The organism is Tabrizicola sp. YIM 78059 (genome assembly GCF_004959785.1).
GTDB classification, from domain to species: Bacteria; Pseudomonadota; Alphaproteobacteria; order Rhodobacterales; family Rhodobacteraceae; genus Tabrizicola; species Tabrizicola caldifontis.
Window position 1 is genome coordinate 1 of sequence record NZ_SJZH01000003.1, and the last position, 55,070, is coordinate 55,070.

Genomic DNA, 55,070 nt, shown 5'->3' on the forward strand with positions numbered 1-55,070 from the left:
GCTGAGAGATCGGGTGATCCTTCATTGCCCGCAACACCGCATCCCGCCGCGCCATCGGCGTCGTCAGGCCTCAGCCATGGTCCTCGGACCAGTGGCGTCCAATGGCTTCGATCCCAACAGATCCTTCAGAACCACGTTGTCCAGCATGGCATCCGCCAGAAGGCGCTTCAGCTTCGCGTTCTCGTCCTTGAGCTGCTTCACCCGCTTGGCATCGGACAGGTCCATCCCGCTATACTTGCCCTTGAGCTTGTAGAACGTCGCGGGGCTCAACCCGTGTTTCCGGCACAGCTCGGAGGTCGGCANATCATCCCGATAATCTGCGCCTCGGTGAAACGGCTTTTCCTCATATCGTCTGCTCCTGCTCAGGTTGGGCAGACTCTACATCACAGCGAGGGAACTTCCGGGGGGCAGGTCACAGGCTTCATCGGCAGCCCGAAGATGAACTTCCTGACCGGGAAATTCGCAGAGGCCGAAGGCTGCACCACCCTCGGGGTCTGGTCCGAACATATCGAGGTAGTGGACAACGGCCCCTGGTCGGGCGAGGTCCTGCATGTCGAGGATCTTGGCCCGGACCTCTTCCTCTTCGTGGAGATCGGCAGCGACGATTCCGTGATCGTGCGCCGATCGGACAAGACGAACATCCCGGGCAGCACGCGGGTTTCGCTTGTGCGGAAGCCTGAGCACTTGCACCGCTTCGATAAAGCAGGCTTACCCATCCGCCGAGACCCGCAAGGATTGCGCCTGAAGGAGATAATGATGACCATCCGCGTCACCGTATGGGGCGAGAACGTCCATGAACACAAGAACAAGGTGGTGGCGCAGATCTATCCTGCGACCATGCACGGCACGATTGCCGGGTTCCTGAACCGGGAAGACGGCATCTCGGCCAGCACCGTCACGCTGCAAGACCCCGAGCACGGCATGACCGCCGAAAGGCTGGCCGAAACGGATGTGCTTATCTGGTGGGGCCATGCCGCGCATGGCGATGTTGCCGATGCGGTGGTGGAACGGGTGTGCGAGGCCGTCTGGTCCGGCATGGGCGCAATCTTCCTGCATTCCGCCCATTTCGCCAAACCCTTCAAGCGGCTGATGGGCGCGCCCTGCAACCTGTCGTGGCGCGAGGCCGGCGAACGGGAGCGGATCTGGGTCACCAGCCGCCAGCACCCGATTGCCCGCGGCATCCCCGATCACTTCGAGATCGAATACGAAGAAATGTATGGCGAACCCTTCGGCGTGCCGGAACCGCTGGAAACAGTGTTCATCAGCTGGTTCCAGGGCGGCGAGGTGTTCCGCTCGGGCCTGACTTACCGGCGCGGAGCGGGAAACATCTTCTATTTCCGGCCAGGGCACGAAACCTACCCGACATACCACCAGCCCCTTGTGCAGAAGATCATCGCCAATGCCGTCCGCTGGGCGCACAACCCGGAAGGCCGGATCGCAATGCCGACCGAAGCGCCGAACCGCGCCGTGGCCAATGCGCTGGAGCCCATCGTCGAACGCGGGCCGCGGCTCCACCACGACGGCGAAGAGGGCTATCGCTGATGCAGCCCGTCAGACTTCTGATCCTCGGTACCGGCGGAATGGCGAAGAACCATGCCGAGGGCTTCACCGCCATTCCCGGCGTCCAACTGGTGGCGGGCATCGACACCCGGCCGGAACAGCTTGCGGCCTTCCAGGCGGCGCACGGCATCCCGCTTGGCTTCACCTCGATCGACGAGGCGCTGGCCTGGGGCGGGTTCGACGCGGTGACCAACGTCACCCCCGACGCCGCGCACCACGCCACGACCATGCCCTTCCTTGCGGCGGGCAAGCATGTGCTGTGCGAAAAGCCGCTTGCGACGAACGCCCGGGATGCCGAGGAAATGGCCGCAGCCGCCGCCCGGGCCGGCGTTGTGAACATGGTCAACCTCAGCTACCGCAATGTCCCCGCCCTGCAGAAGGCCGCGCAGATGGTGCGCGAGGGCGCCATCGGCGAGATCCGGCATTTCGAGGCCAGCTACCTGCAAAGCTGGCTGACCCAGCCCGCCTGGGGCCACTGGGACAGCGAACCGCAATGGCTTTGGCGGCTGTCAACGGCGCACGGTTCGAAGGGGGTTCTTGGCGACGTGGGCATCCACATCCTCGACTTCGCCACCTTCATCGCCGGGATCGAGCCGGCCGAAGTGTCCTGCCTGCTGCAAACCTTCGACAAGGCGCCGGGGGGCCGGATCGGCGACTATGTGCTGGACGCCAACGACAGCGCCACGATGCAGCTGCGCCTTGCCAACGGGGCGCTTGGAACGGTGGCCGCGACCCGCTTTGCCACCGGCCACCTGAACGACCTGCGCCTGCGGCTTTACGGCCAGACCGGCGGGCTGGAGGTGCGGTTCGAGAAGGGCGAAAGCGCGCTGCGCGCCTGCCTAGGGGACAACGTGCAGACCGGCACCTGGCACGCGGTGGCTTGCCCCCCTGTCCCCACGATCTACCAGCGTTTCATCGCCGCGATCCGCGCAGAAGGCCCGGCTGAACCCGACTTTGCCCGCGGCGCCGCCCTGCAGCGGCTGCTGGACAGGGCCGAGGCTTCGGCAGCCGAAGGTGGGCGGCTGCTAATCGTCTGAAACCACGGTTTGCGCGACCGGAGTTTTCGAAAACTCGGGTCCAGATCCTTCGACGGCTCGGGTGCGATTTCTCAAAAGAAATCGCTTACTGACCGCCGATCAGCGCCCTGACCCGCGCGGTGAAATCCTCGCCGCGCTTTTCAAAGTTCGGATACTGGTCAAAGCTGGCCGCCGCCGGAGCAAGAAGCACCACCTCGCCCGACTGCGCCTCCTCGGCCGCCCGTGCCACGGCGCGTTCCATCGTTTCGCAGATCTCGTGAGGCGTGTCGCCGATCTGCAGGGCGAAATCGCGGGCGGAATGGCCGATCAGATAGGCCTTCACCACCGACCCCATCAGAGGCCTCAGTGCCGCGATGCCGCCCTCCTTCCCCAGCCCGCCGGCGATCCAGCGGATCTTCGGGAATGCCTGCAAGGCCTTGGCTGCGCTATCGACATTGGTCGCCTTCGAATCGTTGACGAACCGCACCCCGCCGCGTTCGCCCACAAGCTGGCTGCGGTGCGGCAGACCGGGGAAGGTGTGCAGGGCCGCTTCGATCTGCCTCGGCGCCAGCCCAAGCGCCCGGCAGGCCGCATAGGCCGCGCAGGCATTCTGATGGTTGTGCGCGCCGGGCAGGCCCTTCACCTCGCGCAGGTCGATCGCCGCCACCTGCCGCCCCTTGCGCCATTCCGCAAGGAACCCCTTGCGGGCAAAGACCGACCATCCGAAGGCTTCCAGCTTCTGGCCCGAGGACACCCGGATCACCCTGTCGTCCTGCATCCCCTGCCCCAGCGCGTCGGCCAGGAAGCGGCCCTCCGTCTCGTCCACGCCGATCACCGCCCGATCCGGACCGCCCAGTGTGAAAAGCCTTGCCTTGGCGGCGAAATAGCCGCCCATGCCGCCGTGGCGGTCCAGATGGTCGGGTGAGAGATTCGTGAAAACCGCAACGTCCGGGGTCAGCGCCCGGGCCAGTTCCGTCTGGTAGGAGGAGAGTTCCAGCACGATCACCTCGCCATCCTGCGGCGGGTCGATGGACAGCACGCCCGTCCCGATATTTCCGGCCATCTGGCTGGGCCGTCCTGCCGACAGAAGGATGTGATGGATCAGCGCAGTCGTGGTGGACTTGCCATTCGATCCTGTGATCGCCACCACCTTGGGCGGGGTCTCCATCGCGCCCCAGTCAGCCCCTGCCGCACTCTGGAAGAACAGGCCGATGTCGTTATCGACGGGCACGCCCATGTCCAGCGCGCGGGCAATGATCGGGTTTGGCGCGGGATAGAGATGCGGAATGCCGGGCGAGGCCACCAGACAGGCCACGCCGTCAAGCGCGGCATTACGGGTCAGGTCGGTCAGCACGAAGCCTTCGGCCTCGGCCTTTGCCCGTGCTTCTGGGCTGTCGTCCCACAAAAGCGGCTCGGCACCTCCGGCCCGCAGCGCCGCTGCCGTGGCCAGGCCCGACCGGCCAAGACCCAGAACCGCAACCTTCGCGCCCTTGTAACCCTTGACCGGGATCATCGTCACCCCCTGCTTGACGCACCAACGGATAGGGGACCGGGATCAAAAGGAAAAGGCCCAGCGCGCCCCTGGGGGGTGCCACAGGGCGCAATCCAGGCCATGCCCCGGCGACACTGGACGCAGCCTTGTGATGGTCGAAGGCGGTCACGACCGGGGGCAGCAATGCCGAAAGACGTGCGGCAAGGCGAAGCGGCGCAGGAAACATCATTCCCCGCACCTGGCAAGACAGCTCGGCCGGGCCGGCCATGGTGGCAGGCCCCTAGCGCACCTTCAGCGTGGCCAGTCCGATCATCGCCAGGATCAGGCTGATGATCCAGAACCGGATCACGATCTGCGGCTCCGCCCAGCCCTTCTTCTCGAAATGATGGTGGATCGGCGCCATCAGGAAGATTCGCTTCTTTGTGCGCTTGTAGTAGAGCACCTGGATGATCACGCTCAGCGCCTCGACGACGAACAGGCCGCCGACGATGGCCAGCACGATCTCGTGCTTGGTGCAGACGGCAATGGCGCCCAGTGCGCCCCCAAGTGCCAGGCTTCCGGTGTCGCCCATGAACACCGCCGCCGGCGGTGCGTTGTACCACAGGAAGCCCAGCCCCGCACCGCACAGCGCGGCACAGAATACCAAGAGTTCGCCCGTTCCCGGAACGAAATGCACGTCCAGATAGGTGGTGAAGTTGGCATTGCCGACGACGTAGGCGATGACCCCCAGGGTTCCGGCCGCGATCATCACCGGCATGATCGCAAGGCCGTCCAGCCCGTCAGTCAGGTTCACCGCATTGGCCGCACCCACGATCACGATCATGCCGAAGGGCACGAAGAAAATGCCAAGATCCAGCAGCAGGTTCTTGAAGAAGGGAAAGGCCAGCTGGTTGGTCAGGTCAGCCGGATGGAACATCGAGGCCGAATAGGCCGCCAGCGCCGCGATGACCAGGCCCAGCCCCATGCGCAAACGGCCGGATACGCCCTTGGTGTTTTGCTTGGTCACCTTGGCATAGTCGTCGGCAAAGCCGATCAGCCCGAACGCCAGCGTCACCAGCAGCACGATCCAGACATACTGGTTGTCAAGCCGTGCCCAGAGAAGAGTCGAGAACAGAAGTGCCGACAGGATCAGCAGCCCCCCCATCGTCGGCGTACCCGCCTTCGAAAGATGCGACTGCGGCCCGTCATCACGGATCGGCTGACCCTTGCCCTGCTTGCGCCGCAAGAGGTCGATCAGCGGCCGTCCGAACAGAAAGCCGAAGACCAGCGCCGTGACGAAGGCCCCACCGGCGCGGAAGGTGATGTAACGGAACAGGTTGAAGACATCCCCACCGTCGGAAAACTCGGTCAGCCAGAAGAACATTCACTCAGGTCCCTTCATTCGGGGCGGCGGCCTGCCCCAGTTTGCGCAGGGCGTCAACAACCAGGCTGACCTTCGATCCCTTCGAGCCCTTGACCAGCAGGATGTCGCCTGCGTCCACCAGGCTGCGGGCCCGCGCGGCAAGATCAGAGGCACTTTCAGCCCATTCGCCGCGCTGCGGGCGAGGCAGGGCATCGTAAAGGGCGCGCATGCGCGGTCCGACGCAGTGGATGACGTGCACCGCTGACAGACCCGGATGGCGGGCGATCGCGGCATGCAGTTCCGCCTCGGTTGGGCCGAGTTCCAGCATGTCGCCAAGAATCGCGATTCGGCGGCCATCGCCGACCCGTCCGATTCCGTCGGTGGGCTTGGCAGCGATCAGCACGTCCAGCGCTGCGGCCATGGATGCCGGATTTGCGTTGAAGGCATCGTCTATCAGGTCGAAGAAGGTCTCTTCCACGATGTCCAGAACGATCCGTTCGCGCTGGCCGCGGCCGGCAGGCGGGGACCAGCGGCCAAGATCATGCGCGGCAATCATCGGATCGGCGCCCAGCGCCTCGGCCACCGCAAGCGCGCCAAGTGCGTTCAGCGCAAAATGGCGACCGGGCGAGGCGACCTTGAACAGAAAGGTCATCCCCCCGCGGCTGGCGCGACAGACGGTGGCCTCGTCCACGATCCGCGCTTCGATCAGGCGCCAGTCGGCCGCCTCGGCCTTGCCGAAGCCGACCGGCCGCGCGCCGACCGACACGGCCTTTGCGCGCAAAAGCGGGGTCCAGTCGATGTCGGCGTTGAACACCGCGGTACCCCCCGGAACAAGCCCTTCGAAGATCGAGGCCTTCTCGTGCGCGATGCCCTCGACGCTGCCGAAGGCTTCCAGATGCGCGGGGGCGACGGTCGTCACCATGGCCACGTCCAGCCGGGCCAGTCTGGCGAGCGGCGCGATCTCGCCGGGGTGGTTCATGCCGATTTCGATCACCGCATACTCGGCGTCGGCCGGCATCCGCGCCAGCGTCAGCGGCACACCCCAATGATTGTTGTAGCTGGCCTCCGCCGCATGTGTGCGTCCCTGCCCCGCAAGGATGGCGCGCAGCATCTCCTTGGTCGAGGTCTTGCCGACCGATCCGGTGATGCCAACCACGCGGGCGGTCGTCCGCGCCCGGGCAAAGGCCCCCAGCGCGCGCAGCGCCGCCATGACATCGGGAACAACCAGCAGCGGCGCCGTCGCGGCCACCCCGTCAGGGATCCGGCTGACCAGCGCGGCTGCGGCCCCCTTTTCCAGTGCCTGGGCCACAAAGTCATGCCCGTCACGCACGTCCTTCAGCGCGACGAACAGATCGCCGGGTTGCAGTGTGCGGGTGTCGATCGACACGCCCGAGGCCTGCCAGTCTCGGGTCGTCCGCCCGCCGGTCGCCCGCACAGCATCGGCAGAGGTCCAAAGCATCATCCGTCCACTCCTGCAACTTGCCCGGCCGGACGTTTTCCTCCACCCGCGTGGGGGAGGGAGAGGGCGGGGGAGGTCGCCGCATCGCAAGGGCGCTCCGCCACGGACCCCAACCCCCATCCCCTCCACGCGGGAGGGAAGGTAGGCGCGCTGATCCGGGGACGGCTCATATCACGCCATCCAGGGCCGCAACCGCGACGCTGGCCTGTTCGACATCGTCGAAAGGATAGATGTCGTTACCGACGATCTGCCCGGTCTCGTGGCCCTTACCGGCGATCAGCAGCGCATCGCCCGGTTGCAGCGCATCAACCGCCCGCAGGATCGCCTCGGCTCGGTCGCCGACCTCGTGCGCCTCGGGGCAGGCCGCCAGGATCGCGCGGCGGATCGATGCGGGATCCTCGGTGCGGGGGTTGTCATCGGTGACGTAAAGGACATCGGCATACTTGCGCGCCGCCTCGCCCATCAGCGGGCGCTTGCTCCGGTCGCGGTCGCCGCCCGCGCCGAAGACGATGACGATGCGCCCCATCACATGCGGGCGCAGCGCGCGCAGCGCCGTCTCGATCGCGTCCGGCGTATGGGCATAGTCCACATAGACCGCCGCCCCGTTCCGGCGGGTCGCGGCCAGCTGCATCCGGCCCCTGACCCCTGTCAGCCGGGGCAGCGCGGCCAACACGTCCTCGGCTGCGTCCCCCGATGCGATGGCCAGCCCCGCCGCCACGGCCACGTTCTCGGCCTGGAAGGCCCCGATCAGGTTCAGCCGGGTCTGGAAGGCACGGCCCTGCCAGAGATAGCGCACCTCCTGCCCGGTGGCATCGGGGCGCGAGGCGGCGATGCGAAGATCGGCGCCATCGCCCTTGCCAACGGTCAGGACGTGCAGCCCCCGACCGAGCGCAAGTTCCGCCATCTCCGACCCCATGGCGCCGTCAAGGTTGATGACCGCGACCCCGTCCTCGGGCAGAAGCCGGGTGAATAGCCGCGCCTTGGCCGCGAAATAGGCCTCCATCGTGCCGTGGTAGTCAAGGTGATCCTGGGTCAGGTTGGTGAACCCCGCCGCCTTCAGCCGCACCCCGTCCAGTCGGCGCTGGTCGATCCCGTGCGAGGATGCCTCCATCGCTGCGTGGGTGACGCCGTCCCGCGCCGCAGCCGCCAGAAGCTTCTGCAAGGTGATCGCATCGGGGGTCGTGTGACTTGAGGGGGCTTCCCACGCGCCTTCGATGCCCGTGGTGCCGATGTTGATCGCCGCATGGCCCAACGCCGACCAGATCTGCCGGGTGAAGGTGGCCACGGATGTCTTGCCGTTGGTGCCGGTCACCGCAACCATGGTTTCGGGCTGGGGGCCGAACCATAGCGCCGCCGCGCAGGCCAGAGCGGCGCGCGGATCTTCGGCCACGATCAGCGCTGCATCGCTTTCGGTCAGGGCCTGGGCCGCCATTCTTGCGCCCTCGGCATCGGTCAGGATCGCCACCGCCCCCTGATCCAGTGCCGCCGGAATGAAGCGTGCGCCGTGCGTCGCAGAGCCGGGAAGCGCGGCAAACAGCATTCCCGCCCGTACCGCGCGGCTGTCTGCTGTGAGTCCCGACAGCGCCGGGTCGCGACCGGCCCGGGCCGTCAGCCCGAGATCGGAAAGCCGTATCGCGCGCGCCGCCATGCCATCCCCCGTCAATTGCTGGCGGCTGTTAGCGCATCCGCAGGGGCAGGTTCAAGCTTGGGCCGAAGCCCCATCAGCGGGGCGACGCGACGGATGATTTCTGCAGCAACCGGGACGGCGGTCCAGCCCGCCGTGCGGCGGGGCTGCGACAGAGTGGTATCCGTAGGCTCATCAAGGGTGACGACCAGCACATACTGCGGGTTCGAGGCGGGAAAGACGGCGGCAAAGGTGTTGATCACCTTGTCCTTGTAGTAACCGCCGGTCCTTTTCACCTTGTCGGCGGTACCGGTCTTGCCGGCAACCTCGTAGCCCGGCACCTCGCCAAGTGAAGCCGTGCCTTCAGTAACCACCCGCCGAAGCATCTTGACCGATTCCATCGCGGTCTTCTCGCTCATCACGCGCACGCCGGTCGTCGGACCCTCGCGCTTCAGGAGTGTCGGCTTGATCATCACGCCACCGTTGGCAATGGCGGCATAGGCAGCGGCCAGATGCATCGGGCTGGCCGACATGCCATGCCCGTATGACGTGGTGATGGTCACGATCTCGGTCCAGCGCTTGGGGATCAGCGGGCGCGCACCCGGGGCCTCGACAAGTTCCAGCGGCGTCGGGTCGAAAAAGCCCAGAGATTTCAGGAATGCCTGCTGGCGCAAGGGGCCGATCATGAGCGCGATATGCGACGTGCCGACGTTCGACGACTTCGCAATGACATCGGTCACCGACAGCAGGGGCCCGTAGTTCTTGTTCTCGAACTCCTTGATACGGTGTTTGCCCCACACCATCGGCGCATTGGCATCGACCATCGTTTCGGGCGTGACAAGGCCCAGTTCCATTGCCTGCGCCGCCGCAAAGATCTTGAAGGTCGAGCCGAGCTCGTAAACACCCTGCACCGCGCGGTTGAACAGCGGGCTGTCCCCGGGCTCGGCATTCCTGTCCGCCAGCGGATTGGGCCGGTTGTTCGGATCGAAATTCGGCAGCGAGGCCAGCGCCAGAACCTCGCCAGTGCGCGCATCCATCAGGATCGCGGCCGCACCCTTGGCGTTCAGCATGGCCATGCCGGCACCCAGCACCTCTTCCACCGTGGCCTGAAGCGAAAGGTCGATCGACAGCATCAGTGGCTCGCCCCCCCGCGCCGGATCGCGCAACCGCGCGTCCATTGCCTTCTCGATGCCCGCCGTGCCGATGACCTCGGCCGAATGAACCCCTTCGGCCCCGAAAGACGCTCCGCCCAGAACATGTGCAGCCAGGGTTCCATTCGGGTAAAGCCGCATCTCGCGCGGGCCGAACAGAAGGCCGGGATCGCCGATTTCGTGCACCAGCTGCATCTGTTCGGGGCTGAGAACCCGCTTGATCCAGACAAAGCTGCGCCCGTCGGTGAAACGCCGCTCCAGGGCAGCAGGGTCAAGATCGGGGAAGATCTCGGCCAGCTTTTTCGCCGTGCCCTTGGGATCGACCATGACCTTCGGATGCGCATAAAGCGCGTGCGTGGTCATGTTCGTCGCGAGGATCCTGCCGTTGCGGTCGGTGATGTCGGCACGCTGAGCCACAATCTCGGCCCCTGGGGCGCGGGCGCGCGGCTCTGTCGGAACGGCGGCTGCCATCAGCCCCATGCGGGTACCGATGGCGCCGAAGGCCAGGATGAAACTGAGGCAAAGGATCAGCAGACGGAATTCGGCACGTCCGCGCGACTTTTCGCGCATTGCCTCATGGCGCAGGCGCAGATTCTCGCGTTCGATCTGATCAGGGTTCAGACCGTCCTCGCGGGCCTGAAGAACGCGGGCAAGCGGGCGAAGCGGTGTGCGCATCACAGACCCTCCCCACTGGCCTGGGTGTCGGTGGTGAAGCTGATCTCGGGCAGGCGGGCGCGCGGATAGGCGACCTGTGCGGCGCTGCCGAACTGGGTGGGCTCCATCGGCAGCAGCCCCAGCCGGTCGAAGTTCACGGTGGCCAGTTCGCGCAGACGGTCGGGCCGGTTAAGATAGGCCCATTCCGCCCGCTGGATCGCCAGCGCCTCGCGCAGGCCGGCGATTTCGCGTTGCAGGGCCTGCACCTCTTTCAGTGCGGCCTGGGTGGCATAATTCTCGCGGTAGGCCCAGAAGCCCAGCGCGATCAGGGCAAGGAAGCTGAGAACGTAAAGCACGGGTCGCATCAGCGGCGTCCTTTCGGTCGCAGGTCGGTAAGGCCTAGATCGGCCGCAGGAATGGATTTCGCGGGCGCTGCGGTGCGCCGCGCGATGCGCAGTCTGGCCGAGCGCGCCCGGGGATTTCGGGCGATCTCGGCCTCGTCGGGAGCAATGGCGCGGCGGGTCACCAGATCGAACCGCGGTGCCTCGGCGGACCGGGCCGGGGCGTAGCGGTTGGCGTTGGCCTCATGCCCGCTGGCCAGTTGCAGGAAACGCTTGACGATCCGGTCTTCAAGGCTGTGGAAGGTCACGACAGCTAGAAGACCGCCGGACTTCAACGCCCGTTCTGCCGCTGCAAGTCCTTCGGCAAGCTGGGAAAATTCGGCGTTCACGGCAATGCGGATCGCCTGGAAGCTGCGCGTCGCGGGGTGGCTTTGCCCGGGCTTGGGGCGCGGCAGGCATTTCGCCACGATCTCGGCCAGACGGGCGGTCGTCACGATCGGTTCCACCGCCCGCGCGGCCACGATCGCACGGGCGATCCGGCGGGCGGCGCGTTCCTCGCCGTAGTGGAACAGAATGTCCGCCAGAACGGCCTCGTCAGCCGAATTCACCAGATCGGCCGCGCTCTGGCCCTGCTGGCTCATCCGCATGTCCAGCGGCCCGTCCCGCAGAAAGGAAAATCCCCGTTCCGGCAGGTCGAGCTGCATCGAGCTTACGCCAAGATCCAGCACCACACCGTCCAGCGGCTCGCCCGCAAGGGTGTCGAGGTCGGAAAACGTGCCCTCGACCAGGCGGACCCTGTCGCCCCAGGGCGCCGCCCAGTCGGCGGCCATCCTGAGGGCCAGGGGGTCACGGTCGATGCCGATCACCCGCTCGGCACCGGCCTGAAGCAGGGCGCGCGTGTATCCGCCCGCCCCCAGCGTCCCGTCCAGCCAGACACCCCGGATCGGCACACATTCCCGCAGGATCGCGTCAATCAGGACCGGAATGTGCGGGGTATCGCTCGGGTGGCCTGGCAGCGGACCCTGCATCTGGCTACCCCGTCCGCCTGTGCCGCCCGACAAGGGTCAGCGGATCGATGTCGTCGTCGTCTTCCTCGGCCAGTTCAGCCTCGTAGACTTCCTTGCGGTACAGACGGAAGCGGTTGGTAAAACCGGCAAAGGCGGCCTCGCCGCCGCCGGCCAAGTCATCGCCGTGAAAGCCCATCTTCTCGCGCACCTTCTGCGGCAGGACGATGCGCCCTTCGCCATCGACCTCGACCATGACCGACCGGCTGATCAGGTCGCGTTCGGCCCGAATGCGTTCGGGCGAGCCCATCTCCATCGCCTCGATGTCCTCGGCAAGCCGGTCGGCGCCGCGTTTGGAATAGCATTCGACGAAATTCCGCGATTTGCCGCCATAGACCATGTAGAGGCGCACGCCGCCCTTTTCGCCCCGCTCGGGGTCATCTGCCGCCAGGATGGCGCGGAAGGCGGCCGGGATCGAGACCCGGGCCTTGGCATCTACCTTCTGGTAGAATTCGCCTCTGAACGCCTCTGCCATCGCCTTTCGGCCTTCACCAAACCTGTTCACGGCCCGGAAATGGAAAAGGCGGATCGGGTTGCTGCCACTACCCGATCCGCCGCTGTCCCATCGCTGGGCGTCCAGCTACGCGCGCCACCTGGGGGAGATGTCTGCTCGCTCGCGCGCCGGATCTCTGTCGTCCGATGAAAGGGGCTGCCTGTATGAAGCTGCCTTACGCCTTGTTCGGGGTCTTTAGCCGCCCCTGCTGTTCACTGCCCATCTCATCGCCGTGAGAACAAGGTGCATGGGATAAGATGGGAAATCAAGGGAAAAGTTGGGAGCCGATGGGCAACATCTTGCGGCTGACGCATAGGAAAAACAGCATGTGGTGTCCATCTCATCCATTGGCGGTCCAACTTATAGCAAGGAAGCCAAGGTAAACCCGCTATATTTTGTGGTCGCATCGCGCCCAATAACAGTCCCGTGAATTTCCGCCAGATCCCGCGCCAAGTCCTGAATCGCCGTTCAAATCGCGGAAATTCGCGGCGATGGTGGCTGACATCATGCCGGGAAACCAGAACGAATCAAGCTCATCCCATGATTTCCCATGCACAACGATTCGAAATGCCCACGCATCGGGAAGGGCGCGCCGCCATCACAGCGCGGGATCGGGTGTCGAGACCGCCCATCCAGCCCGAACGGGTCGGCCAGAGGTCCGCGGGCATCGCCCCAGAAGTCGCGCCGGAAGGGGGCTAACACCTTGCGGCCGGCCGCAACTGCCCGGCCCCACCCGACCTGCCGATACGGCAAGGCCGGCTAAAGATGCCCGCGCAGGACCGAACCGGTTCCGTGAGGGGCTGGTGCCATCATGTCGTTGTCGGCCAGCATCAGCACGGCACCGTCGATCTCGACCTGGGCATGCGAATTGCTAAGGCTGGCCATCAAGGAAATCCGACCGATATCGCTGGCCGCGAAGGCCTCCACATGGAAACCAGCGGCTTCACCAGCCTGCAGGGCAGGGCCAGGCATGGGATCGCGCCCCGCACAGCTCCGCGCCAGGCGAGCGATCAGCCCATGCCACCTGCGATCAGCCGGTCGGCCAGCGCAAGATAGGGCTGCGCCAGGGGGCTGTCGGTCGCGGCAATCGGCGTGCCGCTGTCGCCGGCCACCCGCACGTCCAGCGCGAGCGGCAGCTCGCCCAGGAAGGGCAGGTCCAGCTTCCGCGCCTCGGCCGCGACCCCGCCATGGCCGAAGATATGGCTTTCGTGGCCGCAGTTCGGGCACACGAAGGTGGACATGTTCTCGACCAGCCCCAGGACCGGGGTCTTCAGCTTGGCAAACATGTCCAGCGCCTTGCGCGCGTCGAGAAGTGCCACGTCCTGCGGCGTGGAGACCACGATCGCCCCGGTCAGATGCGTGCGCTGGCACAAGGTCAGTTGCACGTCGCCTGTCCCCGGCGGCAGGTCGATGATCAGCACGTCCAGCTTCCCCCAGGCCACCTGCCCCAGAAGCTGCTGCAGCGCCCCCATCAGCATCGGGCCGCGCCAGACCACGGCCTCGTCCTCCTTCAGCATCAGGCCGATCGACATCATGGTCACGCCATGCGCAACCAGGGGTTCGATGGTCTTGCCGTCAGGGCTCGAGGGCCTCCGGTTCACACCCATCATCTTCGGCTGGCTCGGCCCGTAGATGTCGGCGTCGAGAAGCCCCACCCGCCGCCCCCGCCGCGCCAGCGCCACCGCCAGGTTCGAAGCCACCGTGGATTTTCCAACCCCCCCCTTGCCGCTGGCGATCGCAATGATCCGGTCGATGCCGGAAATCCGCTGCGGCCCGCCCTGATGCGGCGTCGGGTGCTGTCCGATCTTCAGGCTGGGCGGCGCGGCCTTGGGCGCCGGACCATGGGCGGTCATGACGATCTGCACCGCCTCGACCCCCGGCAGCGCCCGCAGACGCGCCTCGGCCTCGGCCTGCGCAGGGGCCAGGGCGCGCGCCTCATCGGGCGTGGCCGCCTCGATCACGAAGCGCACGGTGCCGCCCTCGACCGAAAGCGCGCGAATCAGATCCCGGCCGACCAGATCGCCTCCGCCTGGATGGGCAACACCGGACAGAACCTGCATCACCGCCGCCCGATCGACCGCCATCATTTCCTCCGCTGCACAGTCTTTCCGCGTAAGGTCGTGATCTTTGTGCACAGAGGCAAGGGGTGTTTACCATTTGCTCAAAATTCCGGCGAAGCGCTTAATAAGGAATGACATTTCTGTGACCAGAGCCATGCGGATGCTGCATGGCGGCATTGCGGCCCGGCGCTATTGTGCAGGTGCAGCATCTGGCCCATGTTACCGGCAACAGAGCGACAGAACGTTGCCGACGAACTGCAAGAGGCTAGAGACATGGCTTACGTCAACACGACCCGCGTCGCCCGCAGGGGCCTTATGGACCGCCTGGTGGCGTTGAAGGATAGCATGGCGGCCGCTATCAACAGCCGTCAGGTCTATCTGCGCACGGTGGCCGAACTGAACGCGCTTACCGACCGTGAACTGGCCGATCTGGGCATCGCCCGCATCTCGATCCCCGAGATCGCCCGCGAAGCCGCCTACGGCAAATAGGTTTTCGTCAGGCCCCCTCCTCCTCCCTGGGGCTTGTGCGATCAGCGGCGATGCCCTCCTCCTCCCTGGCATCGCCGCCCCTTTACACCGGGGCAAAACGCCCCACATGATCGGGTGACCCTTTCCTCCTCCCTGGGGTCATCTGAACGCGGCGGCCCCTCCCCTCCTCCCTCGGGCCGCCGCAAAAACCCTTGGGTCGCCATGGCCCACGGCTGTTGGACGCCCCTCCTCCTCCCTGGGCGTTCGATACCGCGGCGGTGCCACTCCTCCTCCCTGGCACCGCCGCTCCTTCAGGGGCGGCCACCCCACACGGACCGGACACCCCCCTCGCTTGGTGTCTGTGATGCAGCGCCGGCTCCTCTCCTCCTCCCTGGCACCGCCGCCCCTGCATCCTCTTGCGCATCCCTGCCCTGCACCGGATAGTCCGCCGACCGGAACTGGGGGCACGATGCGGCTATCGGTGATCTCGGCGGCTGCCGTGGCGGCACTGGTCGGATACGCGGCAAGCGTTGCCATCGTGCTTGCAGCGGCGACTGCACTGGGGGCCACGCCTGCGCAGACGGCCAGCTGGCTGCTGGCCGTGTCGATCGGCAAGGCCGCAGGCTCTGCTTTCCTGTCCTGGCAGTCCCATGTGCCGATGGTCCTTGCCTGGTCCACCCCCGGTGCCGCGCTGATCGCAGCCACCTCCGGCATCAGCCTGGCCGAGGGGGTCGGGGCCTTCGTCGTCGCGGCCCTATTGATCGCCGCGACCGGCCTGATCCGCCCGCTGGGGGCTTTGGTCGCGCGCATCCCCGACGGGATCGCCGCGGGCATGCTGGCGGGGGTTCTGCTTCCCTTCTGCCTGAAAGGCGCCGTTGCGGTCGAGGCCCTGCCGGTGGTCGTTCTTCCCATGGTCGCCGTCTTCCTGGCCGTGCGGCTGGCAAATCCGGCAATGGCCGTGCTTGCCGCCTTTGCCGCAGGCATGGTTCCGTCGCTTCTGACGGGAACAGACCTTGGCGCGCTCAGCCCTGCCTCGCCAATGCTGGAGCCGGTCCTGCCCGAATTCCGCCTGCCGGTCATCCTTGGCCTCGGCCTGCCCCTGTATCTGGTGACAATGGCCAGTCAGAATCTGCCCGGCTTCGCAACCCTGCGCGCCGCGGGGTATGAGCCGCCTGTAGGCCCTGCACTGACAGTCACCGGCCTGATCTCGGCCCTCACCGCACCCTTCGGCGCCCATACCGTCAGCATGGCGGCGATCACCGCCGCAATCTGCCTCGGCCCGGATGTCCACCCCGACCCCGGCCGCCGGTGGATCGTCGGGCTGGCCTATGCGGCCGCCTGGGTCATCCTCGGGCTGCTCAGCCCCACGGTGCTGCAACTTCTCGCCTTGCTGCCCGGCCCCATGGTTCTGGCGCTGGTGGCACTTGCGTTGCTGGGGCCGCTTGCGGGCGCGCTTGCCGGCGCCTTTGCCCGGCCCGAACAGCGCTTTGCAGCGACGACGACCCTTGCCGTCACCGCATCGGGTGTCGCCGCCCTCGGGATCGGCGCCGCCTTCTGGGGGCTGGCGGCCGGCATCGCGGTGCTGCTTCTGGACCGGCTCCGGCGTTAGACCCCTTGGCCCAGGGTCTGCGCATTCCCTGCGGGATTCCGGCCAGACTCAGAACGGGACGTCGTCCATCCGATCCGGCACCTGATCGGCCGGGATCACCCACCGCGCGACCACCTTCTTTGTCCCTGCGTGATCGAACTCGATGTCGAGCTTGTCGCCCTCGATGCCCATGATCTCGCCATAGCCGAACTTCTGGTGGAACACCCGGTCGCCCAGAACGTAGGGCGAGGCCGCCTCCATGTCGATCACCACATGCCGCGCCTCCTGCGGCTGGCGCATCGGGCGCGAGGACTGGTTTTCCTGCAATCGTCGCCAGCCGGGGGAATTATACACGTCGGCCTTCGAGACCCGCTCCTCGAAACTCGAGCCGAAGCCCACCTGCGCTGCCGCCCCGTAGCCGCCGCCATACAGGCCAGGGGCGGTAAGCACCTCGACATGTTCGGCAGGCAGCTCGTCGATGAAGCGGCTGGGCAGCTGCGACTGCCACTGGCCATAGACCCGGCGGTTGGAGGCAAAGCTGATCGTGCACAGCCGTTCCGCCCGGGTAATGCCGACATAGGCCAGCCGCCGCTCTTCCTCCAGCCCCTTCACGCCCTGCTCGTCCATGCTGCGCTGGGAGGGGAAGAGCCCGTCTTCCCATCCCGGAAGGAACACGACCGGAAATTCCAGCCCCTTGGCGGCGTGGAGCGTCATGATCGTGACTTTCTCCTCAACGCTCTCGGTGTCGTTGTCCATGATCAGGCTGACGTGTTCCAGGAACCCTTGCAGGTTGTCGAACTGCTCCAGCGCCTTGATCAGTTCCTTCAGGTTGTCCAACCGTCCCGGCGCCTCCGGTGTCTTGTCGTTCTGCCACATCCCCGTATAGCCGGATTCGTCCAGGATGGTTTCAGCCAGCCGGATGTGGTCGTATTCCGGGTGCAGCGTCACCTGATGCCAGCGGTCAACCGCATCGACGAAGATCCGCAACTGCGCCGCGCCCTTGCCGCTCACTACGCCCTTCGCCAATGCCTCGCGCGCGCCGTCCAGCAGCGATACCCCCGATTCGCGCGCCAGCACGTTGATCTTGGCCTGCGCAGTGTCGCCAAGGCCGCGCTTGGGCAGGTTCACCACCCGCTCGAAGGCCAGATCGTCCTCGGGGCTGACCGCCAGCCGGAAATAGGCCATCGCATCGCGGATTTCCTGCCGTTCGTAGAACCGCGGCCCACCGATCACGCGATAGGGCAGGCCGATGGTCAGGAACCGGTCCTCGAAGGCCCGCATCTGGTGGCTGGCACGCACAAGGATCGCCTGATGGTTCAGATCCACCGGGTCCATCCCCCGCGTCCCGCGCTGGATGGCCTCGATCTCCTCGCCGATCCAGCGCGCCTCTTCCTCGCCATCCCAGTGACCGATCAGCCGGACCTTCTCTCCCAGGCTGCCGGCTGTCCATAGGGTCTTTCCCAGGCGCCCGTTGTTTCGCGCGATCACCCCCGATGCGGCGCCGAGGATATGGCCGGTCGAGCGGTAGTTCTGTTCCAGCCGGATCACCTGCGCGCCGGGGAAATCCTTCTCGAAGCGCAGGATGTTGCCGACCTCTGCCCCGCGCCAGCCGTAGATCGACTGGTCGTCATCGCCCACGCAGCAGATGTTGCGATGCGCCTGCGCCAGCAGCCTCAGCCACAGATACTGGGCGACGTTGGTGTCCTGATACTCGTCCACCAGAATATAGCGGAACCAGCGCTGATACTGTTCCAGCACGTCCGGATGGGTCTGGAAGATCGTCACGCAATGCAAGAGAAGGTCGCCGAAATCGACCGCGTTCAGGGTCTTGAGGCGGTCCTGATAGGCTGCGTAAAGCTCGGTTCCGCGGTTGTTGTAGGCCCCGGCCTCGGATGACGGCACCTTTTCGGGCAGCCAGGCCCGGTTCTTCCAGCTGTCGATCAGACCGGCAAGCAGCCGCGCGGGCCAGCGCTTTTCGTCGATGTTGGCGGCCTGCACCAACTGCTTCAGCAGCCGCACCTGATCGTCGGTATCCAGAATGGTGAAATTCGGCTTCAGCCCGACCAGTTCGGCGTTCCGCCGCAGGATCTTCACGCTGAGCGAATGGAAGGTGCCCATCCAGGCCATACCTTCGGCCACCTCGCCCAGCATCCGCCCCACCCTCTCCTTCATCTCGCGGGCGGCCTTGTTGGTGAATGTCACGGCCAGGATCTCGTTCGGCCGGGCCCGGCGCCGGTGCAGAAGATGCACGATCCGGGCGGTCAATGCCCTGGTCTTGCCGGTGCCGGCCCCCGCCAGCATCAGCACGGGGCCGTCCAGCGCCTCGACGGCCGCACGCTGGGCGGGGTTCAGGTCATCTAGGTAGGGCGCGCCCCGCCCCGCCAGCGCACGCTGCGACAGCGGGATCGCCGCCCCCTCGAAGGCCTGATCTTCATCCATTCCGGTCATGGCCCGCAGTATATACAGACCAGCCAGCAGGGAAAGGCCCGCGTTCGCGGAATGTTCAGCACCTTCGGCATCGGGATGTTTGCGCTAACAGTTCCCCGCACCATCAAGTCGCATTTCCACACGAAAACGGCGGCATTGTCCCTTGCGCTGCATCGCAGCGCCCCTAATGTGCTGGGGTCCAGCCTGGGGGAGGACTGCCATGCCCGAATTCAAGAAGATCCTCGTCGCCAACCGGGGCGAAATCGCGATCCGCGTCATGCGCGCCGCGAACGAGATGGGCAAGAAGACCGTCGCCGTCTATGCCGAGGAAGACAAGCTTGGCCTGCACCGGTTCAAGGCTGACGAGGCATACCGGATCGGCGAGGGGCTGGGCCCGGTGGCGGCCTATCTCTCGATCCCCGAGATCATCCGCGTCGCCCGCATGTCCGGCGCCGACGCCATCCATCCCGGATATGGCCTGCTGTCCGAGAACCCTGATTTTGTCGAGGCATGCGACAAGGCCGGAATCACCTTCATCGGCCCGCAGGCTGACACGATGCGAGCCCTGGGTGACAAGGCCAGCGCCCGACGTGTGGCGATCGCCGCTGGCGTGCCGGTCATCCCTGCGACCGAAGTGCTGGGCGACGACATGGCCGAGATCAAGCGTCAGGCACGTGAGATCGGCTATCCTCTGATGCTGAAGGCCAGCTGGGGCGGCGGCGGGCGCGGTATGCGGCCGATCCTGTCCGAGGACGAGCTGGAGGCCAAGGTCCGCGAAGGCCGGCGCGAGGCCGAGGCCGCCTTCGGCAACGGCGAGGGCTATCTGGAAAAGATGATCCAGCGCGCCCGGCATGTCGAAGTGCAGATCCTGGGCGACAAGCAGGGCAATGTCTGGCACCTGTGGGAACGCGACTGCACCGTGCAGCGCCGCAACCAGAAGGTCGTCGAACGCGCGCCTGCACCCTACCTCACGCAGGAACAGCGCGAGGAAGTGTGCGAGATGGCCAAGCGCATCTGTTCGCATGTGAACTACGAATGCGCCGGGACGGTCGAGTTCCTGATGGATATGGACACCGGGAAATTCTACTTCATCGAGGTGAACCCCCGCGTCCAGGTCGAACATACCGTCACCGAGGAAGTGACCGGCATCGACATCGTCCAGGCCCAGATCCTGATCGAGGAAGGGAAATCCCTGCCCGAGGCGACCGGGGTAGCGTCCCAGGCCGATGTCAAGCTGAACGGCCACGCGCTGCAATGCCGGGTCACCACGGAAGACCCGCTGAACAACTTCATCCCCGACTACGGGCGGCTTACGGCCTATCGCTCGGCCACCGGCAACGGCATCCGGCTGGATGGCGGCACGGCCTATGCCGGATCGGTCATCACGCGGTATTACGATTCGCTCCTGGTCAAGGTCACGGCCCATGCCCAGACGCCGGAAAAGGCGATCGCCCGCATGGATCGCGCGCTGCGCGAATTCCGCATCCGCGGTGTGGCGACGAACATCGAATTCGTCATCAACCTGCTGAAGCACCCGACCTTCCTGGACAACAGCTACACGACCAAGTTCATCGACACGACGCCCGAGCTGTTCAACTTCAAACGCCGCAAGGACCGGGCGACGAAGATCCTGACCTATATCGCCGACATCACGGTGAACGGTCACCCCGAAACCGCCGGGCGGCCCAGGCCCCCAGCCGAGGCAAAGGCCCCGAAGCCCCCGGCACCCAAGGCCGAACCGGCCTACGGCACGCGCAACCTTCTGGAACAGAAAGGCCCACAGGCTGTCGCCGACTGGATGAAGGCGCAGACCAAGGTGCTGATCACCGACACCACCATGCGCGACGGGCACCAGAGCCTGCTGGCCACCCGGATGCGGTCGATCGACATGATCCGCATTGCGCCCACCTATGCCGCGAACCTGCCGCAGCTTTTCAGCGTCGAATGCTGGGGCGGCGCCACCTTCGACGTGGCCTACCGATTCCTGCAGGAATGCCCTTGGCAGCGTCTGCGCGATCTGCGCGCTGCGATGCCGAACCTGATGACGCAGATGCTGCTGCGCGCATCGAACGGGGTGGGCTACACCAACTATCCCGACAATGTCGTGCAGGCCTTCGTGAAACAGGCCGCCGCCAGCGGGGTGGATGTCTTCCGCGTGTTCGACAGCCTGAACTGGGTCGAGAACATGCGCGTGGCCATGGATGCGGTGATCGAGGCCGGCAAGATCTGCGAAGGCACGATCTGCTACACCGGCGACCTGCTGGATCCGGCCAGGCCCAAGTATGACATGAAGTACTACGTCTCCCTGGCCAGGGAGCTGAAGGCCGCCGGCGCCCATGTGCTGGGCCTGAAGGACATGGCGGGGCTGCTGAAGCCGGCGGCCGCCCGCGTTCTGATCAAGGCCCTGAAGCAGGAGATCGGCCTGCCGATCCATTTCCACACCCACGATACATCGGGTGCCGGGGCGGCCACGATCCTGGCTGCCTGCGACGCCGGCGTGGATGCGGTGGACGCGGCGATGGACGCCTTCTCGGGCGGCACGTCGCAGCCCTGCCTCGGCTCGATCGTCGAGGCTCTGCGCCACACGGACCGCGATACCGGGCTTGACATCACTGCGATCCGCGAGATCTCGAACTACTGGGAGGGCGTGCGCAAGCAATATGCCGCCTTCGAATCCGGGCTTCAGGCACCGGCCTCGGAGGTCTATCTGCATGAAATGCCCGGCGGCCAGTTCACCAACCTCAAGGCCCAGGCACGCAGCCTTGGGCTGGAAGAGCGCTGGCACGAAGTCGCCCAGGCCTATGCCGACGCGAACCGGATGTTCGGCGACATCGTGAAGGTCACGCCGTCCTCGAAGGTCGTGGGCGACATGGCGCTGATGATGGTGGCCCAGGGTCTGACCCGCGAGCAGGTGGAAGACCCGAACGTCGAGGTCGCCTTCCCCGATTCGGTAGTGGACATGCTGAAGGGAAATCTTGGCCAGCCCCCCGGCGGCTGGCCCGAGGGCATCCTGAAGAAGGTGCTCAAAGGTGAAAAGCCGCTGACCGACCGCCCAGGCAAGCACCTGCCCCCCGTCGATCTGGAGGCCGCGCGCCGCAAGCTGGCCAAGGATCTGCACCTTGGCGCGGAAGAGGCCGAGGGCGAGACGGTGGATGACGAGGATCTGAACGGCTACCTGATGTATCCCAAGGTCTTCATGGACTACCGTACGCGCCACCGGATGTATGGCCCGGTCCGCACTCTGCCCACCCGCACCTTCTTCTACGGCATGGAACCTGGCGAAGAGATCTCGGTCGAGATCGACCCAGGCAAGACGCTGGAGATCCGCCTTCAGGCCGTGGGCGAAACGCACGAGGACGGGGACGTGCGCGTCTTCTTCGAGCTGAATGGCCAGCCCAGGGTGATCCGGGTTCCGAATCGCGCCGTCAAGGCCAGGACCGCCGCGCGCCCCAAGGCGGCCGAGGGCAACCCCGCCCATGTCGGTGCCCCCATGCCGGGGTCGATTGCCTCGCTCGCGGTAACGCCGGGCCAGAAGGTACGGGCGGGTGATCTGCTTCTGACCATCGAGGCGATGAAGATGGAAACGGGTCTGCATGCCGACCGCGAGGCGGTCGTCAAGGCCATCCACGTGACCCCTGGTGCGCAGGTCGAGGCCAAGGATCTGCTGATCGAACTGGAATGACGTCTCGCCGGCAGCGGTTGGCACAGGCAGCCGCGTGCTCGAAGACACCCGCAGAATGGCGAAGGGCCGCCCTTACGGACGGCCCTTCCTTTCTTGCGTTCGGTCGGGATCAGGCGGCGAAGGCGCCCGAATCGACCGCTGCCTTCAGTTCCTCGGCCGACAGCTCGCCCGAACCATCGGTATCGGCAGCCTTGAACGCCTCTTCGGTCACGCTCGCATAGACAGCCTGCACTTCCGCCAGCGAATAGGTGCCGTTGCCATCGGTGTCGGCGACTTCCTTGGCCGCGTCCTCGGCAATCACAGCAGTGGCAGTCAGCGCCGAAGCGGCCAGAACGAGAGCGAACTTCTTCATCTTCATACTCCAGTTTGCGGCAACGCAGCATCTGCGGCCGCGTGCGAAGGCCCTAGTGCCTTCGGCGCGGAAGCTACTCAAATCATTATCTTTTCCAAGGGGGGTAACCTGCACGTACAGCTTGACATCACAGCCAATTTACTGCGCCTGCAAAGGCCGTTGACGCCGATTTTCGGCTGGCGCAGACAGGCCGGTTCCGCGTCGCAATGCCCCCGCCCTTGGGGTCGTGGCGGCGCGGCGGCAAGGAATTTTTTGCCTTCGTGCACTTTCCCCCTTGCAGCCGCCCGCGGCTCTTTATAAATCCCCGCTCGTCCAACCGGCGCGGGCGTAGCTCAGGGGTAGAGCATAACCTTGCCAAGGTTAGGGTCGTGAGTTCGAATCTCATCGCCCGCTCCAGTCGGACCATCACGAAGGGCGCCCAACGCGGCGCCCTTTCGCTTTTCTCGCCCCTTGCCCGATGCGCCCCAAGGGTTTACCAGCCATCTGGCAAAGCTGGAGGCCCCGATGCGCAAGGCCGAGATCACCCGCAAGACCGCCGAGACCGAGATTTCGGTCGCCCTAAACCTAGATGGCACCGGCCGCTTCGACTGCCGGACCGGCGTCGGGTTCTTCGACCACATGCTGGACCAGCTGGCCCGCCACAGTCTGATCGACCTGACCGTGCGGGCGACCGGCGACCTGCACATCGACGACCATCACACGGTCGAGGATGTGGGAATCGCCCTGGGCCAGGCGCTTGCGAAGGCACTGGGCGACAAGGCAGGGATCCGCCGCTACGGCCATTTCCGGCTGGCCATGGACGATGCACAGATCGCAACGGCGCTTGACCTGTCGGCGCGGCCCTATCTCGTGTGGACGGTCGATTTCCCTACCGCCAAGATCGGCACCTTCGATACCGAGCTCGTCCGGGAATTCTTCCAGGCGCTGGCCACCCATGGCGGGATCACGCTGCATGTGGACAAGCTGTATGGCCTGAACAGCCACCACATCGCCGAGGCCACTTTCAAGTCTGTCGCGCGCGCGCTGCGCGAGGCGGTAGAGCCCGATCCACGCCTTGGTGGTGCGCTGCCCAGCACGAAAGGCGCGCTGTGAGGGCAGCGCCGATCCGTCCGAACGCCCTTTCAGGGGCCCCCGGAACTTCCTGCACCACCCAGAGACCAGACCGATGCCCCTGACCGCGCTTGTCGATTACGATTCCGGCAACCTGCATTCGGCAGAGAAAGCCTTCCAGCGCATGGCCGGAGAGGTGGGGGGTGGCGAGATCCTCGTCACGTCCCGCCCCGAGGACGTGGTCCGTGCCGACCGTATCGTGCTACCCGGGGATGGCGCATTTCCCGCCTGTCGCGCGGCGCTGGGATCCTATGGCGGGCTGTTCGAGGCGATCGAGGATGCCGTCATCCGGCGGGCGCGTCCCTTCATGGGCATCTGCGTCGGAATGCAGATGCTTGCCTCGCGCGGGCACGAATACCGGCTGACCGAAGGGTTCGGCTGGATACCCGGCGATGTGGTGCGAATCGAGCCGACGGACCCGTCTCTGAAGGTGCCGCACATGGGCTGGAACGACCTGGTCATCGACCAGCCCCATCCCGTGCTCGAGGGTCTGAGGACTGGCGATCACGCCTATTTCGTCCACTCCTACCACTTTCGCGTGGACGACCCGGCTCACCGCCTTGCCTTCTGCGACTATGGCGGCCCGATCACGGCCATCGTCGGCCGCGACAACATCGTTGGCACCCAATTCCACCCCGAGAAAAGCCAGACGGCAGGCCTGCGTCTGATTGCAAATTTCCTGCGCTGGAACCCGTAAGCGGGCCGATGTTCCGGCCTGCCCCTTACGTTTTCGAACAAACTGGCCGGATCTGGCCTGCCTATTTCACCCGCTGCCAAACGCCGCCATCGCGGCAGATGCCCAGGACACAGCCGCGCACCGTCAGGGTATCGCCCGCGAGGGTCATGTCGCCGTTGTAGGTCTTGTTCCGATCGGGCGACCAGATTTTGCCGTCGTCATACAGCCCGTCTGGATAGGCCACCATGTCCCAGACGATGCGCTTGCCGATGTTGGGGCTGGCGATCTCCTTGCCAGTGCTGTCGAAGGCCTTGACCAGAGTGCCGCAGAAGGCCGGCCCGCAGGGCCTGATCTCGACGTGGCCGAAGTTGCCGTTGTCGTCCTTCCGGGTCTGCCAGATGCCCTCGACCGGGTCCGCCAGGGCTGCGGTGCCGCAAACCGCCAGAACAGCGGCAATCATGATGCGTTTCATGGATCCTCCTCCCGATGGTGGCCCATGCTTTGCGTCTTGCGAAAAACCGATCAAGCGTGACGTCGGGTCGCGTGCCCGCCCTTTTCATCGCCGCCGGGCCATGCGAAAGACCCGGCGTACCGCAAGGGGGCTGCCCATGATCCTCTATCCCGCCATCGATCTGAAGGATGGCCAGTGTGTCCGCCTCCTGCGCGGCGAGATGTCCGAGGCCACCGTGTTCGGCGACGACCCTGCCGCCCAGGCACTGAAGTTCCAGGCTGCCGGCTGCGAATGGCTGCATCTTGTCGATCTCAACGGCGCCTTCGCGGGCCAGCCGGTGAACGCGGCGGCGGTCGAGGCGATCCTCAGGGCGATCAGCGTTCCCGCTCAGCTTGGCGGCGGAATTCGCGACATGGCCACCATCGCCATGTGGCTGGAAAAGGGCCTTGCCCGTGTCATCCTTGGAACCGTGGCGGTCGAGAACCCCGCGCTGGTCCGCGAGGCCGCCCGCGCCTTCCCTGGCAAGGTCGCCGTGGGGATCGACGCCCGCAAGGGGCGCGTGGCCACCAGAGGCTGGGCCGAAGAGACCGACGTGCTGGCCACCGACCTGGCCCGCAGTTTCGAGGACGCAGGCGTCGCCGCGATCATCTACACCGACATCGACCGCGACGGCGCGATGCAGGGCCCGAACATTGAGGCCACCGCGGCACTGGCGCGCGCTGTCAGCATTCCCGTCATCGCCAGCGGCGGCGTTTCGCGGATGGCCGACCTGCTGGCCTTGCGCGACACCGGCGTGATCGCCGGCGCCATCTCGGGCCGCGCGCTTTATGACGGGGCGATCGACCTGGCCGAGGCGCTGGCGGCGCTGAAGGGCTGAGGCGCCTACCGCCTCAGTCCCAGGGGCGCGGCCCCTCCAGCGGCATCTGGCCGAAAACATTCTCCCGGTGCCATTTCAGGTTCTGCGGATGCGGGCGCGCGCGTGGGTCGGCCGGCAGGACCAGCCTGCCCGAGGGCACGATCAGCCGGTCCGCGACATCGCGCGGCACCTTGTTGTGCGAAACGAGGATCGAGTGGTCGTCGGCTACCGACAGAAGGCCCCGGTCGAACATCCAGTGCAGCGTGCCCGACAGGGCCAGCCCGTTCCAGACCGCATCGCTGCCCTGGTGGGCGACGGGACGAATATGCGCCGCGTTGACCTCGGGGCGCCCGCCGCCGTTCCTTAGCCGCAGGCCGGACATCGCGCAACGATAGTCATAAGCCTCGCGCACCTTCCGCCGGAAAGCCACATCGCGGTAGGGCCGGCTGATCAGCCGCTCGATCACCGGGCGCTGGAAGGGGGCCGGGGGCTCTGCCATCCCGGCGGGCTGCGGATCGTAGCGCCGGGCCTCGATCTGTTCCAGATCGGCAGGAAGGCCGGCGCGGACGATCTCGGCGAACTCGGCCTCCGGCAGGCGGCGCACCGCAAGCTGCTGTGCGCCCCCCACGATCGGGCTGCCATCCGCCGCCGCCAGGGCGGATTCGAAGGGCCGCCCGTCAGCCCGAATGCGCGGTACCTCGCGGTCGAAGTCCAGATAGCTGCCCGGCTCGACCAGCGCGAGGAACCGGCCGTCGGCTCCGGGTTTCGGGATCACGCTAGCGATCTTTGCCACCGCGAAATAGCCGCGCGCGCCGGCCTTCACCGGCTCGTAATAGACCGCCCAGTCGCCCACCCCTTGCTCCACCGTCGCCAGATAGCGGCGGGGAAAGTCGTAGACCTGGTCCGGCACGTCCTCGTAGATCGAGTCAGCCCTGTGCAGCAGAACGAGCTTTGCCATGCGTCCAGGAAAGCAGAATGCCCGGTCTGCGCAAGTCCGTTCGCAAGCCTATTGCGCTGGGGAAGGGAAGCGGGGATGGCGTCAGGCCATTGACCAAGGGGGTTCGAAATCCCTAACGCCCACAGGCAACCATTTGCTTTTGAATGACAATCCAAAAATGTCTACCGTGGACAACCTCCCGTTCAAACCCGCTTGCTTTTCCGCCCCGCCCGGGCCATTCCTGCCCCCATGCTCAAGACCCGCATCATCCCCTGCCTCGACGTGGCCGAAGGCCGCGTGGTCAAGGGTGTCAACTTTGTCGATCTGATAGATGCCGGAGATCCGGTGGAGGCCGCGCGGGCCTATGATGCGGCGGGGGCGGACGAGCTGTGCTTTCTTGACATCATGGCGACCGAGGACAATCGGGCGACCATGTATGACCTGGTGACCCGCACCGCCGAACAGTGCTTCATGCCGCTGACCGTGGGTGGCGGGGTTCGCACGCCCGAAGATGTGCGCCGGCTTCTGCTGGCCGGGGCCGACAAGGTGTCGTTCAACTCTGCCGCCGTGGCCGACCCGGATGTGGTGGCCCGCGCCGCGGACCGGTTCGGGTCGCAGTGCATCGTCGTGGCTATCGACGCCAAGACGGTCGCCCCGGGCCGGTGGGAGATCTTCACCCACGGGGGCCGCAGACCCACCGGCATCGACGCGGTGGACTTTGCCCGCACCGTCGCCGCCAAAGGCGCAGGCGAGATCCTGCTGACCTCGATGGACCGGGACGGTACGAAGCAGGGCTTCAACATTCCGCTGACCCGAACTGTTGCCGATGCCGTGGACATACCCGTGATCGCCTCGGGTGGTGTCGGCACGCTGGATCACCTGGTGGAAGGTATCGTCGAAGGCCACGCCAGCGCCGTTCTGGCCGCCTCGATCTTTCACTTCGGCACCTTCACCATCGGCCAGGCCAAGGCGCACATGGCCGCTGCCGGCATCCCGGTAAGGCTATGATGACGCTTGAAAAACTTGCTGCAACCATTGAATCCCGCAAGGGTGCGGATCCCGACGCCTCGTGGACTGCCAAGCTGCTGGCCAAGGGGCCGGAAAAATGCGCCGAAAAGTTCGGCGAAGAGGCGGTCGAGGCGATCATCGAGGCGGTGAAGGGCGACCGCGCCCGCCTGACAGCCGAAGCGGCGGATGTGCTTTATCACCTGCTTGTCATGCTGGCCGCGCGGGACGTCACGCTGCAGGAAGTTCTGGCGGAACTGGAAAGGCGCCAGGGCACCTCGGGCCTTGCCGAGAAGGCCGGGCGCTGAACCGGTTTCTTCGAAGAAATCGGACCGGAGCCTTGCAAGGCTCCGGCGCGGAATTCGGCCGAATTCCGGGGCCTAAAGACCCAGTCGGGGGATCTCAATCGCCGGGCATCGGTTCATGACGACCTTCAGTCCCGCCTGGCGCGCCCGGTTGGCCGCAGCTTCGTCCACCACGCCCAGCTGCATCCAGACGACCTTCGCACCGATGCGCACGGCTTCGTCGGCCACGGCGCCGGCTTCCTCGCTGCGGCGGAAGATGTCCACCATGTCGATCGGCGCGACCGCCGCTGCCTCGGCCAGCGATGCCGCAACCGTCTCGCCCATAGCGGCCTGTCCCGCCTGACCCGGGTTCACCGGGATCACCCGATAGCCCTTGCGCTTGAGGAAATCCGCCACGCGGTGACTTGGCCGGTCAGTCTTCGGCGACCAGCCCACCAGGGCAATGGTCCTGACGCTGCTCAGGATGTCGCGAATTTCGGCATCGGTCGGCATCGGGTCACTCCATGGAAAAAGGCGCCCAGGGGGATGCCCGGGCGCCAAGTCGCGGAACGAGGGACAGTGAAGTCAAGGACGGGGTTCCGACCCGTGCCTCCACTTCATTATGTAGAAATACGGGAACAGCATGTAAGATCTGTCGCGGCATCGTGATCACGATGTCAGGGTTCCACTGGCCGCGTAAAGCGATACCGCTGCTGCGTTCGAAACATTCAGGCTGCCGAAGGCGCCGACGAAGGGGATTCGCGCCAGAACATCGCAGGTTTCCCGCGTCTTTTCCCGAAGGCCGGGGCCTTCCGCCCCCAGAACCAGCCCGATCGGCCGCCCGCCGGTTCCCTCGACCGCCTGAGCCAGCGTTACCGGTGCCGCACCGTCCAGGCCGATCAGGGTGAAGCCCATGTCCTTCAACGCGGCCATCGCCTCGGCCAGGTTCGTCACCCGCAGATAGGGTTGCCGTTCCAGGGCGCCACTCGCCGTCTTGGCCAGCGCCCCGGTCTCGGGTGCCGAATGGTGCTTCGGCGCGATCACCGCCCGCGCCCCGAACACCTCGGCCGACCGAAGAATTGCCCCCACATTGTGCGGATCGGTCACCCGATCCAGCAGGACGACCAGCGGCAGCCCGTCGCCCGCCGCACAGACATCCTGAAACCGGCCCCAGTTAAGGGGCCTGACCTCGACCGCCGCCCCCTGATGAACCGAACCGGGGTCGATCGGAACGTTGAACCGGCGCGGCTCGACAACCTCGGGCGTCAGGCCAGAGGCCGCGACCGCCTCTGCCAGCTTGTCCAGTGCGTTTCTGGTAACGACCAGCCGAAGCTTTTCCCGCCGGGGATTCAAAAGCGCGTCGCGCACCGCATGCAGCCCGAAAAGCCAGACCGTTTCCCGCGCTTCGCGCTTTTCCCCGCGTTCCTTTTCAACCACCCAGGCCGGTTTCCTGCCACCCGCCGCCATGCCGCGCCCCCCGGAAAATCAGGCCCGGACCTTGGCGCAGCCCCAGCCCCCGATGCAAGCCGAAAACTGCCCGATCAGCTCTTGACGCCCCACTCCCCCTTGGATAGACGGACCCCCGGCGGGCGACGAGCTGCAAGGTGCGGCAGGGGACTGTAACTCCCCCGGGGAGACCCATGCCTGGTTCGATTCCAGGGTCGCCCACCATCACCCGGTGTAATTCATTGAATTAATTGAAAAAATGGCAGAGCAAGTTTTTCCACCCATCCTTTAACCCAACATCCGAAATATGACTGGCCCCTGCGAATCCCGACAATTCGGCGGGCCACGAGCAGGCGAAGGTAGCCTGCCAGCACGGACGGAAGCGGTCCGGCCACGCCGCGCGTGCCCTTGGCGGCCCTGCAAGACTCGAAGGACACGCGGCGCAGCATCTGCCTGCCGCCAAGGGACAACAGCAGGACGCAGCGGCGGCGGCGGTGATCCTCGGGCATGTCACGCGGCGGTCATCCTCGGGCATGTCAAGGCGCGCAGCCGTCAGGGCGCGGCGAGGACGGTGATCGGCGTGGGTGGGGCAGTCAAGGCTTGCCGCCGCCTGTGCCGCACCCCCTCGCGGTTTGGCCACTCGCGAGTTACGTGGAAGCTTCCAGGGGCTTGTACCTGCGGTGCTTCCTGCCCGGCGTCGCGAGAGTAAGCGGTTGAACTGTCTCGCACGATCCTCGATCATCGTACGGACACCATGATATCCCCGCATCTGCGACCCGGCCGACGGTTCGGCCGATGCGTAGCGACAGGATCTCCGAATGACGCGCCTCGATCTCGAGCGACAACAGGTCTGGATCTATCTCGCCGTCATCCTGGCAGGGCTGGGCCTGGGCTTGGTGCTGCCGGAGGCGGCCGCGCATCTCGAGGCGGCGCTCTGGCCGTTTCTGGGCATCCTGATTTTCGTGACCTTCACCCAGGTGCCGATCAACCATCTGCCAGAGGCGTTCCGCGACCGTCGCTTCATGGGCGCGATGCTCGCGGGAAATTTCGTGATCGTCCTGCTGATCGTGGCCGGGCTGCTGGTGTTCGCACCGAGCGATCCGGCGGTCCGCCTGGGCGTTCTCCTGGTGCTGCTCGTCCCCTGCACCGACTGGTACATTACCTTCACGCATCTTTCCGGCGGTGATACTTGCCGGGCGATCGCCGCCACGCCGGTGAACCTGATCGTGCAGATGGCATTGCTGCCCGTTTACCTTTGGCTCTTCATGGGATCGGCGTTTCTCGAGATCTTCGCGGTCGGTCCCATCGCGACCGTGTTCCTCACTCTGATTGTCGCGCCTTTGGTGGCGGCATGGGCACTAGAGCGATGGGTCGAGGCGCGACCCGGGCGCGATGTGGTGATGACGCGACTTGCATGGTTCCCCGTGCCATTGCTGGCGCTGATCGTCTTCCTGATTTCCGCATCGCAGGTGCAGACCGTGACCGCGTCCTTGCCTGTCCTGCCGCAGATGGCGGGCGTGTTCGTCGGGTTCCTTGTGCTGGCCTTGATGGCGGGACTGGCAATGGCACGGCTGCTCGATCTACCGCCGCGGTCGGGCCGTGCGCTGATTTTCAGCCTTGGCACGCGCAATTCCTTTGTCGTGCTACCGCTGGCGCTGGCCTTGCCGCAGGAATGGCGTCTGGCCATCGTGGTCATCGTCTTCCAGTCGCTCGTCGAACTGCTCGGCGTGCTGGTCTACCTCAAGACGGTGCCGCGGGTCTTGCCTGACAGATAAGCGAGATATGTTGCGACCAATCTCTAAGCTCCAGACTCATTGATCGTCAAAGCCAGAACAGGACAGTTGCGGCGAGGATAACGGCGGAGAGGAAGACCCTGGGGCACCTGTCGTAGCGGGTGGCGATGCGGCGCCAGTCCTTGAGCCTGCCGAACATGATCTCGATGCGGTTGCGTCGTTTGTAGCGGCGGCGGTCGTATCGGACGGGTTTGCCACGGGACTTCCTGCCCGGGATGCAGGGCCTTATCCCCCTGTCTTTCAACGCCTCCCGGAACCAGTCCGCGTCATAGCCTCGGTCGGCGATCAACCAGTCCGCGCACGGCAGGCCGCTCAGAAGGGCGGCCGCGCCCATGTAGTCGCTGACCTGGCCCGCCGTCATGAACAAGCGGATCGGGTGCCTCTTCGCATCGGTGACGGCGTGCAGTTTCGTGTTCAGCCCGCCCTTCGTGCGGCCGATCAGACCCCCGCGCTTGTCGTCGGGCCCCCCTTTTTGACCCGCAGGCTCGAAGCCGTGCGATGCGCTTTCAGGTATGTCGCGTCGATCATCACGACCTTTTCCTCACCGCCGCCGGAGGCCAGCCCCTCCATGATCCGGGCGAAGACCCCCATCCGGCTCCAGCGGATCCAGCGGTTGTAGAGCGTCTTCGGCGGCCCATACTCGGACGGTGCGTCACACCACCGCAACCCGTTGCGATTGATGAAGATTATACCGCTCAGAACGCGCCGGTCATCGACCCGCAGTCGGCCATGGCTCCCGGGAAAGAACGGCCGAAGCCGCGCCATCTGTTCGTCCGTCAGCCAGAACAACTTGCTCATCACCACCCCCGTCAGCTCGGGAGCATGAATCACACAGGCCGCCCGCCCTCACGCAGATCAATGGGTCCTGACCCAATTTGTCCCCGTATTTATTGAGTTTCTTCTCAAACAAGACGGTTAATGACGGGCTAAAGCATGGTGACGGGGGCAGGGTCGCCCACCATCTGCCAGTCATACACTCAGACAGGATGCCGCGGCGCAACGGCTTGCACCGAGCCACGGGCAGTGCGAACAAGACTGCCGAACAGCACAGGCAGGCCCATGTCCTTTTCCATTCACTTCACCCACGCCATCACCCGCCGCCCCGCTGCCAGCATCGTCCGGGGCCTGCGGGCTGTTGATACCGGCAACCCCGACCTGGCATTGATGCAGGCACATCATGACACCTACATCGCCACCCTGCGCGAGACGGGCGCGACCGTCATCGAACTGCCGCCGCTTGAGGACTTTCCCGACAGCGTCTTCGTGGAGGATACTGCACTTTGCCTTCCGCAAGGCGCCGTGGTGATGCGGCCGGGCGCGCCTTCGCGGCTGGGCGAAGCGGCGGAAATGGCGCCGCATCTGCGTGCGCTTTATGGGCAGGTGGTCGAGATCAGCGGGGCGGGCAGCTTCATCGAGGGCGGCGACATCCTGGTGACCGAACGCGAAATCCTCGTCGGCCGTTCGGCCCGGACCAATGGCGCCGGGATCGCCGAACTGACCGCCCTGGTCACCCCCTGGGGCCATACCGTGCGCGAGGTCCACACTCCCCCCGGGGTTTTGCACTTCAAGACCGACTGCTCGCTTCTGGACGTGGACACGGTGCTTTCGACCAGGCGTCTGTCGGCTTCGGGCTGTTTCACCGGCTACCGGGTGATCGACGTGGCCGAGGGCGAAGAAGCCGCGGCCAACACCATTCGTTTCAACGGCCTGGTGTTGATGCCGGCGGGTTTCCCACGCACCCGCGATACCATCGCCGCAGCAGGGTTCGACGTGCGCGAAATCGGCAATTCCGAATGCGCGAAGCTTGATGGCGGCATGTCCTGCCTGTCCCTGCGCTTTACCCCGCCGGCATGAGCTTCAACATCCTTGCCGTCGGCCAGTCCGGCCGCCTGGAATTCGAGGCAATCCTGCTGGCAGCTTCTCTGCGGCATTCCGACCCGGGGTTCACGGGCAAGCTTTGCATCGCCGAGCCGCAGCCCGGCGGAAAATGGCCCGGCGATCCGCGCATGACGCCGCGCACGCGGGCGCTGCTGGCGGATCTTGGCGCCGAGATCCTGCCTTTCAAGGCGCGGATCTTCGGCGCCGACTATCCCAACGGCAACAAGATCGAGGCCCTGCTGGCCCTGCCCGAGGGGCCTTTCCTGTTTCTGGATACCGACACGCTGGTAACCGGGCCGCTGTCCACCATTCCCTTCGACTTCACCCGTCCTTCGGCCTCGATGAGGCGCGAGAATACCTGGCCGCAAGTCGAACTTTACGGCCCGACCCTCACGCAGACGTGGAAGTCGCTCTATGACCGCTTCGGCCTGGATTTCGCATCGTCGCTCGACCCGAACCAGCCAGCGGAGTACTGGCAGCGTTTCCTTTACTTCAACGCGGGCTGGTTCTTTCATGAAAGCCCGGCGCGGTTCGGCAGCCGCTTCCTTGCCTGGGCGACAGAGATCCGCGATGCACCGCCCGCTGAACTGGTCTGCCAGGAGATCTTTCCCTGGCTCGACCAGATCGCCCTACCCCTGGTGATCCATTCCCTTGGCGGCGGGCGGCCGGGGCCGGATCTTGCGGCGCTGGACGGCAGCGCCACCTGCCACTACCGAACGCTGCCGCTGCTTTATGCCCGTGAAAGCGACCATGCCGTTGCCGTGCTGGAGGCCGTGGCGCATGACAAGACGATCCGTCAGACCCTGCGCCACTGGGAGGCAATGAAGGCGATGGTCTATCGGAACAAGGGCCGCAAGGTCAGGGCCATGTTCGATCGCGACCGCCTGCCCCGTCGCGAGCAGGTGATCCGCAACACCCTAAAGCGCGAAGGGTTCTGGATACGATAGGCTCGCTTGGCCCCAAGGCGCGGCCCCGCGTCACACGACCTGCCGGAATGATCGGACGCCGGAACGCGGGATCCGCAGGTGGATCTGCTGTATGTACCGGGATACGGTTCCACATCATCGGGTCTGGCCACACCCCTGCGCGCCGGCAGCCCCTTGCCAGTGCCGGCCCTTTGCTGCACCCCTTGGCACATGCGCCCGTTTCTTGATGTTTCTGCCTCGCTGACCGGTCGGCGCTGGACCGGCCCCACGCCCGAGGCCGACCGGCTGGCCGAGGGCATGGCCCAGTCGACGCGCCTGCCCCTGCCACTCTGCCGCGTTCTGGCCACACGGGGCATCGGCGCCGAACAGGCCCAGGGCTTCCTGTCGCCGATGCTGCGGGATCTTCTGCCCGATCCGATGACGCTGCGGGACATGGGCGTTGCGGCCGATCGCCTGCTGCGGGCGGTCAGGCGACGCGAGCGGATCGCGATCTTCGCCGATTATGATGTCGATGGCGGCGCCTCGGCCGCACTTCTGCTCACCTGGCTCAGGGCCTTCGGCCTTGGCGCCACGCTCTACATCCCCGACCGCATCGACGAGGGCTACGGGCCCAATGTTCCCGCCATGGCCCAGCTTGCCGCCGCGCATGACCTGATTCTGTGCGTGGACTGCGGCACGCTCAGCCACGAACCCGTCGCTGCGGCGCGCGGGGCGGATGTGGTCATCCTCGACCATCACCTGGCGCTGGAAAGCCTGCCGCCTGCCCTGGCGATCGTGAACCCCAATCGCCAGGACGAAAACGGCACTCTTTCCCATCTCTGTGCCGCCGGGGTCGTGTTCCTGCTGCTGGTCGAGGCCAACCGCCGTCTGAAGGCAGAAGGGCAGACCGGGCCCGACCTCATGGCGCAGCTCGACCTCGTGGCCCTTGCGACCGTCGCGGACGTTGCCCCCCTTGTCGGTGTCAACCGGGCCTTTGTGCGCCAGGGCCTGAAGGTCATGGCGCGGCGCGAACGTCCCGGTCTGCGCGCGCTGGCCGATGTCGCCCGAATGGACCAGCCGCCCACGGCCCATTCGCTGGGCTTCCTTCTGGGGCCGCGGGTCAACGCAGGCGGGCGGATCGGGCAAGCCGACCTGGGCGCGCGGCTGCTTGCCACGGACAACCAGATGGAAGCGGCCGCCCTTGCCGCCCGGCTGGATCAGCTGAACACCGACCGCCGCGAAATCACCGAAGCCGTGCGCGCCGAAGCCCTGGCCCAGGCCGAGGCCCGGGGCATGGATGGCCCCCTGGTCTGGGCCGCGGCCGAAGGATGGCATCCGGGCGTTGTCGGGATCGTGGCGGCCCGGCTGAAGGAAGCTGCCAACCGCCCTGCCGTGGTGATCGGCTTCGACGGCGAAGAAGGCAAGGGCTCGGCCCGGTCGATCCCCGGCATCGACCTTGGCGCAGCGATCCAGCGCATCGCGGCCGAGGGGCTGATCGTGAAGGGCGGCGGTCACCGGATGGCAGCCGGTCTGACCCTGACGCGGGCGCAGCTTGGCCCCGCGATGGACCGGTTGGCAGAACTCTTGGCACGGCAGGGCGCCGGTGCAGAGGGCGCACGCGAGCTGCGCATCGACAGTCTGCTGACCACGACCGCCGCGACCATCGCCCTGGTGGAAGAGGTAGAGAACGCCGGCCCCTTCGGCGCTGCGGCCCCCGCCCCGCGCTTTGCCTTCGCCGATGCCGCCGTCAGCGCGCGGCGGATCGGCGACAGCCACCTGAAGCTGGCAATCAACGACGGCAGCGGCCCGGCGCTTGACGCCATCGCCTTTGGTGCCTTCGACGGGCCGCTTGGCCCTGCGCTGATCGACCCCGGCCACCGCCGTTTTCACCTTGCCGGCAGGCTGGAACTGAACCACTGGAACGGCCGCACCCGGGTGCAGCTGCGCCTGGACGACGCAGCCGAAGCTTAGGGCGCATTTTTCCTCTTGCAGAAGCCGGGCGCAGATTCTAGACACCGCCCACCGACAGCGCGGCCCGTTCGTCTATCGGTTAGGACACCAGGTTTTCAACCTGGGAAGAGGGGTTCGACTCCCCTACGGGCTGCCACTTCACCAACATGTCAGACTGACGGCCTGCCAGGGTGAGGCCAAGTTCTTGATTGTTGTCGCCTTCCCAATAGACTGTGACAAAGTCCCCTGCACAGGTGCCTGACGTGTCCAGTCTGTTCCGCCTTTCCGCCGCCGCCCTGTTGGCCGCCCTTCCTCTCTCTGCCGGGGCCACCACCAGTTGCAGCGACACCGGCGGGCAGTATGAGGCGTGGAAAGCCGAAATGGCAGCGGTCGCCAAGGCTGAAGGGGTAGGCAAGCGCGGGATCGAGGCGCTGATGGCCTCCTCCTACTCCAAGGCCACCATCGCGGCCGACCGCAACCAGAAAAGCTTCAGGTATTCGCTGGAAAAATTCATGCAGGTTCGCGGCGCCGAGACGATCATTTCGCAGGGCCGAAACCGCAAGGCCAAGAACCCGGATTTCTACGCCGCCCTGGAGGCCCGATATGGCGTGCCCGCAGGGGTGCTGATCGCGATCCATGGCATGGAAACGGGGTTCGGCGGCTTCATGGGCGACACCAACGTTGTCTCGGCCATCGCCACCCTGACCTACGACTGCCGCCGGTCCGATTTCTTCCGGCCGCATCTGATCGGCGCGCTGAAGCTGGTCGATCAGGGCTCGATCAGCATGAAGACGGTTGGCGCGAAACACGGCGAACTGGGCCATACCCAGTTCCTGCCCGGCAATGCCCTGAAATACGGCGTGGACGGCAACGGTGACGGGGTGGTGGATTTCTACAATCTCGCCGATGCCATGGCCTCGACGGCGAATTTCCTGCGTCAGAAGGGATGGCAGCCGGGCCAGGGCTATCAGGAAGGCGAGCCAAACTTCGAAGTGATCAAGCAGTGGAACGCTGCCAAGGTCTATCAGCAGGCCATCGCGATCATGGGCGCGCGGATCGACCGCTGATTGCCCCTTGCGCCGCGCCCCGCCGCCCGGTAGGACGCCCGCCAGTGGCCCGTTCGTCTATCGGTTAGGACACCAGGTTTTCAACCTGGGAAGAGGGGTTCGACTCCCCTACGGGCTGCCACCAGTCGGATAGATCGTTCCGGATTTCGCCATTGGCGTCCCATCCCTTCNACTCCCCTACGGGCTGCCACCAGTCGGATAGATCGTTCCGGATTTCGCCATTGGCGTCCCATCCCTTCTTGCTGCCATGGGTCGGGCAGAACGCGGGACCACCCTGCCATCGCCTGTTGCGGCGCGCCAGCGCCCTCTCCGGCTCCGGCCTCGAGAAGTGCGTCTGGGCCGCCCTCGATCGCCCGGCACCGGCACGCCGGCGTTGCGGCCAGCCCGGCAGGCGCAGCCCCGCGCAATCACCGCTGGCATCCGCGCTTGCCCCCCCTCGTGGGAAGGGGCTAGGGATGGCGGCGTCCTCGCGCACGGCACGGGAATCTTGCCAAGGCTTCGCCGCAAGGCCGGCCCCCAGCCCGCCCCAAGTCGAATGAGCCTCGCATCCCCTGTGCCCGGACGTTCAGAAAACCTCCTTCACCGCCTCCATCGCCACATAGGTCGAGGTCGAAGCGACAAACGGCAGCGCGCTGATCACCTCGCCCAGCACGCGGCGATAGGACTGGATGTCTGCGGTCCGCACCTTCAGCAGATAGTCGAAGCTCGACGCCATCATGTGACACTGCTCGACCTCGGGCACCGACAGCACCGCGCGGTTGAAGGCCATCAGCGCCGATTCGCGCGTGTCGGAGAGCCGTACCTCGACAAAGGCGACATGCGACAGCCCCATGCGGATCGGGTCCAGGATCGCCCGATAGCCGGTTATCACGCCGATTTCCTCCAGCCGTTTCATCCGCGCCTGGGTCGGCGATTTCGACAGCCCGATCCGCCGCGCCAGCTCGACCGCCGGAATCCGGCCTTCGGTTTGCAGGACGCGCAGGATGGCCAGATCGAAGCGGTCCAGATCGACGCGGTCAGCCAGCATGGGAAAACCCCCGAATTCTTGACGTTTCTCCTGCATATCAGAAAAGCTTCGGGAATTCAGCCTGCCTGTTTCGATATATTCTGGTCGAAACGCGAGGTGCCCCATGACTGCCGATTCCGCCTGGTCGATCATCGAAAGCGAAACCCTGGCTGACGAAGCCGCGCTGGTCCGCCGCCTTCTGGCGGAAGCGGCGCTGGATGCCCCGGCCCGTGCCGCCATCGCGGCCGAAGGGGCCGAACTTGTCCGGCGCATCCGCGCAAGTGCGCGCCCAGGGTTGATGGAAGTCTTCCTTGCCGAGTACGGCCTTTCGACCGACGAGGGCATCGCGCTGATGTGTCTGGCCGAGGCGCTGTTGCGCGTGCCGGACGCCGAGACGATGGATGCGCTGATCGAGGACAAGATCGCCCCCTCGGACTGGGGCCGGCACCTCGGGAAATCCGCCTCCAGCCTGGTGAACGCCTCGACCTGGGCGCTCATGCTGACCGGCAAGGTGCTGGACGACCGCGAGGGCGGGATCGCCGGCGTCCTTCGCGGCGCAGTGCGCCGGCTGGGCGAGCCGGTGATCCGTACTGCCGTCGGCCGGGCCATGAAGGAGATGGGGCGCAACTTCGTTCTGGGCGAGACCATCGACAAGGCGATGGATCGGGCGGAAGAGCTTGAAGCGAAAGGCTATACTTATAGCTACGACATGCTGGGCGAAGCCGCGCGGACCGAGGCCGATGCCCGCCGCTATCATCTGGCCTATTCCCGCGCGATCACCGCGATCGCCCGCGCCGCCAAAGGCAACGACATCCGCACCAACCCGGGCATCTCGGTCAAGCTGTCCGCGCTGCATCCGCGCTATGAGGTCGCCAAGCGCGAGCGGGTGATGGAGGAGCTTGTCCCCCGCGTCCGTGCGCTGGCGACACTGGCAAAGGCGGCGGGCCTGGGCTTCAACATCGACGCGGAAGAAGCCGACCGGCTGGCCCTGTCGCTGAAGGTGATCGAGGCCACACTGTCCGACCCTGCGCTGAAGGGCTGGGACGGGTTCGGGGTTGTGGTGCAGGCCTATGGCCGCCGCGCGGGCGCGGTGATCGACTGGCTGAACGGGCTGGCCACCAGGCTGGACCGAAAGATCATGATTCGCCTTGTGAAAGGCGCCTACTGGGATGCCGAGGTGAAGCGGGCGCAGGTGCTGGGGCTGGCTTCCTTCCCCGTCTTCACGCGCAAGCAGGCGACCGATGTCAGCTACATCGCCAATGCGCGCAAGCTTCTGGGCCTGACCGACCGGATCTATCCGCAGTTCGCCACGCACAACGCCCATACCGTCGCCGCCATCCTGCACATGGCGCGTGAGATGGGGGTGACACCGCTTGACTATGAATTCCAGCGTCTGCACGGCATGGGGGAACGGCTGCACGACATCGTGCTGACCGATCAGGGCACGCGCTGCCGGATCTATGCCCCGGTTGGCGCGCACCGTGACCTGCTGGCCTATCTTGTTCGCCGTCTGCTGGAGAACGGGGCGAATTCCAGCTTCGTCAACCAGATCGTCGATGAGGACGTGCCCCCGGAACAGGTAGCCGCCTGCCCGCTGACAGCGGCTGAAACGCTGGCGATTCCGAATCCGGCGCTGAAGACGGGGCCCCAGCTTTTCGCGCCCCGTCTCAACTCGCGCGGCTGGGATCTGACTGATGCGGCCGATCTTGCTGCCATCGAGGCCGCTCGCACGCCCTTTGTCGCGGTTCAGTTCGAAGCTGCTCCGCGACTGGCGGGCCGCGTCGCAGGCGGGCAGCAATTGCCGGTGCTGAACCCTGCGACGGGTGAGGTTGTCGGCCATGTCACCGTTGCCGGGCAGCCCGATGTGGATACAGCCCTGCGCCTTGCGGAACCCTGGTCCGCCGCTGCGCCGGAACGCGCCACGGTGCTGAAACGCGCAGCCGACAGGCTTGAGGCCGATTTCGGACGCATCTTTGCCCTTCTGGCGCGCGAGGCTGGAAAGACCCTTCCCGATGCCGTCGCCGAACTGCGTGAGGCCGTGGATTTCCTGCGTTACTACGCAGAAGGTGCAGCAACGCTGGTCCACCCTGCGCGGGGTGTCTTCGCCTGCATCAGCCCCTGGAACTTTCCGCTGGCCATCTTCTGCGGTCAGATCGCAGCGGCGCTGGCCGCAGGCAATGCGGTGCTGGCCAAGCCCGCCGAACAGACCCCGCTGATCGCCGCCCTGGCCGTAGATCATCTGCTGGCGGCCGGCGTCCCCGCGACCGCGCTGCAACTTCTGCCCGGTGATGGTGCCGTGGGAGCGGCCCTGACGCGCGATGCACGGGTGAACGGCGTGGCCTTTACCGGCTCGACCGAAACGGCGCAGGCCATCCGCCGCGCCATGGCCGAACATTTGGACCCCACCGCGCCGCTGATTGCGGAAACCGGGGGGCTTAATGCAATGCTGGTGGATTCGACGGCATTGCCGGAACAGGCCGTGCGTGACATTCTGGCCTCCAGCTTCCAGTCGGCCGGCCAGCGCTGCTCGGCCCTGCGCTGCCTTTATGTGCAGGAGGACGTGGCCGAAACCGTTTCCGAAATGCTGTTCGGCGCGATGGACGATCTGGCGCTGGGCGATCCTTGGCGGCTTGACACCGACATCGGGCCAGTGATCGACAGCGAAGCTCAGGGGTCGATCCGCGCCTACGTCGATGCGGCCCGCGCCGAAGGCCGGGTGCTGAAGGAACTTGTTCCGCCCCTGCACGGCACCTTCGTCGCCCCCACCGTGCTTTCGGTAAACGGAATCCAGGACATGCCGCGCGAAATCTTCGGACCGGTGCTGCATGTCGCCACCTTCAAGGCAACCGAGATCGATGCAGTGATCGACCGGATCAACGCCACGGGTTACGGGCTGACCTTCGGCCTGCATTCCCGGATCGATGACCGCGTGCAGCGGATCGTGGACAGGCTGCACGCCGGCAACGCCTATGTGAACCGCAACCAGATCGGCGCTGTCGTGGGCAGCCAACCCTTCGGTGGCGAAGGACTTTCCGGCACCGGGCCAAAGGCGGGCGGTCCGCATTACCTGACGCGCTTCACCGTGGCGCCCGCCCCCTTGGCCACTGACGACGGCTCCTCCACGACAGCCGCCGAGGTCACCCGCGCGCTTGCCGCCCCTTTGCCCGTGGTGGCGCCAGAGGTCATCGACCTGCCCGGACCCACGGGCGAATCGAACCGCCTCAGCCTGACGCCCCGCGCCCCGCTGATCTGTCTGGGGCCTGGCCGCGCAGCGGCCCTGGCCCAGGCAGAAACGGTCCGCAAGCTTGGCGGCCATGCGGTCGAGGCGCCAGGCCTGGCCCCCGAGGCGCTGGCTGGACTGCACGGTTTTGCCGGTGCGCTTTGGTGGGGAGAGGCCGCGCGGGGCCGGGCCTATGCACAGGCCCTGGCCGCCCGGCCCGGCCCTATCCTGCCGCTGATCGCAATGCCGGATCGAGGCCATGTCGCGATCGAGCGGCATCTGTGCATTGACACCACGGCATCAGGCGGCAATGCACAACTGCTGGCTGCCGCAGGAGAAGGCTGAGTGTCCGCACGGAAGCGATGCGCCAGGCAGGCTGAAGGCGGGACGATGCAAGGCGGCCCGGCGGGCAGGGCGCGGCTGCGTTCCGGCCCGGAACCTCCAACGGTGCGGCCTTCACCGGTGGCATGCCTGCGAAAGCCGCGCTGGGCCTGCGGGTGCCCCCGCAAGGCTTGACGCAACCGGACCTATGGGTGAGTCTTGCACCCATGTTCCCGATCCGCGACCACAACCCTTCGGGCAGAACGCCCTATGTGACGATCGCGCTGATCGCCATCAACATATTGGTTTTCCTAGGTTATTTCCCAAACAGCACAGATTACGGGCTGGACAGGTTCTTCGTGCAGTGGGGTCTTGTGCCCGCGCGCGTCATGGCGGGACAGGGGTATGAGACCTTCCTGACGTCGATGTTCCTGCATGGCAGCTGGATGCACCTTCTGGGCAACATGCTGTTTCTATGGATCTACGGCGACAACCTTGAGGAAGACATGGGCCATCCCGGCTTCCTTGCCTTCTACCTGGCCGCAGGGCTGGCGGCGGCGGGGTTGCAGACCTTGGCCGATCCTGGTTCACGCATTCCGATGGTGGGGGCTTCGGGGGCGATCGCGGGGGTGATGGGGGGATACCTTCTTCTGTATCCAAGGGCGAAGGTCGATGTCCTGTTCATCATCGTGATCTTCTTCCGCATCATTGCCATTCCGGCCTGGATCGTGCTGGGCGTCTGGTTTGCGATCCAGATCTTCGGTGGCCTGAACACGCCCGGCGACATGGGCGGCGTGGCCTATTGGGCCCATGCAGGAGGATTCGTGGCAGGGCTGGTGTTGACCCTGCCGGTCTGGCTGCGGCGTGGTGGGGCGACCTACTGGGAAAAGACCCACGGTCACCCGCCGCACCCCGAAACGCAGTTTCGTGCCGCCCGGTCGAATGTGCCCCTGATCCGCCGCAGACGGAACTAGGCCGGGGGGCCTCCTCGTGCAGCTGCGTCTTCTCGTCGGTGTTACCTGCGGGCTGGGCCGCTTTTCGCGCTTCGACTTGAGGGGACGGGCCCCACGCGCTATCTGGGGCGCGAATTGCGAAAGGTGCTGCCCATGCCCGTCTTCCTGAACACCGCCGATCCGGGCTTCGAGGCCGCCTTTGCCGCCCTGCTGGGCCAGAAGCGGGAAGAGGCCGAGGATGTGGATCAGTCAGTGGCCACGATCATCGCCGATGTACGCGCCCGCGGCGATGCTGCGGTGATCGAACTGACCGCGCGGTTCGACCGGCTGAACCTGACGCCAGACACGCTGGCCTTTTCGCGGGACGAAATCATGGCGGAAGTGGCAAAGGTCAGCCCCGAGGACCGGGCGGCGCTGGAACTGGCGGCGGATCGCATCCGCGCCTACCACGACAGGCAGAGGCCTGCGGATGCAAGCTGGACGGATGCCGCAGGCGCGACGCTTGGCTGGCGCTGGACGCCGGTTTCCGCAGCGGGGCTCTATGTTCCGGGCGGGCTGGCCTCTTACCCCTCCAGCGTCCTGATGAATGCAATCCCTGCCAAGCTTGCAGGGGTTGAGCGGCTGGTCGTAGCCTGCCCGACCCCGGCGGGCGTGGTGAACCCGCTGGTGCTTCTGGCAGCCGATCTTGCCGGAGTTGACGCCATCTATCGGATCGGCGGGGCGCAGGCGATTGCGGCCCTGGCATACGGCACGGAAACCATTGCCCCGGTCGACAAGATCACCGGACCGGGCAATGCCTATGTGGCCGCGGCCAAGCGCCGGGTCTTCGGCCGCGTGGGCATCGACATGATCGCCGGGCCGTCCGAGATCCTGGTGATCGCCGACGGGGACAACGACCCTGACTGGATCGCGCTGGACCTGCTGAGCCAGGCCGAACACGATGAAAGCGCTCAGTCGATCCTGATAACCATCGATGCCGGTTTCGGCCAGGCCGTCGCGCAGGCGGTAGCGAAGCGGCTGGAAACACTGGATCGGCGGGCGACCGCCGGGGCAAGCTGGGCCAGCCACGGCGCGGTGATCGTGGCGCGAGACCTGGATGAAGCAGCCGCGCTGTCGAACCGCGTCGCGCCCGAGCACCTGGAATTGTGCGTCGCCGATCCCGACGCCCTTGCCCACAAGATCACGCATGCCGGCGCGATCTTTCTGGGGGCCTACACGCCCGAGGCCATCGGCGATTATGTCGGTGGCCCGAACCATGTGTTGCCCACGGCGCGATCGGCGCGGTTTTCCAGCGGTCTCTCGGTGCTGGATTTCATGAAGCGCACGACGCTGGCCAGAATGACGCCCGAGGCGCTGAAAGCCATCGGCCCTGCCGCAGAACGGCTGGCGATCAGCGAGGGCCTTCAGGCGCACGGCCTAAGTGTGCGGGCACGGCTGGACAGGTTGAATGGATAGTCATTCGCTGACGGGTTCGGTGCCGGTCGGGCACCAGACGAAGGCCGATTGACGGGGATCCCATTCGACGGCAAGCCCGCGATCCATCAGCTCTTTCCCCAGTGGCAGCCAGCGGTCGGTTCTCCAGCGGCGAATGTCGGCTACCACGCGCCCTGCGAAGGCGTCATAGCTGACATCGCGCAGCTGCACCGCGGTCCCCGGCGGGTAGAGGCGCTCGGCCTGCTGGCGGGCGACCTCGGCAAGTTCGGCCTCCTCGCGGCAGGCCGGCCGGTAAAGTTCCGGCGCATCGATGCCCCGCACACGGACGCGGTATTCCGCGCGAAGCCCGGGCCAGAGAGCAACGATGACCTCAAGCGTATCGCCGTCGATAACCTGGACGACTTCCGCATCGTAGGGGCCAGGAAAGATGGTCTGGTGGCTGGTGACATCGACCTGGGCCGGGGCCTGTTCGGCCCGGATGACAAGAAGTAGCGCGGCGACAATCCTGCGCATCGGCCGATCCCTTCGGTGCTGGACAATGGTCCCCCGCATTCGGGGTCGCATATGACCGGTGATCGTTCATCGCTGCGAACCGGTCAAGCCGGCGCCCTGCCCACGGTCGTCGCTTGACCCCCGGGCCACAGGTCGGGCATCACGGGCAGAACCACGGGGATGCTGCCGATGAACCGCCTTTGCCAGATCGAGATCGACGAACGGGGCCTTGCCCGGCCCACGCCGGAAATCGAACAGGAACGCCGCGTGGCGATCTTCGACCTGCTGGAGGAAAACAGCTTCGCGCTTCCGCCACGTCCCGACCGCGAGACGCCGGAAGGGCCCTTCCGGCTGCACCTTGCCATCCGCGACGGGCGTCTTGTCTTTGACATCGCGACCGAAGAGGGGCTGAAGGCAGCCGAGTTCCACCTGTCGCTCGGCCCCTTCCGGCAGGTGGTGAAGGACTATTTCCAGATCTGCGAGTCCTACTTCGACGCGGTAAAGCGCCTGCCACCCAGCCAGATCGAGGCGATCGACATGGCGCGGCGCGGCATCCACAACGAGGGCGCCGCGATTCTGCAGGAGCGCCTTCAGGGCAAGGCCGAGGTCGATACCGACACAGCGCGACGGCTGTTCACCTTGATATGTGTGCTGCACTGGGGCTGATCTTGGGCGACTTCCCGCAATCGGTGCTGTTCTGCTGTGACCACAACGCCGTCCGTTCGCCCATGGCGGAAGGACTGATGAAGAAGCTGTACGGCCAGCGCGCTTATGTTCAGTCGGCCGGCGTCAAGAATGACATGGAGATCGACGGCTTTTCCATCGCGGTATGCCAAGAGCTGGGAATCGAACTCAGCCGCCACAGATCCCGCAGTTTCGAGGAAATGCAGGAATGGGGCGATGACCTGTCGCAGTTCGACCTGATCGTTGCCCTCAGCCCGGCCAGCCAGCGCATGGCGCTGGAACTGACGCGGTATCATCATCTTGAAATCGAATACTGGCCGATCCTGGACCCCACCGGTCTGGGAGAGACGCGCGAGGCAAAGCTTGCCGCCTACCGCCAGGCGCGCGACCAGATCAAGGCGCGGATGCTGGAACGATTCGGTCCGCCGTCAGAGGGCCAGTGATCGAAACTGGAGAAGGCCGCCGCAGGCCGGATGCAGCGGCGCGGCGGCCATTTGCCTGTCAGGCGTGGTCGGCAAAGATCTGCGCGATGCGGTCAACTGCAGCCTCGGGGCTCATCTCCTCGCTTTCGCCGGTGCGGCGGGACGTCAGTTCGACAACCCCCTTCTCCAGCCCACGCGGCCCCACGGTGATCCGCCAGGGAAGGCCAATCAGATCCATTGTGGCGAATTTCGCCCCGGCACGTTCGTCGCGGTCGTCATAAAGCGGCTCGAGCCCCCGCGCGAGCAGCGCCTTTTCCAGTCCCGCGCAGGCGGCATCGGCGACCGTGTCGCCCTGTTTCAGATTGACGATCCCCACCGGGAAGGGGGTCACGCCCTCGGGCCAGATGATACCCCTGTCGTCATGGCTGGCCTCGATGATCGCGCCCAGAAGGCGGCTGACGCCGATCCCGTGCGACCCCATGTGCACCGGAACCCGTTCGCCGGCGGCGTTGGTGACATAGGCCCCCATCGGTTCGGAATACTTGGTCGAGAAGTAGAAGATCTGCCCAACCTCAATGCCCCGTCCGACCTTGCGGTGCGCTTCGGGAACCTGGGCAAAGGCCGCCTCGTCGTGCGTTTCATCGGTGCGGGCGTAAAGGGTCGTGAACTCTGCGCAGACCTTCGCGACCTGTTCGCGGTCGTCATAGTCGATGTCGCGATTGCCAAGCTTAAGCGCGGTCACGCGGTCGTCGTAGAACACCTCGCTTTCGCCGGTCTGGGCAAGCACCAGGAATTCATGCGTGTTGTCCCCGCCGATCGGCCCCGATGCCGCACGCATCGGGATCGCGGTCAGCCCCATGCGTTCGTAGGTGCGCAGGTAGCTGACCATGTGGCGGTTGTAGGCGTGCAGGGCCGCTTCCTTGTCCACGTCGAAGTTGTAGCCGTCCTTCATCAGGAACTCGCGCCCGCGCATGACACCGAAGCGCGGCCGCATCTCGTCGCGGAACTTCCACTGGATATGGTAAAGCGTCAGCGGCAGATCCTTGTAGCTGGTGACGTGGGACCGGAAGATGTCGGTGATCATCTCCTCGTTCGTGGGGCCGTAAAGCATCTCGCGGTCCTGCCGGTCGCGGATGCGCAGCATTTCCTGCCCATAGTCGTCATAGCGCCCGGACTCGCGCCACAGGTCGGCCGGTTGCAGCGTGGGCATCAGCAGCGGGATGTGCCCGGCGCGGATCTGTTCCTGATGAACGATCTCCTCGATCCTGCGCAGGGCGCGATAGCCCAGCGGCAGCCAGGAATAGATGCCGGCCGCCTGCTGCTTGATCATGCCCGCGCGCAGCATGTAGCGGTGGCTGACGATCTGCGCCTCGGCGGGGTTTTCCTTCAGGACGGGCAGGAAGTAGCGGGACAGACGCATTTGGGCCTCGCAGGATGTCGGTTGCCGGCTTCCTAGCGGCTTGGGGCGCGCGGGGCAAGGCGGGCAGCAAGGCACTGGGCGACGTGGCGTCACAATCGACGAACGCGCCTGACCCCGGGCACAGGGATATCATGGCTGGTGCAAGCTTTCCCGCGCGCCCAGGACCATGACCCATTCCCGCCTGTGGAAGCGTCCGTCATCGCTGAACGAGGTTCTGGCCGACGGAATCGTGCATGCGTTTGCGCTGCTGGCCGGGCTGATCGCCTCTCCGCTGCTTCTGGGCCATGCGATGCAGAATGCCGGGATCGGCACCTTTGCGGCGCTGGCGGTCCATGCGGCGCGGTTCTTCCTGATGTGGGGCGTTTCTCTGGCCTACAACACGACGCCGCCCGGTGCCCTGAAGTGGCTGCTGCGCCGCTTCGACCATTCGATGATCTACGTGATGATCGCGGGCACTTATCCTGCTTTCATCCCGAATCTGGATAGCGGTGCGTGGGCCTGGGGTCTGGGCATTGTGGTCCGGGCCGGCGCGTCACTGGCTATCACCGTGAAGGTGGCACTGACCGGAGATACGACCGGCTGTCGATTCTGATCTATCTGATGCTGGGCTGGGTCGGCGTGATCGCGATCGGCCCGGTGTCGGCGGCGCTGCCGTCGGTCTCGCTGTGGTTGCTGGCTGGAGGCAGGCTGACCTATGTGGCAGCGTACCCTTATACCTGCTGGAGAGGCTGCGCTTTCAGACAGCCATCCGGCATGGTTTCGTGGGCTTGGCCGCAGGCCTGCATTTCGCGGCCGCCGACTTGGCATTGGCCTGGGCACCCGGGCTTCCCCCAGGCATGAATCGGCAAGCAGACAAGGCCTGGCGGAAAGCCTACCGCCGACCAGCACCTCATGCACCAGCCTGGCCGGCCCTGCCGCCGTCGGAACGGACGTGTCTTCGGCCGCCTATTCCTGAAGCATCTTCACATATTCCGCGATCTGGACCAGACGCACGGGTGTGGGCGTCTGTATGCCGTCACCGCCATCATAGGGAACCACATCGCCCTGCAGAAGCGGACCGAACTCCGGCATGGGCGAGCCGCTGGCCTTGCCCGGTGCAACCCCGGTATAGCCCCAGATCTTTGCCATGACCCGGGTGCCGGGGAATGCTCCGCCATTTGCGGCGGCAAGGCGGGTCAGATCTGCCGGACGCTTCGCCAGCCCCTCGGCCGCAGGACCGTCACCCCTGCCGCCCGGCCCATGACAGGCGGCACAGAAGGTCGCGTAGTCCTCGGCCCCGGACGGGATCTTGCGTTCGACGCAAGCCGCCAGCGCCAACATCATCGGCACCACCATCCAATGCGACCGCATGACCATTCCTCCCGTCATTCAATCCTGCCGCCCGCCAACCGAACGACCCGGTCCATCCTCGCGGCAAGTTCGAGGTTGTGCGTCGCGATCAGGGCCGAAAGGCCCGTTGCCCGCACCAGATCCATCAGCACCGCGAAGACCTGATCCGAAGTTGCCGGGTCCAGATTGCCTGTGGGTTCGTCGGCAAGCAACAGCTTCGGCGCATTGGCCAGCGCCCGGCAGAAGGCCACGCGCTGCTGCTCGCCCCCCGACAGGGCCGCCGGCCGGTGATCGGCCCTTGCGCCGACGCCGACCCTGCCCAGAAGATCGCGGGCCCGCGCTGCTGCCGCTGCCTTGGGCACGCCGTTCGCAAGCTGCGGGATCATCACGTTTTCCAGCGCACTGAACTCTGGCAGAAGGTGGTGGAACTGGTAGATGAAGCCCACTTCGGCCCGCCGCGCCTCGGTGCGGGCCCGGTCCGAAAGCCCCCCCATCTCGCGCCCGTCCAGACGGATCGTGCCCGTATCCGGCACATCCAGAAGCCCTGCGATGTGCAGAAGCGTCGATTTTCCCGCACCCGAAGGCGCCACCAGCGCCACGACCTCGCCTTTCGCCACCGTCAGGTCGGCGCCGCGCAGCACGATAACCTCGGACGGCTTGCCGCGGTTGTAGCCCTTTTCGATTCCGCGCAGGTCCAGCATCACCTCACTCATACCGCAGCGCCTCGACCGGGTTCATGCGCGCCGCACGACGGGCGGGCAACAGCGTGACGACAAAGGACAGGCCCAGCGACAGCGCCACGGCGGAAAGCACATCGTTCAGCTGCAGCCTGGCCGGCAGAGAATAGATGCCGCGGATCGAGGGATCCCAGACTTCCGCCCCGTTCAGCCAGTTCAGGAAGGACATGATCTGGTCGATGTTCAGCGCCGTCACGCAGCCCAGGATCACGCCTGCCAGCGTGCCGATCACCCCGGTAAAGGCCCCGCAGATGAAGAATACCCGCAGGACCGAGCCTTCCGTCAGCCCCACGGTGCGCAGGATGCCGATGTCGCGGCCCTTGTTCTTGACCAGCATGATCAGCCCGCTGACGATGTTCATCGTGGCGATCAGCACCAGTACGGACAGGATGACGAACATCACGTTGTCCTCGATGTCCAGCGCGCGCAGGAAGGCGCCCGAACTGTCCTTCCAGGTCCACAACAGTGCCGAAGGCCCGGCCGCGTTCAGGATCGGCAGACTGTAGCTTTCGATCGCATCGGGGTTTTGCACCATCACCTCGATCTCGTCGGCCATGCCTTCCTTGTTGAAGAAGCTCTGCGCCTCGATGAAGGGCATGTAGATGCGCGTCGTGTCGATGTCGTAGCGTCCGGCGGTGAAGATGTAGACCACCTCATAGGCGTTGACCCGCGGCGTGGTGCCCATCGCCGTCCTCACCCCCGTGGGAGAAATCAGCCGCACCCGGTCACCGACCGTCACCCCCAGTTCCCGCGCGATACCGGAGCCCAGCGCAATGCCTTCGGGAAAGCGCGCCAGATCGCCCAATGCCTGCGACCCTGCCCCGATCCGGGGAATGGCGGCGAAATCCTCGGGCGAGATGCCATAAACCTCGGCCCCGGTGGTATCTTCGCCGTCGGAAACCATCAGCTTGCCACGGATCAGCGGCGCGGCGCGGGTGACGCCCGGCACCTGCCGGATCGCGGCGGCCATGGCCTCGGGTTCGGTGAAGCCGCGCACGAACCGGCCGTTCTCGCCGATCTCGCCCGCCGAATAGACTGTCACATGGGCATTGGCCCCCAGGATCGTATCGACAAACTCGGCCCGAAAGCCCGCGCGCACCGCCAGCGTCAGGATCAGGGCAAAGACCGCCAGGGTGATGCCGATCAGGCTGATCCAGGTCATCACGCTGACCCCGCCCTCGGCACGGCGCGCCCGCAGATAACGCCAGGCGATCATGAATTCGAAGCCCGAGAAGGGTGCCGTCCGGTTTGCCATCTGCCCTTGCCCCTTTTCGGGCCTTCATTGCGGCGCGCAACCTGCGGGACGGGGGCCGAAAGGTCAAGGCACAGCTGCGTCAGCCCGGGGCCGAGGGTATCGGAAGGCGGGCATGGTCCTTCCCGGTCAAGGACTTGGATAAACCCGCCCGGGTCGGACGGCCCGACCCCAATCACAGTCACGACGGACATATGCGTCTGACATCGGCCATCCTTGGCCTGCCCCCCGCAACCCTGCTGGCCGGCTGAACCAGCGAGGAACCCTGCATCGAGCAAATCGTGCAGAACAAGACCCAAGAGCTTGTGGGCCGGATGATGGAAATTGTCTTGACGCAGCCCGAGAGGATCGAGGCGCTTCAGCTGAAGATGCAGGAAATCGGCGGGCGTGCACAAGGCCCGGGCAACGACCTGAAGGCCCGCCGCAAGGCGCTTGGCCAGATGCTGGCCGAACTGGCGAAGTGACGGTCGCACCTGGGGCGGGCCCCATCAGCCCGGCATTCGCCGCACAGGGGGGCAATCGGAAAAGGAAGGTCATGTTTCCCTTACATCAGGTAAAGAATCTTTGACCCGAAGTCTGCCCTGCCATACCCAGGCGCAAGTGCAGGAGACTGAACATGTCCTACGGTGAACGCGAAGCGCTTTCCGGGTTGATCACCAGCCTGATCGTGATCGGCCTGTTCCTGTCGCAGCTCGCCCGTCAGCAGGCGGCGGGTGTCTTCGACGGGCCGGACGGGCTGATGCTGTGGGCGCGATCGGTCCTGATCCTGATCGGCTGGTCGATCGGCATTGCCATCGCGGTAACCATCCTGTCCGCCATCCTGCACGGCCTTCTGACCGGCGAGAAAGCCGACCACCGCCGCGACGAGCGCGACCGTGACATCGACCGTCGTGCGCTGACGTGGGCGTGGTATCTTCTGTCCTTCGGCCTGCTCGGCATCATCATCGGCCTTGCCATCGGTGACAGCGCCTTCAAGGCCATGAACATGCTCCTTGCGCTGTGCCTCTTCTCCGAAACATTCCGGGACGCGGCCAAGCTGGTGCTCTACCGTCGTGGGGTCTGACATGGCCCGCCCAGCCGGACACGTCGAGAACCGCATACGCCGCCTGCGCTTTGATGCCGGCGAGATGACGCAGAAGGATCTTGCCGACCGCGTGGGCGTGACCCGGCAGACCATCCTTGCGATCGAGAACGGCAAGTATTCCCCGACGCTAGAACTTGCCTTCCGCATCGCCCGCGTTTTCGACGTGCCGCTGGATCAGGTCTTCAGCTATCGCGACGACTGAAGGCTTTGTCCGTACGTATGCGCGCAGGCACAGCTGCTGGGCATGCCGCAAAACCCGCTTCCGGCCCCAAGATTCGGACACGACATGCAAGTTGCCTGCTACACGGCCTACGGACCGCCCGAAACCATCGCATTCATCGAAGCGCCCGTCCCTGTTCCCGGGCCCGGCGAAGTGCTGGTGCGGGTCCGCGCCGCGCCGGTCACGGCAGGCGACGCGCGGCTGCGATCGGGCAAGGTTCCGCGCGGGCTTGGTCTTCTGCTGCGCATGGTGATCGGCCTGCGCCGGCCGCGCGTCGCGCCCGGCTGGGCATTCTCGGGCGAGGTGGCGGCGCTTGGCCGCGAGGCAGGGGATTGGGCGGTCGGACAGCAGGTCTTCGGACTGACCGGTTTCAAGGGCGGTGCGCATCGCGAGTTCCTGAAGATCCCGTCAGGCGGCTGCCTGCTGCCCCTGCCCGAAAGCCTCGGCGCCGAAGAGGGCGCAGCCTTCTTCTTCGGCGGGCTGACTGCGGCCGAATTCCTGATCGACCGCGCCCAGCTGGCACCCGGCGAGCGCCTTCTGGTCTGCGGCGCGACCGGCGCGGTGGGCGGCGCTGCCGTCCAGATCGGCCGGCACCTGGGTGCCAGCGTTGCTGCCACCGCCTCGCCCGGCAACCACGCACTGGCCCGCAAGCTGGGCGCCGATAGTGTCACCGACTACCGCGGCCCGCCACCCGAGGGCCCCTTCGACGTGATCCTCGACGTAATGGGCGCCCTTGGATGGGCCGGCGCCGGGCCCCTTCTGGCCCCCGAAGGCCGGCTGGTGCTGGTTACTGCCGACCTGTCCGGGATGCTGGGGGCCGCGCTGCGCCCGCGGCGCGACGGGCGGCAAGTGATCACCGGGACCAGCCGCGAAGACCTGCCTGCCATGCGCCGCCTGCTGTCGCTGCACCAGGCTGGCGGTTACCGACCGATCGTCGGACCGGTCCTGCCCTTCACCGACCTGGTGCGGGCCCATGCCCTGGCCGAGGGGTTCCACAAGCCTGGCAATATTGTCGTGGTCATGCCGGAACGCCCGATATCATCCCTGGGGACTTGGCAAGGCTCATGAAATCCTGACTATGGCGGGCGAACGGCGGCACGAACAACGCCGGAAAGCCGGGAGGGCAGAAATGACCGCGCAACTGATGGAGCGCTGGTGGCTGGCAGCTTTCGGCGCCGCCGGAGGGGCCGCGGTCTGGGCCGTCGTGGACGCGGCCGAGCGTGGCGCACTTGGCGACCGCCCGGCACTGATCCTGCTGGCCCTGCTGGCAACCTTTCTGGCCGCGACCCTTGCGATGGCCGGGCCGATCGGCCTGTGGCGCGCCTTGCCACGTGCGCTTGGCCATGCGCTGGTTACCGCGGCCCTGGTCTGGCTTGGCGGTCTTCGGTTCGACACCGGGCTTCCGGGATCGCCGATCTCGATCCTTGCAGTGGTGACAGTGGCCACCCTGCCCGTTCCCTTCATGATCGGCGCTGCGCGCAACGGCTGGCGCGATTACCCGTGCCTTTTCCTTGAAGCCTGGTCCGTCGTCGTGCGCTTTGCCGCGGCCCTTACGTTTACCGGTCTGGTCTGGCTGGTGATCTATCTGTCGGATCAGGTTCTGCAGATTGTCGGAATCCGCGCGATTGCCGACCTTCTGCGCCATTCCGTGGTGCCCATGGTGATCACCGGCGCCGTCCTGGGCCTTGGCATGGCGGTCGTCTACCAGATGGCAGAGCTGCTGTCGCCCTATCTGGTCCTGCGGCTGTTCCGTCTGCTGCTGCCAGTGGTGCTGGCGGTCATTCTGGTCTTTCTGCTTGCGCTGCCGTTTCGGGGTCTGTCCGGCCTTGTCGGCGGACTGTCGCCGGCGCTGCTGCTTCTGGCCCTGGTCGGGGCAGGGATTTCGCTGGTCTCTGTCGCCATCGACCAGACCGATGCCGAGGCCACGCAAAGCCAGCTGCTGCTCCGTGCCACGCAGGCGACTGCGATGCTGCTGCCGTTCCTCTCGGCGCTGGCGGCCTGGGCGGTCTGGCTGCGCGTCGAACAGTATGGCCTGACGCCGGACCGGCTGTTCGTCGCGCTTGTCGCCGGGCTGGGGCTGGCCTATGGGCTGGCCTATGCCGTGGCGGTGCTGCGCGGGCCCGGCTGGATGGAACGCATCCGTCAGACCAACATCCGAATGGCGCTGGTGGTGATCGGGCTTGCGGCATTGTGGCTGACGCCGCTTCTGAATGCCGAGGCCATTTCGGCACGCAATCAGCTGGCCCGCTATGACAGTGGCCGCACTGCGGCCAAGGATCTCGACATAGAGGCCCTTCGCTCCTGGGGACGCCCGGGTGCCGAGGTTCTGGCCGCTCTTGCCGAGCGCGCGCAGGCTCCGGGGCAGGAGGCGCTGGCCGACCGCCTCGCCGGCAGGGCCGAGACAGGCGAAGCGAACCGTGCGTCGCTGGCCACGGTCCTGTCAGGGCTGATGCCTGTCCAGCCCGAGACGGCAACCGGCACGCGCGACATCCTTCTGGCCGCGGCGCAGGACTACCAGCTGCGCGACTGGAAGGCCCAGTGTGAACGCGGCCAGTCAAGCGGCCGACCGGGCTGCCTGATGGCCGTGGCCGACCTGCTGCCGAACCGGCCCGGCGAAGAGGCGATACTGATCCTGGAACGCGGCAGCGACTATCTTGAACTTCAGGGCCTTTACCTGGGCGATGATGGGCTGCTGGTCAGCCGTTCGGTCCTGCGCAGCGATGGCGGCTACATCCCCAGCGAAGAAATTGCCGACCTGCTGGAGGCCTGGCGCATGGCCCCGCCTCCGCTGACCGCAGCCCCGATCAACCAGCTTGGCACCGGCGAAGCCGGGCTGCTGATCATGCCATGACCTGAGGGGCATTCTTAACCATTGCCGCCTACCCTGCGCAGGAAAACGCGGAGGGTTCGGTCATGGATGCGCTGATGCTGCGGTCGCTGCAGGGTTACATCATTGATACGTTCGGCACATCCGTCTGGCAGGCAGTCTGCCGCCGGGCCGCCCTTCCGGGCGAGACTTTCGAACCGATGCTGCGCTATGCTTCCGGCACGGCAGACCGTGTCGCGCGACATGCCGCCGAAGTCCTGGGGCGCCCCGTCGAAACGATATGGGAAGACATGGGAACCTATCTGGTCACCAACCCGGATAATGATGGGGTTCGCCGCCTGCTTCGGTTTGGCGGCATGGGCTTTGTGGATTTCCTGCATTCTCTGGAGGAAATGCCAGGCCGCGCCCGTCTGGCCTTGCCCGATCTCGAGATGCCCGAGGTCGAATTGCGCGAACTTGGCCCCGACCGCTTCGAGATCCGCTGCCGATCCGAACCGGGCGGCATGACCAGCATCCTTGTCGGGATCCTGACCGCCAT

General features: G+C 65.9%; 51 protein-coding genes, 4 tRNA genes and 1 pseudogene (1 of these 56 running past the window's edge). 31 read left to right on the forward strand and 25 right to left on the reverse strand.

The genetic code is table 11. From position 1 onward, the window contains the following. Positions 1 to 347 (reverse strand): annotated as a pseudogene (locus tag EZM81_RS04665) (transposase); the annotation flags it as partial. A 91-nt stretch (positions 348 to 438) separates the two neighbouring features. Between EZM81_RS04665 and EZM81_RS04670 the strand changes: the two are divergent. Then, positions 439 to 1,542 carry a ThuA domain-containing protein gene (locus EZM81_RS04670; protein ID WP_136644970.1) on the forward strand — a complete coding sequence of 368 codons (1,104 nt, stop codon included), beginning with the start codon at positions 439 to 441 and terminating at the stop codon, positions 1,540 to 1,542. Further along, positions 1,542 to 2,597: a Gfo/Idh/MocA family protein gene (locus tag EZM81_RS04675; RefSeq protein ID WP_136644971.1), complete on the forward strand. Its 1,056-nt coding sequence runs from the start codon at positions 1,542 to 1,544 to the stop codon at positions 2,595 to 2,597. Before EZM81_RS04670 ends, EZM81_RS04675 begins: the two co-directional genes overlap by 1 nt. Before the next feature lie 85 nt (positions 2,598 to 2,682). On the opposite strand, the gene murD is transcribed toward EZM81_RS04675, so the two are convergent. The 10 genes from murD to EZM81_RS04720 all read right to left on the reverse strand — a co-directional run bounded on the left by murD (position 2,683) and on the right by EZM81_RS04720 (position 14,280). Continuing rightward, positions 2,683 to 4,089: a UDP-N-acetylmuramoyl-L-alanine--D-glutamate ligase gene (murD, locus tag EZM81_RS04680; RefSeq protein ID WP_136644972.1), complete on the reverse strand. Its 1,407-nt coding sequence runs from the start codon at positions 4,087 to 4,089 to the stop codon at positions 2,683 to 2,685. A 259-nt stretch (positions 4,090 to 4,348) separates the two neighbouring features. Beyond that, positions 4,349 to 5,431: a phospho-N-acetylmuramoyl-pentapeptide-transferase gene (gene mraY / locus EZM81_RS04685; protein ID WP_135451051.1), complete on the reverse strand. Its 1,083-nt coding sequence runs from the start codon at positions 5,429 to 5,431 to the stop codon at positions 4,349 to 4,351. A gap of 4 nt (positions 5,432 to 5,435) precedes the next feature. Continuing rightward, on the reverse strand, positions 5,436 to 6,872 hold the full coding sequence (murF, locus tag EZM81_RS04690; RefSeq protein ID WP_136644973.1) for a UDP-N-acetylmuramoyl-tripeptide--D-alanyl-D-alanine ligase: 1,437 nt from the start codon (positions 6,870 to 6,872) through the stop codon (positions 5,436 to 5,438). Between the two features lie 163 nt (positions 6,873 to 7,035). Further along, positions 7,036 to 8,517 (reverse strand): UDP-N-acetylmuramoyl-L-alanyl-D-glutamate--2,6-diaminopimelate ligase, encoded by a 1,482-nt coding sequence (locus tag EZM81_RS04695; RefSeq protein ID WP_136644974.1) that lies wholly within the window; start codon positions 8,515 to 8,517, stop codon positions 7,036 to 7,038. Between the two features lie 11 nt (positions 8,518 to 8,528). Next, on the reverse strand, positions 8,529 to 10,322 hold the full coding sequence (locus EZM81_RS04700; protein WP_135451048.1) for a penicillin-binding protein 2: 1,794 nt from the start codon (positions 10,320 to 10,322) through the stop codon (positions 8,529 to 8,531). Beyond that, on the reverse strand, positions 10,319 to 10,663 hold the full coding sequence (locus tag EZM81_RS04705; protein ID WP_135451047.1) for a cell division protein FtsL: 345 nt from the start codon (positions 10,661 to 10,663) through the stop codon (positions 10,319 to 10,321). Before EZM81_RS04705 ends, EZM81_RS04700 begins: the two co-directional genes overlap by 4 nt. Continuing rightward, positions 10,663 to 11,667, reverse strand: a complete 1,005-nt coding sequence (rsmH, locus tag EZM81_RS04710) for a 16S rRNA (cytosine(1402)-N(4))-methyltransferase RsmH (protein WP_136644975.1) — start codon at positions 11,665 to 11,667, stop codon at positions 10,663 to 10,665. The genes EZM81_RS04705 and rsmH overlap by 1 nt, the downstream gene beginning before the upstream one ends. 4 nt (positions 11,668 to 11,671) lie before the next feature. Continuing rightward, positions 11,672 to 12,178, reverse strand: coding sequence for a division/cell wall cluster transcriptional repressor MraZ (locus tag EZM81_RS04715; RefSeq protein ID WP_135451045.1), 507 nt, complete (start codon positions 12,176 to 12,178; stop codon positions 11,672 to 11,674). Between the two features lie 777 nt (positions 12,179 to 12,955). Beyond that, the gene (locus tag EZM81_RS18650; protein ID WP_256371607.1) at positions 12,956 to 13,081 is read right to left on the reverse strand and encodes a hypothetical protein; all 126 of its coding nucleotides are present in this window, start codon (positions 13,079 to 13,081) and stop codon (positions 12,956 to 12,958) included. Positions 13,082 to 13,206: 125 nt separating this feature from the next. Beyond that, positions 13,207 to 14,280, reverse strand: coding sequence for an Mrp/NBP35 family ATP-binding protein (locus EZM81_RS04720; RefSeq protein ID WP_136644976.1), 1,074 nt, complete (start codon positions 14,278 to 14,280; stop codon positions 13,207 to 13,209). Positions 14,281 to 14,529: 249 nt separating this feature from the next. On the opposite strand from EZM81_RS04720, the gene EZM81_RS04725 reads away from it, so the two are divergent. Beyond that, entirely contained in the window at positions 14,530 to 14,745 is a 216-nt protein-coding gene (locus EZM81_RS04725; protein WP_135451044.1) for a DUF1127 domain-containing protein, read from the forward strand. 448 nt (positions 14,746 to 15,193) lie between these two features. Then, the gene (locus EZM81_RS04730) at positions 15,194 to 16,333 is read left to right on the forward strand and encodes a benzoate/H(+) symporter BenE family transporter (protein WP_136644977.1); all 1,140 of its coding nucleotides are present in this window, start codon (positions 15,194 to 15,196) and stop codon (positions 16,331 to 16,333) included. A 48-nt stretch (positions 16,334 to 16,381) separates the two neighbouring features. Here EZM81_RS04730 and EZM81_RS04735 read toward each other — a convergent pair whose 3' ends face one another. Beyond that, a complete protein-coding gene (locus tag EZM81_RS04735; RefSeq protein ID WP_136644978.1) occupies positions 16,382 to 18,760 on the reverse strand; it encodes an ATP-dependent helicase in 2,379 nt (792 codons plus the stop codon). Positions 18,761 to 18,959: 199 nt separating this feature from the next. Here EZM81_RS04735 and EZM81_RS04740 point away from each other — a divergent pair, with 199 nt between their 5' ends. After that, positions 18,960 to 22,421 (forward strand): pyruvate carboxylase, encoded by a 3,462-nt coding sequence (locus EZM81_RS04740; protein WP_136644979.1) that lies wholly within the window; start codon positions 18,960 to 18,962, stop codon positions 22,419 to 22,421. A gap of 109 nt (positions 22,422 to 22,530) precedes the next feature. Here EZM81_RS04740 and EZM81_RS04745 read toward each other — a convergent pair whose 3' ends face one another. Next, a complete protein-coding gene (locus EZM81_RS04745; protein WP_135451040.1) occupies positions 22,531 to 22,773 on the reverse strand; it encodes an EF-hand domain-containing protein in 243 nt (80 codons plus the stop codon). A 321-nt stretch (positions 22,774 to 23,094) separates the two neighbouring features. Between EZM81_RS04745 and EZM81_RS04750 the strand changes: the two genes are divergently transcribed. From EZM81_RS04750 to hisH, 3 genes are all read left to right on the forward strand, one after another. Beyond that, positions 23,095 to 23,169, forward strand: a tRNA-Gly gene (locus EZM81_RS04750). Between the two features lie 108 nt (positions 23,170 to 23,277). After that, positions 23,278 to 23,865, forward strand: coding sequence for an imidazoleglycerol-phosphate dehydratase HisB (gene hisB / locus EZM81_RS04755; RefSeq protein WP_136645209.1), 588 nt, complete (start codon positions 23,278 to 23,280; stop codon positions 23,863 to 23,865). Between the two features lie 73 nt (positions 23,866 to 23,938). Then, positions 23,939 to 24,580 carry an imidazole glycerol phosphate synthase subunit HisH gene (hisH, locus tag EZM81_RS04760; protein ID WP_136644980.1) on the forward strand — a complete coding sequence of 214 codons (642 nt, stop codon included), beginning with the start codon at positions 23,939 to 23,941 and terminating at the stop codon, positions 24,578 to 24,580. A 61-nt stretch (positions 24,581 to 24,641) separates the two neighbouring features. Here the strand turns inward: hisH and EZM81_RS04765 are convergent, their stop codons facing one another. Continuing rightward, positions 24,642 to 25,031 (reverse strand): DUF2147 domain-containing protein, encoded by a 390-nt coding sequence (locus tag EZM81_RS04765; RefSeq protein WP_136644981.1) that lies wholly within the window; start codon positions 25,029 to 25,031, stop codon positions 24,642 to 24,644. 136 nt (positions 25,032 to 25,167) lie between these two features. On the opposite strand from EZM81_RS04765, the gene hisA reads away from it, so the two are divergent. After that, positions 25,168 to 25,887, forward strand: a complete 720-nt coding sequence (gene hisA / locus EZM81_RS04770) for a 1-(5-phosphoribosyl)-5-[(5-phosphoribosylamino)methylideneamino]imidazole-4-carboxamide isomerase (RefSeq protein WP_135451037.1) — start codon at positions 25,168 to 25,170, stop codon at positions 25,885 to 25,887. A gap of 13 nt (positions 25,888 to 25,900) precedes the next feature. On the opposite strand, the gene EZM81_RS04775 is transcribed toward hisA, so the two are convergent. Next, the gene (locus EZM81_RS04775) at positions 25,901 to 26,824 is read right to left on the reverse strand and encodes an HNH endonuclease (RefSeq protein WP_136644982.1); all 924 of its coding nucleotides are present in this window, start codon (positions 26,822 to 26,824) and stop codon (positions 25,901 to 25,903) included. A 228-nt stretch (positions 26,825 to 27,052) separates the two neighbouring features. Here EZM81_RS04775 and hisF point away from each other — a divergent pair, with 228 nt between their 5' ends. Together hisF and EZM81_RS04785 are read left to right on the forward strand one after the other, a co-directional pair. Beyond that, positions 27,053 to 27,811, forward strand: a complete 759-nt coding sequence (gene hisF / locus EZM81_RS04780) for an imidazole glycerol phosphate synthase subunit HisF (RefSeq protein ID WP_135451035.1) — start codon at positions 27,053 to 27,055, stop codon at positions 27,809 to 27,811. Then, positions 27,808 to 28,116 carry a phosphoribosyl-ATP diphosphatase gene (locus tag EZM81_RS04785; protein ID WP_135451034.1) on the forward strand — a complete coding sequence of 103 codons (309 nt, stop codon included), beginning with the start codon at positions 27,808 to 27,810 and terminating at the stop codon, positions 28,114 to 28,116. The genes hisF and EZM81_RS04785 overlap by 4 nt, the downstream gene beginning before the upstream one ends. A gap of 72 nt (positions 28,117 to 28,188) precedes the next feature. On the opposite strand, the gene EZM81_RS04790 is transcribed toward EZM81_RS04785, so the two are convergent. Then, positions 28,189 to 28,605, reverse strand: a complete 417-nt coding sequence (locus EZM81_RS04790) for a CoA-binding protein (RefSeq protein ID WP_136644983.1) — start codon at positions 28,603 to 28,605, stop codon at positions 28,189 to 28,191. Positions 28,606 to 28,761: 156 nt separating this feature from the next. Beyond that, a complete protein-coding gene (gene rlmB / locus EZM81_RS04795) occupies positions 28,762 to 29,559 on the reverse strand; it encodes a 23S rRNA (guanosine(2251)-2'-O)-methyltransferase RlmB (RefSeq protein WP_136644984.1) in 798 nt (265 codons plus the stop codon). 120 nt (positions 29,560 to 29,679) lie between these two features. Between rlmB and EZM81_RS18210 the strand changes: the two genes are divergently transcribed. Then, a tRNA-Tyr gene (locus EZM81_RS18210) sits at positions 29,680 to 29,763 on the forward strand. Between the two features lie 14 nt (positions 29,764 to 29,777). Here the strand turns inward: EZM81_RS18210 and EZM81_RS04800 are convergent. Continuing rightward, complete coding sequence (locus EZM81_RS04800; protein ID WP_136644985.1) at positions 29,778 to 30,047, reverse strand: hypothetical protein; 270 nt, start codon at positions 30,045 to 30,047, stop codon at positions 29,778 to 29,780. 309 nt (positions 30,048 to 30,356) lie between these two features. Here EZM81_RS04800 and EZM81_RS04805 point away from each other — a divergent pair, with 309 nt between their 5' ends. Continuing rightward, positions 30,357 to 31,313 (forward strand): arsenic resistance protein, encoded by a 957-nt coding sequence (locus EZM81_RS04805; protein ID WP_136644986.1) that lies wholly within the window; start codon positions 30,357 to 30,359, stop codon positions 31,311 to 31,313. 46 nt (positions 31,314 to 31,359) lie between these two features. On the opposite strand, the gene EZM81_RS04810 is transcribed toward EZM81_RS04805, so the two are convergent. Continuing rightward, a protein-coding gene (locus EZM81_RS04810) for an IS5 family transposase (RefSeq protein ID WP_136644987.1) occupies positions 31,360 to 32,129 on the reverse strand; the annotation gives its coding sequence in 2 pieces (ribosomal slippage) (positions 31,360 to 31,793 and positions 31,793 to 32,129; 771 coding nt in all). Between the two features lie 261 nt (positions 32,130 to 32,390). Between EZM81_RS04810 and EZM81_RS04815 the strand changes: the two genes are divergently transcribed. The 6 genes from EZM81_RS04815 (at position 32,391) to EZM81_RS04840 (ending at position 37,252) form a co-directional block, all read left to right on the forward strand. Then, positions 32,391 to 33,185, forward strand: coding sequence for a dimethylarginine dimethylaminohydrolase family protein (locus EZM81_RS04815; protein ID WP_136644988.1), 795 nt, complete (start codon positions 32,391 to 32,393; stop codon positions 33,183 to 33,185). Next, a complete protein-coding gene (locus tag EZM81_RS04820) occupies positions 33,182 to 34,156 on the forward strand; it encodes a hypothetical protein (RefSeq protein ID WP_136644989.1) in 975 nt (324 codons plus the stop codon). The genes EZM81_RS04815 and EZM81_RS04820 overlap by 4 nt, the downstream gene beginning before the upstream one ends. Before the next feature lie 189 nt (positions 34,157 to 34,345). Continuing rightward, positions 34,346 to 36,085, forward strand: a complete 1,740-nt coding sequence (gene recJ, locus EZM81_RS04825) for a single-stranded-DNA-specific exonuclease RecJ (RefSeq protein WP_136644990.1) — start codon at positions 34,346 to 34,348, stop codon at positions 36,083 to 36,085. Between the two features lie 61 nt (positions 36,086 to 36,146). Continuing rightward, a tRNA-Glu gene (locus tag EZM81_RS04830) sits at positions 36,147 to 36,221 on the forward strand. Between the two features lie 106 nt (positions 36,222 to 36,327). After that, on the forward strand, positions 36,328 to 37,131 hold the full coding sequence (locus EZM81_RS04835; RefSeq protein WP_371685724.1) for a lytic transglycosylase domain-containing protein: 804 nt from the start codon (positions 36,328 to 36,330) through the stop codon (positions 37,129 to 37,131). Between the two features lie 46 nt (positions 37,132 to 37,177). Continuing rightward, positions 37,178 to 37,252, forward strand: a tRNA-Glu gene (locus tag EZM81_RS04840). Positions 37,253 to 37,696: 444 nt separating this feature from the next. On the opposite strand, the gene EZM81_RS04845 is transcribed toward EZM81_RS04840, so the two are convergent. Then, positions 37,697 to 38,158, reverse strand: a complete 462-nt coding sequence (locus EZM81_RS04845; RefSeq protein WP_135448972.1) for an Lrp/AsnC family transcriptional regulator — start codon at positions 38,156 to 38,158, stop codon at positions 37,697 to 37,699. A 103-nt stretch (positions 38,159 to 38,261) separates the two neighbouring features. Between EZM81_RS04845 and putA the strand changes: the two genes are divergently transcribed. The 3 genes from putA (at position 38,262) to hisD (ending at position 44,086) form a co-directional block, all read left to right on the forward strand. Then, positions 38,262 to 41,702, forward strand: coding sequence for a bifunctional proline dehydrogenase/L-glutamate gamma-semialdehyde dehydrogenase PutA (putA, locus tag EZM81_RS04850; RefSeq protein ID WP_136644991.1), 3,441 nt, complete (start codon positions 38,262 to 38,264; stop codon positions 41,700 to 41,702). Between the two features lie 203 nt (positions 41,703 to 41,905). Continuing rightward, entirely contained in the window at positions 41,906 to 42,652 is a 747-nt protein-coding gene (locus tag EZM81_RS04855) for a rhomboid family intramembrane serine protease (protein ID WP_136644992.1), read from the forward strand. A gap of 132 nt (positions 42,653 to 42,784) precedes the next feature. Beyond that, a complete protein-coding gene (gene hisD, locus EZM81_RS04860; RefSeq protein WP_136644993.1) occupies positions 42,785 to 44,086 on the forward strand; it encodes a histidinol dehydrogenase in 1,302 nt (433 codons plus the stop codon). Here the strand turns inward: hisD and EZM81_RS04865 are convergent, their stop codons facing one another. Next, positions 44,087 to 44,578 carry a thermonuclease family protein gene (locus tag EZM81_RS04865; protein WP_135448968.1) on the reverse strand — a complete coding sequence of 164 codons (492 nt, stop codon included), beginning with the start codon at positions 44,576 to 44,578 and terminating at the stop codon, positions 44,087 to 44,089. 168 nt (positions 44,579 to 44,746) lie between these two features. Between EZM81_RS04865 and EZM81_RS04870 the strand changes: the two genes are divergently transcribed. Together EZM81_RS04870 and EZM81_RS04875 are read left to right on the forward strand one after the other, a co-directional pair. After that, complete coding sequence (locus tag EZM81_RS04870) at positions 44,747 to 45,223, forward strand: UPF0262 family protein (RefSeq protein ID WP_135448967.1); 477 nt, start codon at positions 44,747 to 44,749, stop codon at positions 45,221 to 45,223. Next, positions 45,202 to 45,684, forward strand: coding sequence for a low molecular weight phosphatase family protein (locus EZM81_RS04875; RefSeq protein ID WP_135448966.1), 483 nt, complete (start codon positions 45,202 to 45,204; stop codon positions 45,682 to 45,684). The genes EZM81_RS04870 and EZM81_RS04875 overlap by 22 nt, the downstream gene beginning before the upstream one ends. A 58-nt stretch (positions 45,685 to 45,742) precedes the next feature. Here the strand turns inward: EZM81_RS04875 and proS are convergent, their stop codons facing one another. Next, positions 45,743 to 47,083, reverse strand: coding sequence for a proline--tRNA ligase (gene proS / locus EZM81_RS04880; RefSeq protein WP_135448965.1), 1,341 nt, complete (start codon positions 47,081 to 47,083; stop codon positions 45,743 to 45,745). A 166-nt stretch (positions 47,084 to 47,249) separates the two neighbouring features. Between proS and EZM81_RS04885 the strand changes: the two genes are divergently transcribed. Beyond that, positions 47,250 to 47,675: a hemolysin III family protein gene (locus EZM81_RS04885; protein WP_136644994.1), complete on the forward strand. Its 426-nt coding sequence runs from the start codon at positions 47,250 to 47,252 to the stop codon at positions 47,673 to 47,675. A gap of 353 nt (positions 47,676 to 48,028) precedes the next feature. Here EZM81_RS04885 and EZM81_RS04890 read toward each other — a convergent pair whose 3' ends face one another. From EZM81_RS04890 to EZM81_RS04900, 3 genes are read right to left on the reverse strand one after another with little or no spacing between them, the layout of a single operon-like run. After that, positions 48,029 to 48,433 (reverse strand): c-type cytochrome, encoded by a 405-nt coding sequence (locus EZM81_RS04890; protein WP_136644995.1) that lies wholly within the window; start codon positions 48,431 to 48,433, stop codon positions 48,029 to 48,031. 14 nt (positions 48,434 to 48,447) lie between these two features. After that, positions 48,448 to 49,125 (reverse strand): ABC transporter ATP-binding protein, encoded by a 678-nt coding sequence (locus EZM81_RS04895; protein ID WP_136644996.1) that lies wholly within the window; start codon positions 49,123 to 49,125, stop codon positions 48,448 to 48,450. Further along, positions 49,118 to 50,404, reverse strand: coding sequence for a lipoprotein-releasing ABC transporter permease subunit (locus tag EZM81_RS04900; protein WP_135448961.1), 1,287 nt, complete (start codon positions 50,402 to 50,404; stop codon positions 49,118 to 49,120). The genes EZM81_RS04895 and EZM81_RS04900 overlap by 8 nt, the downstream gene beginning before the upstream one ends. Before the next feature lie 278 nt (positions 50,405 to 50,682). Between EZM81_RS04900 and EZM81_RS04905 the strand changes: the two genes are divergently transcribed. The 6 genes from EZM81_RS04905 to EZM81_RS04930 all read left to right on the forward strand — a co-directional run. Continuing rightward, entirely contained in the window at positions 50,683 to 50,865 is a 183-nt protein-coding gene (locus EZM81_RS04905) for a hypothetical protein (protein WP_135448960.1), read from the forward strand. A gap of 152 nt (positions 50,866 to 51,017) precedes the next feature. Continuing rightward, positions 51,018 to 51,464 carry a hypothetical protein gene (locus EZM81_RS04910; protein ID WP_136644997.1) on the forward strand — a complete coding sequence of 149 codons (447 nt, stop codon included), beginning with the start codon at positions 51,018 to 51,020 and terminating at the stop codon, positions 51,462 to 51,464. A 1-nt stretch (position 51,465) separates the two neighbouring features. Then, a complete protein-coding gene (locus EZM81_RS04915) occupies positions 51,466 to 51,687 on the forward strand; it encodes a helix-turn-helix transcriptional regulator (RefSeq protein ID WP_135448958.1) in 222 nt (73 codons plus the stop codon). A gap of 84 nt (positions 51,688 to 51,771) precedes the next feature. Further along, entirely contained in the window at positions 51,772 to 52,773 is a 1,002-nt protein-coding gene (locus EZM81_RS04920) for an NAD(P)-dependent alcohol dehydrogenase (protein ID WP_169052310.1), read from the forward strand. 61 nt (positions 52,774 to 52,834) lie between these two features. Next, the gene (locus EZM81_RS04925) at positions 52,835 to 54,556 is read left to right on the forward strand and encodes a DUF4153 domain-containing protein (RefSeq protein WP_169052311.1); all 1,722 of its coding nucleotides are present in this window, start codon (positions 52,835 to 52,837) and stop codon (positions 54,554 to 54,556) included. 62 nt (positions 54,557 to 54,618) lie between these two features. Beyond that, positions 54,619 to 55,070, forward strand: the 5' portion of a protein-coding gene (locus EZM81_RS04930; protein WP_136645000.1) for a heme NO-binding domain-containing protein. 124 nt of this gene lie beyond the right edge of the window; 452 of the gene's 576 nt are visible here — the first part of the coding sequence; its start codon is at positions 54,619 to 54,621; its stop codon lies beyond the right edge, outside the window.

Excerpts from the sequence above, each read along its gene's own strand:
- EZM81_RS04670 (WP_136644970.1), top strand. The coding sequence starts at position 439 with ATGAACTTCCTGACCGGGAAATTCGCAGAGGCCGAAGGCTGCACCACC.
- EZM81_RS04675 (WP_136644971.1), top strand. The coding sequence starts at position 1,542 with ATGCAGCCCGTCAGACTTCTGATCCTCGGTACCGGCGGAATGGCGAAG.
- murD (WP_136644972.1), bottom strand. The coding sequence starts at position 4,089 with ATGATCCCGGTCAAGGGTTACAAGGGCGCGAAGGTTGCGGTTCTGGGT.
- mraY (WP_135451051.1), bottom strand. The coding sequence starts at position 5,431 with ATGTTCTTCTGGCTGACCGAGTTTTCCGACGGTGGGGATGTCTTCAAC.
- murF (WP_136644973.1), bottom strand. The coding sequence starts at position 6,872 with ATGATGCTTTGGACCTCTGCCGATGCTGTGCGGGCGACCGGCGGGCGG.
- EZM81_RS04695 (WP_136644974.1), bottom strand. The coding sequence starts at position 8,517 with ATGGCGGCGCGCGCGATACGGCTTTCCGATCTCGGGCTGACGGCCCGG.
- EZM81_RS04705 (WP_135451047.1), bottom strand. The coding sequence starts at position 10,663 with ATGCGACCCGTGCTTTACGTTCTCAGCTTCCTTGCCCTGATCGCGCTG.
- rsmH (WP_136644975.1), bottom strand. The coding sequence starts at position 11,667 with ATGCAGGGTCCGCTGCCAGGCCACCCGAGCGATACCCCGCACATTCCG.
- EZM81_RS04715 (WP_135451045.1), bottom strand. The coding sequence starts at position 12,178 with ATGGCAGAGGCGTTCAGAGGCGAATTCTACCAGAAGGTAGATGCCAAG.
- EZM81_RS18650 (WP_256371607.1), bottom strand. The coding sequence starts at position 13,081 with ATGGCCAGCCTTAGCAATTCGCATGCCCAGGTCGAGATCGACGGTGCC.
- EZM81_RS04720 (WP_136644976.1), bottom strand. The coding sequence starts at position 14,280 with ATGGCGGTCGATCGGGCGGCGGTGATGCAGGTTCTGTCCGGTGTTGCC.
- EZM81_RS04725 (WP_135451044.1), top strand. The coding sequence starts at position 14,530 with ATGGCTTACGTCAACACGACCCGCGTCGCCCGCAGGGGCCTTATGGAC.
- EZM81_RS04730 (WP_136644977.1), top strand. The coding sequence starts at position 15,194 with ATGCGGCTATCGGTGATCTCGGCGGCTGCCGTGGCGGCACTGGTCGGA.
- EZM81_RS04735 (WP_136644978.1), bottom strand. The coding sequence starts at position 18,760 with ATGACCGGAATGGATGAAGATCAGGCCTTCGAGGGGGCGGCGATCCCG.
- EZM81_RS04740 (WP_136644979.1), top strand. The coding sequence starts at position 18,960 with ATGCCCGAATTCAAGAAGATCCTCGTCGCCAACCGGGGCGAAATCGCG.
- EZM81_RS04745 (WP_135451040.1), bottom strand. The coding sequence starts at position 22,773 with ATGAAGAAGTTCGCTCTCGTTCTGGCCGCTTCGGCGCTGACTGCCACT.
- hisB (WP_136645209.1), top strand. The coding sequence starts at position 23,278 with ATGCGCAAGGCCGAGATCACCCGCAAGACCGCCGAGACCGAGATTTCG.
- hisH (WP_136644980.1), top strand. The coding sequence starts at position 23,939 with ATGCCCCTGACCGCGCTTGTCGATTACGATTCCGGCAACCTGCATTCG.
- EZM81_RS04765 (WP_136644981.1), bottom strand. The coding sequence starts at position 25,031 with ATGAAACGCATCATGATTGCCGCTGTTCTGGCGGTTTGCGGCACCGCA.
- hisA (WP_135451037.1), top strand. The coding sequence starts at position 25,168 with ATGATCCTCTATCCCGCCATCGATCTGAAGGATGGCCAGTGTGTCCGC.
- EZM81_RS04775 (WP_136644982.1), bottom strand. The coding sequence starts at position 26,824 with ATGGCAAAGCTCGTTCTGCTGCACAGGGCTGACTCGATCTACGAGGAC.
- hisF (WP_135451035.1), top strand. The coding sequence starts at position 27,053 with ATGCTCAAGACCCGCATCATCCCCTGCCTCGACGTGGCCGAAGGCCGC.
- EZM81_RS04785 (WP_135451034.1), top strand. The coding sequence starts at position 27,808 with ATGATGACGCTTGAAAAACTTGCTGCAACCATTGAATCCCGCAAGGGT.
- EZM81_RS04790 (WP_136644983.1), bottom strand. The coding sequence starts at position 28,605 with ATGCCGACCGATGCCGAAATTCGCGACATCCTGAGCAGCGTCAGGACC.
- rlmB (WP_136644984.1), bottom strand. The coding sequence starts at position 29,559 with ATGGCGGCGGGTGGCAGGAAACCGGCCTGGGTGGTTGAAAAGGAACGC.
- EZM81_RS04800 (WP_136644985.1), bottom strand. The coding sequence starts at position 30,047 with ATGCCCGAGGATCACCGCCGCCGCCGCTGCGTCCTGCTGTTGTCCCTT.
- EZM81_RS04805 (WP_136644986.1), top strand. The coding sequence starts at position 30,357 with ATGACGCGCCTCGATCTCGAGCGACAACAGGTCTGGATCTATCTCGCC.
- EZM81_RS04815 (WP_136644988.1), top strand. The coding sequence starts at position 32,391 with ATGTCCTTTTCCATTCACTTCACCCACGCCATCACCCGCCGCCCCGCT.
- EZM81_RS04820 (WP_136644989.1), top strand. The coding sequence starts at position 33,182 with ATGAGCTTCAACATCCTTGCCGTCGGCCAGTCCGGCCGCCTGGAATTC.
- recJ (WP_136644990.1), top strand. The coding sequence starts at position 34,346 with ATGCGCCCGTTTCTTGATGTTTCTGCCTCGCTGACCGGTCGGCGCTGG.
- EZM81_RS04845 (WP_135448972.1), bottom strand. The coding sequence starts at position 38,158 with ATGCTGGCTGACCGCGTCGATCTGGACCGCTTCGATCTGGCCATCCTG.
- putA (WP_136644991.1), top strand. The coding sequence starts at position 38,262 with ATGACTGCCGATTCCGCCTGGTCGATCATCGAAAGCGAAACCCTGGCT.
- EZM81_RS04855 (WP_136644992.1), top strand. The coding sequence starts at position 41,906 with ATGTTCCCGATCCGCGACCACAACCCTTCGGGCAGAACGCCCTATGTG.
- hisD (WP_136644993.1), top strand. The coding sequence starts at position 42,785 with ATGCCCGTCTTCCTGAACACCGCCGATCCGGGCTTCGAGGCCGCCTTT.
- EZM81_RS04865 (WP_135448968.1), bottom strand. The coding sequence starts at position 44,578 with ATGCGCAGGATTGTCGCCGCGCTACTTCTTGTCATCCGGGCCGAACAG.
- EZM81_RS04870 (WP_135448967.1), top strand. The coding sequence starts at position 44,747 with ATGAACCGCCTTTGCCAGATCGAGATCGACGAACGGGGCCTTGCCCGG.
- EZM81_RS04875 (WP_135448966.1), top strand. The coding sequence starts at position 45,202 with ATGTGTGCTGCACTGGGGCTGATCTTGGGCGACTTCCCGCAATCGGTG.
- proS (WP_135448965.1), bottom strand. The coding sequence starts at position 47,083 with ATGCGTCTGTCCCGCTACTTCCTGCCCGTCCTGAAGGAAAACCCCGCC.
- EZM81_RS04885 (WP_136644994.1), top strand. The coding sequence starts at position 47,250 with ATGACCCATTCCCGCCTGTGGAAGCGTCCGTCATCGCTGAACGAGGTT.
- EZM81_RS04890 (WP_136644995.1), bottom strand. The coding sequence starts at position 48,433 with ATGCGGTCGCATTGGATGGTGGTGCCGATGATGTTGGCGCTGGCGGCT.
- EZM81_RS04895 (WP_136644996.1), bottom strand. The coding sequence starts at position 49,125 with ATGAGTGAGGTGATGCTGGACCTGCGCGGAATCGAAAAGGGCTACAAC.
- EZM81_RS04900 (WP_135448961.1), bottom strand. The coding sequence starts at position 50,404 with ATGGCAAACCGGACGGCACCCTTCTCGGGCTTCGAATTCATGATCGCC.
- EZM81_RS04910 (WP_136644997.1), top strand. The coding sequence starts at position 51,018 with ATGTCCTACGGTGAACGCGAAGCGCTTTCCGGGTTGATCACCAGCCTG.
- EZM81_RS04915 (WP_135448958.1), top strand. The coding sequence starts at position 51,466 with ATGGCCCGCCCAGCCGGACACGTCGAGAACCGCATACGCCGCCTGCGC.
- EZM81_RS04920 (WP_169052310.1), top strand. The coding sequence starts at position 51,772 with ATGCAAGTTGCCTGCTACACGGCCTACGGACCGCCCGAAACCATCGCA.
- EZM81_RS04925 (WP_169052311.1), top strand. The coding sequence starts at position 52,835 with ATGACCGCGCAACTGATGGAGCGCTGGTGGCTGGCAGCTTTCGGCGCC.